This window comes from Ruegeria sp. R14_0, assembly GCF_017743975.1.
Lineage (GTDB): Bacteria > Pseudomonadota > Alphaproteobacteria > Rhodobacterales > Rhodobacteraceae > Ruegeria.
In genome coordinates this window covers 341,714-396,688 of the sequence record NZ_JAGHRC010000001.1, presented here as the reverse complement: position 1 = coordinate 396,688, position 54,975 = coordinate 341,714, and the positions used below count along the sequence as shown (strand labels likewise).

Genomic DNA, 54,975 nt, shown 5'->3' with positions numbered 1-54,975 from the left:
CAGCGATGAAAGCTGGGATCTGTCCGAAGGCGCGTTGAAAACCGCGTTAGATCGGGCTGGGATGAACTACACGATCTTCGAAGGCGAAGGCGCGTTCTATGGTCCCAAGCTGGAATATGTCTTGCGCGATGCCATCGGTCGTGACTGGCAGTGTGGCACCTTGCAGGTCGACTATAACCTGCCAGAGCGTTTCGGCTCGACCTATGTCAGTCAGTCGGGCGAGAAACTAGCTCCAGTAATGCTGCACCGGGCGCTGTTTGGATCTCTGGAACGGTTCATCGGTATCCTGATCGAAAACTGGGAAGGCAAACTGCCCTTCTGGCTGGCACCGCGTCAGGTTGTGGTTGCCTCGATCACCTCGGAGGCTGATGAGTATGTGGCCGAAGTCGTCAAGACTCTGAAAGAGGCTGGCGTGCAGGCCGAAGCGGACATTCGCAACGAAAAGATCAACTACAAGGTTCGCGAGCATTCGTTGAGCAAAGTGCCGGTTATTCTGGCCGTCGGTCACCGCGAAGTTGACGAGCGTACTGTCAGTGTTCGGCGCTTGGGCGAAAAACAGACGCAGGTTCAATCGCTTGAGGCTGTAACAAAAGAGCTGGCGCAGGCGGCAACGCCACCGGACCTTCTGTAACATTCGGCAATAATTTGCCCGGAATCCGGCCCTAAATGAGGGGCCGGATTGAAACATTTTCCATTTTTCAATTCAAAAACAATTTGTTAACCTTCAAGAGGGCATTACGCTCTTTGACGGGGTTGTGAGACACGGGCTCGTGAATTCACCTGCCCCAGTTAAGCGACTACCTTTGTCAGTGTCACAAGCAGACATACGCAGTTATCAAAAGGATTACCGAGATGTCGAAAACCGCAAAATCCCTGGTTATCGCAAGCGCAGTCGCAGCCGCCGTTTCGGGCGTTGCAACCACTGCATCCGCACAAGCCAAAGAAAAGTGCTATGGCGTATCGCTGGCCGGTCAGAACGACTGTGCCGCTGGCCCCGGCACCACTTGCGCTGGCACATCGACCGTAGATTACCAGGGCAACGCCTGGACTCTGGTCGACGCTGGCACCTGCGCGGATATCGAACTGCCGGACAACCGCAAAGGCTCGCTCGAGCCTCTGGACCGCGACCTGCCGGCATAAGCCCAAGTGTCTGAGACTCGGAGGGGCGGGCCCTATCGCCCGCCCCTTTTCGTGACCGGAGGATTTGCACATGCTGGATAGTTCACTTCGATCGAACAGATTGCCCGCCGCACCAGGGGTTGGGTACAAACCGCAGCATTTTGACCAGATTCTGGATCACGCACACCCCGTCGGCTGGCTGGAAATACACGCCGAGAACTATATGGGTGACGGGGGCAGACCGCTTGCACAGCTGCGCCACCTTTCTGAACAGTTTCCGATCTCGGTCCACGGCGTCGGCCTCTCTATTGGCGGAGAAGGACCGCTGGACCCCGATCATCTTTCCCGCCTGAAACACTTGGTTGGCTGGCTGAATCCGGCCAGCTTTTCAGAGCATTTGGCCTGGTCGACCCATGACAGTCACTTTCTGAACGATCTTCTGCCCCTGCCCAACACCGATGAGACACTGGCCCGGGTCTGTGAACACATCGATCAGGTGCAGGAAACCGTTGGACGGCAGATGTTGCTGGAAAACCCCTCCAGCTATCTGGCGTTTGAGGAAAGCACATGGTCCGAGCCTGACTTCCTGCGGGAAATCGCGCGGCGGACGGGCTGTGGTCTGTTACTGGACGTGAACAATGTCTTCGTCTCAGCGACCAATCTTGAGTTCTCACCGCAAGGTTACATCGACGCCTACCCGCTGGAAAACGTCCACGAAATCCACCTTGGTGGTCATGATGAGGACGAAGATGACCATGGCCGTCCCCTTCTGATTGACAGCCACGGACGCGAGGTCGTCGATCCGGTCTGGGCCTTGCTGGATTATGTTCTGGACCGCTCCGGCCCCAAGCCTGTCTTGATTGAATGGGACACGGATGTTCCCGAATGGCCCATTCTGCGGGCCGAAGCCGAGCGTGCACAGGCGGCCCTGGACCGCATCCCGGCATGAGCGTTTCGCAGACGACCTTCCATGAGGCCCTGCTGGACCCGTCGGCCGCCGTGCCAGACGGCCTGCTGGATGCTGAAGATCGGCCCGCGGGACGCCGGTTCAGCGTGTATCGCAACAATGTGGCCGTATCTCTGACCGAGGCCATGCACCAAGCCTTTCCGGTGATTACGCGCCTTCTGGGACCACAGAACATGGACGGCCTGGCCGGGATTTTCCTGCGCAAACATCCTCCTTCATCGCCGCTGATGATGTTCTATGGCGAGGAATTCCCCGCGTTTCTTGCCGGGATGGAGCAGCTTTCCCATATTGGTTATCTCGCAGATGTCGCACGACTGGAACTGGCGCTGCGCCGATCCTACCACGCTGCGGACAGCCAGGGGGTCGCACCTGACGCACTGGCCCTGCCCCCGGAAGAAATCGTTCTGGCGAAACTGGAATTTGCGCCATCAATGCGAGTGGTGCGATCTGACTGGCCTTTGTTCTCGATCTGGCGCTTCAACTCGGAAGAGGATGCACCAAAACCCGCGCCAGGTGCCGAAGACGTTTTGATCACGCGGCCCGACTATGATCCAGCCCCACACCTGATGCCCAAGGGCGGAGCCGACTGGATCGCGCACGTTCAGGCCGGGCACACCATTGGCGAGGCGTTCGAACACACCTCGGCCGAATTCCCCGAATTTGATCTGGGGGCCACTCTGGCGCTGCTTTTGCAGGGCGGCGCAATAACTTCTGTGACTATCGAAAGGCTGGCAACATGACTGCCCTGATCTCATTGCACAACAACACCCTGGGACGGTTGGACGTGACCTCTGGCTGGTTGACACCGACCCTGGCGCGTCTGGTCTTTATCGGGACACTGCTGGTTTATTACTGGAACTCGGCCATGACCAAGCTGGGCAGCGGCTTCTTCGGGTTCCTGTTCCCGTCAGACGGGGCGTATGTTCAGATCTTTCCCAAAGCGATGGAGGCGGTCAGCTATGACAGCTCGCAGCTGGGTATCTTCCACTGGGCCGTGGCGGTTGCGGGCACATGGGCTGAATTCCTACTGCCCGCGCTGATTGTGATCGGCCTGCTGTCGCGCTTTGCCGCGCTGGGCATGATCGCCTTTGTCTGGGTTCAAACCATCGTGGATGTCACCGGTCACGGTGCGGCGCTCGGCAGCTATCTCACCGCAGCGCCAAACGTGCTGGATCAACGTACGCTTTGGACCTTTGTGCTGTTGGTGATCGTGATCAACGGTGCCGGCCCACTGTCGGTGGACCGGATCCTGCGTATCAAGTGAATTAAAAATGTGCCTTGGGCTCGTCCGGTTTACCTGCGGCCAGCCCAAGGAGACCCGCCACCGCGGCAAAGGCCACCGGGAACATCGTGAAGGCGTTGAAGCCGAACGCGAAATACATCCCAACGGCAGAGATCAGCAGCAAGATACCACCAATCAACGCCCGCGCGTGGGCCATCGCACCTCCGGCAACGGCCAACAGTGGGGCGACAATGGACGCCGCCTGGATGAATTGAGCGTTGTCCACCTGTTCGGCCAGCCCTTCGATTTCGCCATAGGTGTCTATGAACGCGATATAGCCATAGCCAAAGAAGCCGACGATCATTCCGATCAACCCGGCAATGACGCCTAAAATCATGGATGCATTGCGCATTTAAACCCTCATCTTTGCGACAGACACATAAGTGCCCGATCAGGCAACGCCAAGGCTGGTCTTGGTTTCTGCGGTCCAGCCCAACAATAACGTACCGTCGTTTTCGAGCAGTGGGCGCTTCATCAAGGTTGGGTGTTCCTTGAGCAACTCCAGCGGTGGTTGAGCTCGCTGTTCTTCGTCCAATCCCCGCCAGGTTGTCGACCGAGTGTTGAGCAAAGCTTCGCCGAACGTGTCCAGCGCCTTTGCCAGCACCTCAACCGGAACACCTTGGGATCGGACGTCCACAAATTCAGCTTCCGGCAGTGTTTTCAAAGCCTTGCGGCACGTATCGCAGTTTTTCAGGCCATAGAGACGCATTTTTGGGCTGCTCCTGTATTTGTATGAATTTTTAGCATTTTTGCCTGCTTGTTTCGGTAATTCTTGATTTTTTACTTCACCGTGCAATGTTGAAAAAGACGAAACACGCAATCCGGGCCGCGTCGTGTGGGCGAAGCGGTGATGGTTTGCGGTCGCGTCAACCACTGCCCCCACCAATTTTGTGGGACAACGTGTAAGTAGAAGGAGACACGGGAAATGCCAACTGGCACCGTGAAATGGTTTAATACCACGAAAGGCTATGGGTTTATTGCCCCTGACGAAGGTGGCAAGGACGTTTTTGTTCATATCTCGGCCGTTGAACGGTCCGGTCTGACCGGGCTCGCTGACAATCAGAAAGTCTCGTACGAGTTGCAAGACGGACGCGACGGCCGCCAAATGGCTGCTGATTTGAAGCCACTGTAAGGTTCCCCGTCATCTGCGGGTACTAAAAGCAGGCCAACGGCCAATTTCCGGCCGTTGTCCAATCTCACCGGGTGTGAGCACCTTAGCCTCGTGCCGGCTTTGCCTCGGCATGAGTGAACCAGTCTTGGCCCATTGCAACAATGCAGGACGTGCCGGTCGCGTAGGTCACAACCATCGTCCAGTCGCCGGCGTCGCTGGTCCAAACCTCCATTACTTGCTCAGGTCCCCGTATCCCTGTGGCTGCGCGTGTTGAACTGAACTGGCGTTTCAGCTTTTCATGCAGCCTTGGCGTCGGTTCGCACAGCACTTCGGCAATAGGCGATTTGGCCAGCGCGGGCTGCGCCGACAAGGTCAGAGCAGTGCCCAGACAGAGGATGCGTTTGGCAAATGTCATGAAACGATCGTAACAGTTTCATGACACTATGTATAGACAAGTGCTATGCCTGAAAGGGCGTCAGCCCTCGCGAATAATCGCCTCAAACTCACGCCATTCGCGCGCGGTCATACCCGAACTTTCCTGTGTCACCGTTTCACCGGCCAGCATACGCCGCAGGCTGTCGACCATCTGGGCCGACAGGTTCACCGCACCCAGACGGTAATCCTCGAACGCTTTGTAGGCGAAGGGCACCCAGTCGGCGACGATCTTGCACATGGTGTCCGCATAAACGCGGATTTCGTACTGGGCGTGCTGGTCAGCGCGCAGTCGCAGGAAGTGGAACAGGTTGTGCAGGTCCACCTTCCAGTACCACTGCGTATAGATGTTGGCGGGCAGGTTCATCCGCGCCAGTTCGCGCGCCAGTCCCTGCTGACCATCCTGGCTGATCATCGCCTCGTAATTGTCATAGCAGCGCGCGCTGTCTGCCTTCAGTATCTCAAGCACACGTGCCGCCTCTTCTCCCTGCAGCGCATCGCCCCGACCCTGGTTGTTCACCTCGGACTGGGCGGCGACGTGATCTGGTGCTGGGATGTAGAATTCGCGGTCCAAAATCGAATAACGCGCCGAGTATTCGTTCACATTTGCCGTCCGGTGGCGGATCCACTGGCGCGCAACAAACACAGGCAATTTGACGTGCAGCTTGATCTCGCACATTTCAAACGGGGTCGAGTGCCAGTGCCGCATAAGATAGCGGATCAAGCCCTCATCGTTCTGCACCGATTTGGTGCCCTTGCCGTAAGATACCCGCGCCGCCTGACAAATCGCCGCGTCGTCCCCCATATAGTCAATGACGCGCACAAAGCCGTGGTCCAACACCTGATGCGCGGTATACAGATGGTCTTCCATACCCTCAGCCACAACGCGGCGTGTTGGATGCGATTGCGCCCGCTGCGCTTCGATCTCGGCCAGTTGGTCAGAGGAGAGCGGCATGAAATTTCCTTTCCAGCAATGAGTCGCCCACCACTATATCTCGGCAATTCTCTGACAGGAACCGCCATATGTGCGCTCAATTCCGGTTATCTCAAAATGTGTCCCGGTTGCCCCTCGACACCAATGACCCGCGCACTAAGGTGCATTGCATCACCTTAAAAGAAAGGACGCCGCAAATGGGCCTGACATATCTTCACACCATGATCCGCGTGAAGGATCTGGAAAAATCGATGGCGTTTTATGAGCTGCTGGGCCTGAAGGAAACTCGCCGGTATGACAGTGAGCAGGGCCGTTTTTCGCTGATCTTCATGGCGCCTCCGGGACAAGAAGACCGACCGATCGAACTGACCTACAATTGGGACGGGGACGACGCCCTGCCAAGCGACAGCAGGCATTTCGGGCACCTCGCCTACGGAGTCGACAATATCTATGAGGTTTGCCAGCACCTGCAGGACAACGGGGTCCTGATCAACCGTCCGCCCCGAGACGGGCGCATGGCGTTTGTCCGCTCGCCTGACAATATCTCGGTCGAGCTGCTGCAAAATGGCGACGCACTGGAACCGGCAGAACCCTGGGCCAGCATGGAAAGCACCGGCCACTGGTGATCCGCTGGCTGATAGCATTGGGCCTGGCCGTCCTGGCCAGCCCCCTTCGGGCCGAGACCTGTCGCCTTGCCCTGGCGCTGGCTATGGATATCTCGACCTCGGTGGATGAGACCGAAGACGCCTTGCAGCGGCAGGGTCTGGCCGCCGCATTGATCGCTCCAGAAGTGGTCGAGGCGTTTTTTTCGTCACCTGCCCCTGTCGCGCTGGCTGTGTATGAGTGGAGCGGTCGCGACACGCAGCGCGTTATTCTGAACTGGACCATGATCAACACCGAGGCCGACCTTTTGGTCGCAGCCTCGAAAGTTCAGCAATCCGTTCGCTCGGACAGAGATTCGGCGACAGCGATGGGTTACGCTCTGGCATTTGGCGCGAACTTGTTGCAGCAGGCACCACCCTGCCTGTTTCAGACCATCGACTTGTCCGGGGACGGCTCAAACAATGACGGTTACGGGCCGGATTCGGCATACCGGCATTTTTCGTTTCAAAATGTGGTGGTCAACGGGCTGGTGATCAACGCCGCCGATTTCGAAGGGGAACTGTTCCTGATCCCGTTCTTTGAAAACAACGTCCTGCACGGGCCCGGTGCCTTTCTTGAGGTTGCGCAGGGGTTCGAGGATTTTGAACGTGCCATGCGGCGCAAGTTGGAACGTGAACTGAGTGGCTTGCAGATTGGCGCAGTGCAGAACGGTGGGTTTCCATGATCCGCGCATTGGCCACGGTTCTGACGGTTCTGGCCAGCCCTGCAGCATCAGAGTGCAGACAGGCACTGGCGTTGGGATTGGACGTGTCGGCCTCGGTCGATAGCCACGAGTACCGATTGCAGACAGATGGTTTGGCCGCTGCCTTGCAAAGACCCGAAGTGGTACGCCTGATCCTGTCTGACATAGGCGCGCCTGTTCGTTTGGCGATCTTTGAGTGGAGCGAAACGAACTACCAACGGATGCTGCTGGGCTGGACCGAAATTCGCACGGAACAAGATATTGCTCAGGTCACGACGTTATTGAACTCGGTCACCCGAGGCACCGCCCCACGCGGGACCGCCGTTGGATCCGCGATGCAGTTCGGTGCCGATTTGCTGTCGCAACAAAAGGACTGCTGGAAACGGACACTGGACCTGTCTGGCGACGGGAAACACAACCTCGGACCCCACCCAAGAGGCGTGAAACAAGGGCTGGAAAACAGTGGTATCACGATCAACGGGTTGGTGATCGGTGCCGATGATCCCAGCCACGGTGACAAGCGCTATGTCCAGGTTGGCGAGCTGTCCGCCTACTACAACACGTGGGTCATTCTTGGTCCCGGTGCATTTGTCGAAGTCGCCTTGGGCTTTGAAGCCTATGAAGAGGCGATGACCCGAAAACTGGTCCGCGAGTTGCAAGGCCTGACCTTGTCCGACGCCTCGGAGGCCTTGCCCTTTGATCAGTAGATATAGCGGATTTGATCCGTCCAGTACCGCTCGACCCGCCGCAGCGAGGTGGTGATGTCGTCAATGCCTTCCAGGCCCAATACACCGCGGGATTGCAACCCCTCGGCATGACGCGAAAACAGCTCGGAGACGATGTCACGAATTTCGCGCCCGCGGGGCGTCAATCGTACGCGCACCGACCGTCGGTCGATCTCGCACCGCTGGTGGTGCATATAGCCCATTTCGACCAGCTTTTTCAGGTTGTAGCTGACGTTGCTGCCTTGATAGTAGCCCCGGCTTTTCAGCTCGCCAGCGGTCACTTCGTGATCGCCAATATTGAACAATAACAACGCCTGAACAGCGTTGATTTCCAACACGCCGACCCGCTCGAATTCATCCTTGATCACGTCCAAAAGCAGCCGGTGTAGCCGTTCCACGAGCGCAAGCGCCTCAAGGTAGCTGGTCATGAACCCTTTGGTTCCCGGCGCGGAGACCTGCATTTCCATACTCATCCGACCCTCCGATTCAGTCGCACTGTTTCAGGCAGAATGAATCGAAATCCCGAAAAATCGGTTAAGCCGGACTTTCTGTTACTTTTGAAAGGTTTGCGCGATGTCAGAAATCAGACTGGAATAGGTTTCGGGTGGTTGAACCTGCCCGGTAACCCACTGATACAGGTCCTGATCGTTTTCATGCAGCAACGCGTCATAGACATCCAAACCCGAGGCATCCATCGCCCCCAGGTTCTGATCAGCATAAGCTGAAAGGATCAAATCCATCTCCTTGATCCCACGCCGCATCGAACGCATTTTCAGACGTTTGATGCGAATATCCCGAGGTTCGCTCACTAGCTCTGCTCCAACATAAGGCGCAGACGTTTCTCCAGTTTGGCCGCCCGTTCGGCGCTGGCGCGCATTTCTCCGCGGATTGCGCGCAGTTCAGCCACGACTTCAGACAATTCGGGCGCGCCTTCTGTGGCTTCGGCCGGGGCGTCCATGCCCTCGCCTTCGCCAGTCAGCAGCCACATGATCGACACGTTGACCATACCCGCCATCATCGACAGACGGTTTGCTCGCGGCTCGGACAAATCGTTTTCCCAGGCCGCAATGGTGGTCTTTTTGACCCCCAGTCGACGCGCCATCTGGGCCTGCGTCATCCCTGCCGCTTCGCGCGCACCGGCCAGCCTGTCCCCAAATGTCGCGGCGTCCGGCCCATACCAGTCGTTGTCGTCGTTCATCGGGGTCTCCAGCTCTTGCATTCATACTGCTTGATCGTCATTCGGGCGCACCCTATGACAGTCAGGCTGAACATACAAACCGAGGCCGACCATGAGTTTCCTTTCTGCGACACTGTCACGCGTGAAGCCGTCGCCCACCATTGCAATCACGGCAAAAGCGGCCGAGCTGAAAGCTGCCGGGCGCGATGTCATTGGCCTCAGCGCAGGTGAGCCGGACTTCGACACCCCGCAGAATATCAAGGACGCAGCGGTCGCGGCCATCGCCGCGGGCAAGACGAAATACACCGCGCCTGACGGCATCCCCGAACTGAAACAGGCCGCTTGTGCAAAGATGAAGCGTGATCATGGGCTGGATTACACGCCCGCGCAGATCTCGGTTGGAACCGGCGGCAAGCAGACGCTGTACAACGCGCTGATGGCCACGATGAATGAAGGCGACGAGGTCATCATCCCCGCCCCCTATTGGGTCAGCTACCCCGATATGGTTCTGCTGGCGGGTGGTACGCCGGTGATTGCGGAAACGTCGCTGCAGACCAACTTCAAACTGACCGCCGATCAGCTTGAGGCGGCGATCACGCCCAAAACCAAATGGTTTATCTTCAACTCGCCGTCCAACCCCACCGGAGCAGGCTATAGCCGAGAAGAGCTGAAAGAGCTGACCGACGTTCTGATGCGCCATCCGCATGTCTGGGTGATGTCGGACGATATGTACGAGCATCTGGCCTATGACGGGTTCGAGTTCTGCACCCCGGCCGAGGTCGAACCCGGCCTCTATGACCGAACCCTGACCTGCAACGGTGTGTCCAAAGCCTATGCCATGACTGGCTGGCGCATCGGCTATGCGGCCGGTCCGGTCGAGATCATTGCCGCGATGCGCAAGATTCAGTCTCAGTCGACGTCGAACCCCTGCTCGGTCAGCCAGTGGGCGGCGGTCGAGGCCCTGAACGGCACGCAGGCTTTTCTGGCACCCAACAATGAAAAGTTCAAACGCCGCCGGGATCTGGTGGTCCGCATGCTGAACGAGGTCGAAGGCATCTCCTGCCCGACCCCCGAGGGGGCGTTTTACGTCTATCCCTCGATCGCCGGATTGATGGGCAAGACCACGCCCGCGGGCACCGTGATCGACTCGGACGAGGCTTTTGTCACGGCATTGCTGGAAGAGGCCGATGTCGCGGTCGTCTTTGGCGCGGCCTTTGGCCTGTCGCCGAACTTCCGGGTCAGCTACGCAACCTCGGACGAAGCTTTGACCGAAGCCTGCACGCGCATACAGAAGTTCTGCGCGGCCCTGACCTGATCGGAGGCGCCAATGACAGCGGACCTGCCCGAGTACTATTTTCGCGTCCGGGAAAACGGTGCGGCGGTTTTCAAGATCGACACCGAAAACCGCCAGCGCCGGATCGAGATGGACCAGATCGCGGTCATAAACATCCGCAACGGCGAGGTGAAGCCGCAGGGACAGCGCGTCTTGTCTGACGCAGACAAGGCCGAGATCGCCCGCTGGATGGACGCGCGCAAAGCTCTGTTGGCCCAGCGCGACATCGATGACATTCACCGTGCCGTCGACTATCTGAACCTGACCACACAATGGGCGCAGTCCAAGGCGACCGAGGAACAGTTAGAGGATGTGACGGACAGACTGCTGCTGGCGATGCACGACTTGCGCACCGTTTTGGTACGCAAAAAAGCGGATCGGTTCAGCAAAGGCTGACTACTGGGCCGGTACACCAACGGCCCGAAGAGAACGCATCCAGAACCGCGCCATCAAAAGCACCGCTGCACAGGCCAGGCCCAGAACCAGGCCCAGCCAAACGCCGACGCCGTCCATCCCGCGCACGAAGCCGAAGTAGTACGAGGACGTGATCCCCACGCCCCAATAACTGAGCGCGGCCATGACCATCGGAATCTTGGCATCCTGCAACCCACGCAGCAGTCCCAGGGCGATCACTTGCGCGCCGTCCACCAATTGGAACAATGCTGCCATCGCCAGAAGGCCGGTACCGATCAGCAGGATCTCTGATCGCTGCGGATCATCGGGCTCCATGAACAGGGAAATCAATGGCTCGGCACAGGTCAGGAACAGGATCACGGTTAGGACCGAAACCACCAGAGACATTATGGTCACCGCAATCGCGCCCCGCTCAAGATGTGGGCGGTCCTTGCGTCCTAACGCGTTCCCGGCCCGGATCGTTGCCGCATTGGACAAACCCAGATGCACCATGAACGTCGCCGATGCGAGGTTCAGCGCAATCCCATGCGCCGCCAGTGGCACCTGCCCCAGCCAGCCCATCATGATGGCCGACATGGCAAACAGGCTGACCTCGGACAAAGTTGTCAGACCAATCGGCACACCCAGACGCAGGACGCTAAAGAAGAACTCCCAATCGGGTCGCCAAAAGCGCTGGAACAAGCCGTGTTCGGGCAGCACGCGCACCGCGTAGATCACCACGCAGATCAGGGACACCAGCTGCGTGACGACGGATGCGATGGCCGCACCCATCACACCCAGCTCAGGCGCCCCCCAGTTGCCGAAGATCAGTGCATAGTTCGTCAGCGCATTCACCACGGCCGCAAGCACAGTGATCCAAAGCACAATCTGGGTGCGCTCTAACGCGGCCAGATAGGATTTCAGCACCATCACGAACAGCGCGGGGAACAATCCCCACCCCGCGACGCGCAGGTATTCCGCAGCGGTTGCAGCCACCTGCGGATCCTGTTTGAGCAACAGGAAAATGGGATAGGACCACCACAGCATGGGCATCATCACGGCGGTATAGATCAGCGACAGCCACAGCCCCATCCGGGTGGATCGGCGGATGCTTGTTTCGTCCTCTTCTGCCGCTGCGGTCGCCACCATAGGCATCACCGCCCAGCCGAACCCCGCGCCGAACAGGAACAAAACAAAGAAATAACTGCTGGCCAGCGTCACGGCGGCCAGCGCCTCGACCCCGTACCAGCCCAACATGACGGTATCCGTCAACCCAATCGCAAATTGGGCCAGATGCCCGCCGACCAGCGGCAGGCCCAGCACGGCAATGGCCTTGAAGTGGCCACCATATGTCATCACCTTGTTCATCGCATCAGCCATATGCCCGGCCCGAGGCCGGGACAAGAGGGGATCGATGAAATTTCAAATCGAGACTCGATAGTCCGCTACCGAAACTCTTACAAGGATGCGGCGGGCGCTTGCCTCAAGGAGTTTCAGGATGCAGTGAATTCCCCAGGATATGCTCCGAGCGATGGATCACGTGATGCGCCTGCCCGACGATCAGGGGGTCCGGCGCACCAACGACGTCTTGATTCTTGTCCGGATAATCCAGCGTGGAAAGGAAATGCCGCATCGTGTTCAGACGGGCGCGCTTCTTGTCGTTTGACTTGATAATGGTCCACGGCGCGTCAGCGGTGTCGGTGTAAAAGAACATGGCCTCTTTGGCTTCGGTGTAGTCTTCCCACTTGTCCAGGCTGGCCTTGTCGATTGGCGACAGCTTCCACTGTTTCAGTGGATCGGTTTCACGGCTTTTGAAGCGGCGCTGCTGTTCGGGTTGCGTGACCGAAAACCAGTACTTGTAAAGCTGGATGCCTGAGCGCACCAACATCCGCTCCAACTCGGGCGTCTGACGCATGAACTCGAGGTATTCGTTGGGCGAACAGAAGCCCATCACGCGTTCAACCCCGGCGCGGTTGTACCAGGACCGGTCGTAGAAAACCATTTCTCCGACAGTGGGCAGCTCCTGAATGTAGCGCTGGTAATACCACTGGCCCTTCTCTTCCCAGGTTGGCTTGTTCAACGCAACGACGCGCGCTTGCCTTGGGTTGAGATGTTCCATGAACCGTTTGATCGTACCGCCCTTGCCCGCGGCGTCGCGCCCTTCGAACAGCAGGACAAACCGTTGGCCGGTCTCTTGCGCCCACAGCTGCACCTTAAGCAATTCTGCCTGCAGCTGCGCCTTTTCAACCTCATAGGTTTTGCGCGCCATTTTGCGGCCATAGGGATACTTACCGCTTTCAAAGGCCTGACGGATTCGTTCCGGGCTGGGCTCGGCTGGCTTGGCCTCAGCCATCGCTGCAACGTTTGCCGGGGCTTGGGTCTTGTCAATCTGCACCACTGTTTCCATTCAGCTTCTCCTTGTTTCACGGTCCGGGAAAACGGCTAGCACAATGGCGGAAAACACGCTTTGATTGGTGTCAAACTGCTGCATCTTTCAAACGCATTTTTTCGGGTTCAAAACAGGGCTTAGGGCATGGAAAGCAATTTCACTGATCTCAACGGCCAAAGGTTTCTTGTGCGCAGTTGGGGCGATCCCGACCTGCCGCCCCTTTTGATGCTGCACGGGTTCCCGGAATACGGCGGGGCGTGGCGCGATCTGGCACCGTATCTGAGCACGACCTTCTACTGCGTCGCCCCCGATCAACGTGGGTATGGACAAAGCTGGGCTCCGGAAGGCATCGGGCACTACGCCCTGTCCAAATTGGTTACCGACATGGCAGCGTTGATCGACAGGCTGAGCCATCCCGTTACCGTGCTTGGCCACGACTGGGGGGCTTCGGTCGCCTATGGGTTGGCCATGTTTCGCCCGGAACTGGTCAGCCGATTGATCATCGCAAACGGGGTGCACCCTGCACCGTTCCAACGCGCCATGGCCGCCGGAGGTGCGCAATCCGAGGCATCGCAATACATCAACGCCTTACGTGCGCCTGATGCAGCCACGCATTTGGCTGCGGACAATTTTGCCAAGCTTGAGAAGTTCTTTCGCTTTGGCATGGGCACCGACTGGCTGTCGGATGCACAAATGCAAGACTACCGCACAGAATGGGCGCGGCCCGGACGACTTGAGGCAATGCTGAATTGGTATCGCGCCTCACCTTTGGTGGTCGCAAAACCCGGCGAGCCGCGAACCGATGTGCCCGAGCTTCCGAAAGATCGGCTGATGGTGCGTTGTCCCCATCTGCTGCTGTGGGGGCGCGACGACAAAGCCCTGTTGCCGGAGTCGACAGAAGGCCTGGAAGAGTTCGCGCCCGACCTGACACGCATTGATATTCCGAACGCAGATCACTGGCTTCACCACCAGCAGCCCACAGCGGTGGCGCAGGCCATCACGGATTGGATCGCGCGCTAGACCCCGTTAGCGATGCCCCCAGTCCGACGGGTCATCCGAATTGTTCGGCGACAACCCCAGAACATCCCCGTTGGTCGAACACCCCAAGCCAAGAACCGTCCGGTTTGCATAGGCGAAATAGGCGCTGACCTGATTGATTTCGAGGATATCTCCGTCGTCCCACCCCGCCGCACGCAAGGCCGTGATATCTTGCTCTGTCATCTCGGCCGGGGCCTCGGTCAGTTTGCGCGCATAGTGCATGGCGGCCACCTGAGCGGCATCCAGCGGGGCTGTCTCGGGCGCGCCCGTCTCAATCGCCGAGCGGATGGCCTGACTGCGTTCCTGGTCGTTCAGCAGGCGTTGCAGGCCGCGGTAGTGATGTTCGACGCAATACGCGCATTTGTTCAACGCGCTGACCCAAACGCCCAGCACCTCTAGAAACCATTTCGGGATCGTGTTGGCAGAATGGTGCAGAACATTCTTGTACAACACCATGTGACCTTCCATCGAATGGGGGCGCAGCGAATGCACCATCATGATGTTGTCCACATTATTGCCCGGCCCGGTCACCCGGTCGTACAGCTTTCTCAGCTTGCCCGAGGCCTGTTCGAACGGCACCGTCTTAATCCAGCTCATGATCCCTCCTGCCCAATTCGTGACGAGTCTCAGCACCTTAGTCTGACCTTTCGCTTTGGGCGAGCTAACAGTGGTCGCCACGCTTGCCGCCGGAACATGCAGCTGCCAAACTTCACCAGACCCCAAACAGAGTTCAGGATTCCCATGACTGATCAGACCGCCCGAATAGCCCTCATCTCGGCTTTTGAGCCCGAGATCGAGATCCCGCGCAGCAGAATTCAAGATGCCCAAACCGTCAGGCATGCAAAGACCGACTTTGTGCTGGGCACCTTGGCCGGTCATCCGGTGGTCGTGTTTTCCTCGGGCGTGTCGATGGTAAATGCGGCGATGACGACGCAGCTTGCGCTGGACCACTTCAACATCGGGGGTATTGTTGTTTCTGGCGTCGCGGGCGGTGCCGACCCCGAACTCTCCATCGGTGACATCGCGGTTCCGGTTCGGTGGGGCCAGTACATGGAAATGGCTTTCGCCCGCGAAACCGACAACGGTTACGAGCTGCCGCCTTTCCTATCCTCGGACTTTGCAAATTTCGGAATGATGCACACCATTAACCTCGGCGTGTTCGAAGAACTGGCCGGACATGGCAACAGCCGGTTCTGGTTTCCGGCCAACGAGGCATTTCTGGACGCGGCCAAAGCGGCGGCCAGTAAATTGACGCTGTCCACCGCAGCACCAGATGGTCAGCACCTAGCGCATGTGCCGCAAATTCATGTCGGCGGGGGTGGCGTTTCGGGCACTGCCTTTGTCGACAACGCACAGTTCCGGGAATGGGCGCATACGACCTTTAATGCTCGGGTGATGGACATGGAAACGGCTGCAATCGCCCAGGTTGCCGACGTGCACGATGTTCCCTTCCTGGCTTTCCGCGCCCTGTCGGACCTGGCTGGCGCAGAGTCTGGGTCAAACCAGTTTGAAATCTTTATGTCTCTGGCAGGCGGCAATCTGGCGGACATGGTCGAAGCCTTCCTGAAAGAGCTTGATTGAGCGGCCAATTTTCCCCCGAGCCCCCCATTTGCCCACAACACCTCGCGCCCCTCTTTCCCCCGGACACATCACCTGCCATAATGGGACCAAACCGAAAAACAAGAGCAGCACCCATGCCCGACGATCTGTTGACGCCAGAAGCGACCACAACTTATGACGCCTCGTCCATCGAGGTGCTTGAAGGTCTGGAACCGGTCCGCAAACGACCGGGCATGTATATCGGCGGCACCGATGAGCGCGCGTTGCACCATATGGTGGCCGAGATCCTCGATAACTCGATGGACGAAGCGGTTGCCGGCCACGCCAACCGGATCGAGGTTGAGCTGCACGACGATTACGCCCTGACAGTGCGCGACAACGGGCGCGGCATCCCTATTGATCCGCATCCCAAGTTTCCGGACAAATCAGCGCTTGAGGTGATCCTGTGCACCCTGCACGCGGGCGGTAAATTCTCGGGCAAGGCCTATCAAACTTCGGGCGGTCTGCACGGCGTGGGTGCGTCTGTGGTGAACGCTCTGTCGGATTCGATGGTCGTGCAGGTGGCACGCGACAAGCAGCTGTTCGAACAGCGGTTTTCACGCGGTGTTCCACTAGGTCCGGTGGAAAAGGTCGGCGCGGCCCCGAACCGGCGCGGCACGACAGTGACCTTCCACGCCGATGCGGATATTTTCGGCCACCACAAGTTCAAACCGGCGCGGCTGTTCAAATCGATCCGCTCCAAGGCCTACCTGTTCTCGGGCGTCGAGATTCGCTGGAAATCCGCCATCGACGACGGCGAAACTCCGACCGAAGCCACATTCCACTTCCCTGGCGGCCTTTCGGACTATCTAAAAGAAACGATGAACGGCTCGTCCACCTATGCCGAGCAACCCTTTGCCGGTACCGTGGACTTTCAGGAGAAATTCGGCACTCCGGGCAAGGTCGAATGGGCGATCAACTGGACGCCCTCGCGCGACGGGTTCATCCAGTCCTACTGTAACACCGTCCCCACCCCCGAAGGCGGCACGCATGTGGCGGGGTTCTGGGCCGCGATCCTCAAGGGGATCAAGGCCTACGGCGAGTTGATCAACAACAAGAAGGCCGCACAGATCACCCGCGATGATCTGATCACCGGCGGCTGCGCTCTGGTCAGCTGTTTCATCCGCGAGCCGGAATTCGTGGGCCAGACCAAAGACCGTCTGGCGACGGTTGAGGCGCAGCGGCTGGTCGAAAACTCGGTCCGCGACCATTTCGACAACTGGCTGGCCGCGGACACGAAATCTGCCGGCGCGATCCTCGACTTCCTCATTCTGAGGGCCGAAGAACGCCTGCGCCGACGCGCCGAGAAGGAAACACAACGTAAGTCCGCCACTAAGAAACTTCGTCTCCCCGGCAAGTTGGTGGACTGTTCTAGTTCAACACGCGACGGAACCGAATTATTCATCGTCGAAGGGGATTCTGCGGGCGGTTCTGCAAAAATGGGTCGCAACCGCAAAACGCAGGCCCTTTTGCCCCTGCGCGGCAAGATCCTGAACGTGCTGGGCGCGGCCAGTTCGAAACTGGGCACCAATGCCGAGATCAACGACCTGACGCAGGCTCTGGGTGTGGGCCTCGGCACCAAGTTCAACGTCGACGACCTGCGCTATGACAAGATCATCATCATGACCGACGCGGATGTGGACGGGGCGCATATCGCCTCGCTGCTGATGACGTTCTTCTTCACCCAGATGCGCCCGATGATCGACGCAGGCCACCTGTACCTCGCCTGCCCGCCCCTCTATCGCCTGACCCAGGGCGCCAAACGCGTCTATTGCCTCGACGAGGCCGAGCGCGACGAGTGGCTTGAGAAAGGTCTGGGCGGCAAAGGCAAAATCGACGTCTCGCGCTTCAAGGGGCTGGGCGAAATGGACGCCAAGGACCTGAAAGAGACCACGATGGACCCGGCCTCGCGCAAACTGATCCGGGTCACCATCGACGAGGACGAACCCGGCGAGACCGGCGATCTGGTCGAGCGCCTGATGGGCAAAAAACCCGAACTGCGGTTCCAATACATTCAAGAGAACGCGCGGTTTGTGGAAGAGTTGGATGTTTGAGGAAAGCGGGGCAAGCTGATGAGCTCGCCCCGTTTTGCCAACCGAAGCGCATCATCCGAAGATAATCTGCTTCCCTGCGATAGCCAAGCCAATCAAGGCTTCCCAAGACGCGTGGAATAGCGTTCTAAGAGCGTATGCTCGTGCGAAGCTATCCGCAATCTTTCGACTATACTTCAACTTTTCACGATACTCCTGTCGAAAGTCCAACAGCCGCTCGATCCGGTCGTCTTCTAAGAACGTTACAGCTGAGACCAACCGCATCGTCCATTTTTTAGGCCGACGTGGCCTCATTTTGCTTTCCATAAATGAAAAGCTCCTGTTTTCTCGCGCCGCGAGAGTCCCGAACTCCGTCACTTAAAACCTGCAGACCGTCCGCGCTAAGCTTATATACGCGACGGGTTCGGCCTCTTTGGCCTGCAGATTGTTTTTCATCCAAGTCGGATGTCAGCAACCCAAGCTTAACTAGACGTGACAGCGCAGCATAAATCTGCGGCATGTGCACATCCCGTTCAAATTCCTCGGATATCTGATCTCTAATACGCATTCCGTAAGCATTTTCTCCTAGTTGCTTCACAGCGTTCAGTACGTCGACTTGGAAAGCTCCAATTAGAAGAGAAGACATCATGGCCTCCTCGCTGGAACTCCTATTGGGTAGTTTCTTTGATTCATCTCTATCTCCTTGATCAGTTGCCTCTTTTTGAGTAGTTGAGCGCCGATTTTCGGGCTCCCTTATTATATAACAACCTATTATATAATAAGCAACCCATAACTTAACGCAAAATCGGCCTTTTTGGAGACATCTTATCGTCGAGTCGGTAATCACCGGCTACACTTTCTCAAAAGCGTCTCAAAACACCCCCCTTGCCTAACCCGTTGATCCCGTTCACACTTGCGCGCAATTGTCATCCAAGAACAAAATTTGAGGATCCGAGCGTCCCAGACCCAATTTGAACGAACATATTTTTCGAACGGGAGGACAACATGAAATCACTAACCCTCGGGCTGGCCTTTGCCTTGCTGGCCAGTCAGGCAGGCGCGCAGCAGTCGTTGATTGGCGCGTCGCCTATTCCGGTCGGGGCAGAGTTGCGGTTCTGCTATTACAACGGCTTGGCGTATTCGGCGGACGCCTATGTCGTGATCTCTGGCAAAAACAACGTGACCGAAACGTCCAGTGCGCGTGAAGAACACCTTTTGCGGTGTAGAAAAGGGAGCGACGGTCTCATGAGGTGGCAACCGGAGAGCGGTATTAACATTAATCGCTGAACCCAAAAGCCGGGCGTATCAGCCCAGCTTCCCCTCCAGCCAGTCCGCAATCTGTCCGGCCGGACCTTCCCAGTCGGGTTCCATGAACAGGAAATGCGCGTGGTTTTCCATGGGCAGAAATGTCGCGCGGTCCCCGTACAGCTCGGCCAGCGCACGGCAGGTGTTGGGGTTCACGGCCCGGTCCTCGGTGCCCGAGACGATCAGCACCGGGCACTCGACCTTGTCGATATCCACCTTCATCGCGTGGTGGTCATCGAACATCCAGAAGAACATCTCGAACATAACCCGCCCGCTTTCTGCACCCAGCTGGTCGAAGACCTCATGCTGCTGCGCCTCGGGCATTTTGTTCAGCGCGAAGGGGGCCATCAAGTCGAACTCGACCCGCATGGGCTGTTTCCAGAACGCGCCGCCCTCCATCAGCGCGCGCGGGATAGCGCGTTCGTCGTCGGTTTCGGGCAGCGTCCCCCATGCGGCGTTCGGGTTGATCAGGACGATGGCGCTGGCCAATCCGCGCGAGGCCACCTGCTGCGCCACCACGCCCGCAATGGCGTGGCCCAGCAGCACGGGTTTGCTGTCCAGCCCCTGCACGAAGGCCGCGATGTCATCGGCATAATCCATAACGCTGGTGTCGGTCAGGCGCGGGTCGGGTTCGGCCTTGGGGTCTCCACCGTGATAGCGCAGCGCAGGCGTATGCACCGTCCAGCCCCGCGCGGTAAAGAAGTCGGCGTAGTCTTTCATGCACCACGGCCCGGCAAAGGCCCCGTGGATAAGAACAATCTCTTTGGTCATCAAAACGCTCCATCATCGCTTGCCCTCAGTATGAGAGAGACAGGGCGCAGACGGCAAGAGCGTCGGGATCAGACGGCCATGCCGATCAGCGCGACACCAATGGCCATCAGAACCGCAGCGCCCAGACGGCGCATCCAGTTGCCCTCATGCAGGAAGACAAACCCGATCAGCGCCGCGAAGATCACCGAGGTTTCGCGCAGCGCGGAAACCGCCCCCAGTGGCGCGAAGTTTTTGGCGTAGAGCACCAGCCCATAGGCCGCCATCGAAACCAATCCGCCCAGAATGCCGATCATCCATGTCTTAGGCGGAAGGCCAGCCAGCGTGTTGCGCTTTTTGATCCCCACGAACCCCGCGATGAACAAGTGCAGGAATGCGCCCCAGGCCCAGTAGCTGAGCGTATTGCCCGAGAGCCGAACGCCAATGCCGTCAACGACCGAATAGATCGAAATGCAGAACCCCGTGCCCAGCGCGAACCCTAAGGCCCAGCGGCCCACGCCCGAGCGCAGGGCGCTCCAACTGCTCAGTTGGATGCCCAGCGCGATCAGGGCGATGCCACCCCACGCCTGCAGCGGCAGAACCTCACCCACCAGCACCATTGCCCAAAGCGCGACCAGCGCGGGCACGATACCGCGTGCGATGGGGTAGACGACACTGAGATCGCCGTGCTGATAGGCTTTGCCCAGCATGTAGTAATAGCCGAAATGCACGACGGTCGAGATCAGGATGTACGGAAAGCTTTCGGCACTGGGCAGCGGCAAGAGCAGAACCATCACCGTCGCTGGAATGACATGCCCGAACGCGACCAGGCCCAGAGTCGTGGTCCGGTCAGCTGCGGTTTTGACAATTGCGTTCCAAACCGCATGCAACAGCGCTGCCGTCAGAATGATGGCAATGACAAACGGGGTCACATCCGAACCTTTCGCATAGAAAAAGCCGGCCCGAGAACCGGACCGGCCCCTTTAGTTGCATAACCTTGGGTCAATCACAACGCGGCTTTGAACAGGTCTGTCAGATTGGCCTCATTCAGTTCGATCGGGTTGCCGCCACAGGATGGATCAATGATCGCACCTTGGACCAATTCCGGGATCGCGGCTTCGGTGACACCCAGATCGGACAGTCGCCGTGGAATGCTCAACGCATCATTGAACTCCTGCACAAAGGCGCGGAAGCCGTCAAATCCGCCATCGATACCCAGATAGGCCGCTGCGACCCGAAAGCGATCCGCGATAGCAGACGCGTTAAAGTCCAGCACGGCGGGCATACAAACCGCGTTGGTCGTGCCGTGGTGGGTGTTGAACACCGCACCAACTGGGTGGCTCATCGCATGGATTGCACCAAGGCCCTTTTGGAACGCGGTCGCGCCCATTGCGGCGGCGCTCATCATCTGGGCGCGTGCTTCGATATCGGTGCCGTCGGCGTAAGCGCGCGGCAGGTAGTCCTTGACCAAACGCATGCCTTCCAGCGCGATACCCTGGCTCATCGGGTGGTAATGCGGGCTGGAATAGGCCTCGACGCAATGTGCGAAAGCATCCAGACCCGTGCCCGCCGTGATGAACTTGGGCATTCCAATGGTCAGTTCCGGGTCGCAGATCACTACGGTCGGCAAGACCTTTGGGTGGAAGATGATCTTTTTCGCGTGCGTCTCGGAATTGGTGATGACGCTGGCCCGACCAACCTCTGACCCCGTGCCCGCAGTCGTCGGCACCGCGATAATCGGAGCGATGACATCCGCATCGGCGCGAGTCCACCAATCGCCAATATCCTCGAAATCCCAAACAGGGCGCGTCTGTCCGGCCATAAAGGCCACCATCTTCCCCAGATCCAGCCCCGAGCCGCCGCCAAAGGCGATCACCCCATCATGGCCACCCGCGTCATAGGCCGCGACACCGGCCTCAAGGTTCTTTTCGTTCGGATTCGGGTCGACGTCGCTGAACAGACCACGGCCCAAACCAGCGGCGTCCAAAATATCCAGCGTGGCTGTGGTGATCGGCAGATCTGCCAGTCCCTTGTCAGTGACCAGCAAGGGCCGCCTCATGCCGGCTGCCGCACAGGCCTCGGGCAGTTCCTTAATGCGCCCTGCCCCGAATTTGATTGCGGTCGGGTACGACCAGTTTCCAACAAGTGACATGTCAGGTTTCCTTTGTTGATTAATGCCTGCTCTGGCGAGGGGGATGACCAGAGCAGGCCGGTGCCCTTAGCCCGTGACCTTCTTGAGGTGGTAGGATTTAGGACGTGTCAGGTTGTGATAGCCGATAACGGAAAGGCCGCCGCCGCGTCCGGTGTTCTTGCACCCGGTCCAGCAAAGACCCGGGTCCAGATAGTCGGCCCGGTTCATGAATACGGTCCCGGTTTCAATCCGGTCACCCACTTTGGCGGCGCGATCCACATCACGGGTCCACAAACTGGCGGTCAGACCGAACTCGCTATCGTTCATCAACGCAATCGCCTCGTCATCCGAAGATACCTTCATGATACCAACAACCGGCCCAAAGCTTTCATCCCGCATCACACGCATGTCGTGCGTGACGTTGGTCAGGATTTGCGGCGTCAGGTAAGCCCCGCCATCATCCTCGGGGAAGGTTTCAATATGGGCAACGGCACCGGCCTCAACCGCCTCAGCGATCTGGGCGCGCACCTCATCGGCAAAGCGCACATTGGCCATCGGCCCAATCGTGGTCTCCGAATCCAGCGGATTGCCCAGTTTATAGCCCTTCACAACCTCAACTGCCTTGGCAACGAACGCGTCATATAGGCTTTCATGGACGTAGATCCGTTCGATCCCGCAGCAGCACTGACCCGAATTGAACATGGCCCCGTCGATCAGAGTATCTACGGCCGCGTCCAAATCGGCGTCCTCCATGACATAGCCAGGGTCTTTGCCACCCAGTTCAGTGCTGACACCGGTGAACGTCCCCGCCGCTGCACGCTCCATCGCCTGACCGCCACCGACCGAGCCGGTGAAATTCACGAAGTCAAACGCATTGCCTGCGATCAGATCGTTGGTCACGTCATGGCTCAGGAACACGTTCTGAAACACATCCTCGGGCACACCGGCCGAGTGGAAAGCCCTGGCCATCCGCTCACCCACAAGCAGCGTTTGTGTGGCATGCTTCAGGACCACGGTATTCCCCGCAATCAGCGCCGGAGCCACTGTATTGATCGCCGTCATGTAAGGATAATTCCAAGGTGCGACCACGAACACGACGCCATGCGGGATACGCTTGATGTACCGCTTGAAGGTCTCATCCTCACCCACTGCGATATCGGCCAGAGACGTCTCAGCAATCTCAGCCATGTGGCTGGCGCGCTCATGAAAGCCACCAAATTCACCGCCATAGCGTACCGGACGCCCCATCATATGCGCCAGCTCGGGCACGATCTCGTCGTTCATCGCACCAACTGCGGCGACGCCCGCCATCACCAGATCAGTCCGCTCCTGCAACGGCCGCGCCGCCCAGTCGCCTTGCGCTGCCCGCGCCCGCGCCGCTGCCTCAAAGGCGGCTTCCCGCGACAGAACCTCACGTTCTGCAAAAACCGATCCATCAATCGGCGAGACACATTTCAACATCTGCCCCATCTTCACTCCATTTCGAATGACAGCAGGATCCCCTGCTTCATCTGGCCTAAAATATCCCGGGGGTCTGGGGGCAGAGCCCCCAGCCAGCCCTCTAAGCGCGTTCAAACCCACGCGCGATTTCCCAATCGGTCACCACACGCTCAAACTCTTCGATTTCGACTTCTGCCGCCCGGGCATAGTGATCGACCACGTCGTCGCCCATTGCCGCTCGTAACATCCCCGATCCATGCAGCGCATCCCGCGCCGCGCGCAGGTTGGCGGGGATCATGCCTGTTTCGCCCTGATACACATCGCCCTTGGTCGGCGCCTGCAACTCCAGCCCTTCCTCGATCCCTGCAATCCCGGCGGCCAGCATCCCGGCAATCGCCAGATAGGGGTTCATGTCCGAGCCCGGGATACGGCATTCAACCCGCACCGCCTTTGTACCATCGCCACACAGGCGGAACCCGGCGGTTCGGTTGTCCACCGACCAAATGATCCGCGTGGGCGCAAACGTTCCTTTCATGAACCGCTTATAGCTGTTGATGTAAGGGGCCATGAAATAGGTATAGTCAGCGGCATACTTCAACAGTCCCGCCATATAGTTCTTCATCAGCGCCGACATGCCCAATTCATCCGCTTCATCGTAGAATACAGGCTTGCCATCGGCCCAAAGCGACTGGTGTACGTGCGAGGAACTGCCAACTTTGTCATGATGCCATTTCGGCAGGAATGTCGCCGCATGACCGTGCTGCCAGGCGATCTCTTTCACCGCGTTTTTTGCGATCGAGTGATACTCGGCCGTGTCCATGGCTGGCGCGTACTTGATATTCAGCTCTTCTTGCCCGGTCTCGGCCTCGCCCTTCGAGTTCTCAACCGGTATCCCCGCATCCCACAGATGGTTGCGGATCGGTCGCATCACATGCTCTTCCTTGGTGGTCTGCAGGATGTGATAGTCTTCGTTATAGCCCGAGATCGGCTCCAGATCGCGGAACCCCTCCTTGCGGATCTGGTCAAAGCTCTTTTCGAATAGAAAGAACTCCAGCTCAGTCGCGCACATGGCGTCGTATCCCATGGCTTTCAGCCGATTCACCTGCTTTTTCAGAATGGACCGCGGTGCGTGTGGCACTTCTTCGTGCGTGTGGTGATCCAGCACATCACACATCACCATAGCTGTACCTTCCAGCCATGGTACCGGGCGCAGAGTGTTTAGGTCGGGCTTCATGACATAGTCGCCATAGCCGCGCTCCCAGCTGGTCGCCGCGTAGCCGTCGGGCGTCGCCATCTCGAGATCTGTGGCCAGCAGGTAGTTACAGCAATGGGTCTCTTCCCAGGCACCGGCCACAAAATGACCGGCATGGAACCGTTTGCCCATCAAACGCCCCTGCATATCGACCATGCAAACCAGCACGGTGTCGATGTCCCCGGCAGAAACCTGTGTCTTTAGATGCTCCAGTGTCAGCATGAGATACCTCTGGCAAGTGCGCGTATTCTGGTCGAAAGTTCAAAGTTCTTATGGCAACCGGCCCGTTCGAGAACGGACCGGTTCTTTTGCGTTAGCCGTAGCGGTAAGGCCGACCGGCCTTGAGCATTTCGGCGTTGTAGCGCTTGAAGATGTCGACGACCTTTGCCTTGGTTTCCGACTCTGCAGCGATTTCATCCCAGAATTTGACGGCGGCTTCCTCGACGGTCGCCCATTCCTCGTCTGGGATCGTTGTCAGCTGCATCTTGGTGCCGTTGACGCGCAGGTTGGCCTCGCCGCCCCAATACCACCACTGACGATAGTAGTGCGATTGGTCACAGCATACCTTGAACAGGGTCTGCAAATCCTCGGGCAGTTCGTTCCAGCGATCCATATTGGCAAAGAAGTGACCCGCCCATGCGCCCGACACGTTGTTGGTCAGGAAGTAGTTGGTCACGTCGGCCCACCCAACGGTGTAGTCTTCGGTGATACCCGACCAGGCGATACCGTCCAGCTCGCCGGTCTGAACCGCGACTTCGATGTCTTCCCACGGCAGGGTCACCGGCACGACGCCGAACTGCGACAGGAAGCGGCCCGCTGTCGGGAAGGTGAAGATACGTTTGCCCTTCATGTCTTCCAGCGAGTTGATTGGGTCCTTGGTCGCAAAGTGGCACGGGTCCCATGCCCCGGCGCTGATGTGTTTGACGCCAACCTTCGAGTATTCCTCGTCCCAGATCTCGTTCAGGCCCCACTGGTTGAACAGCACGGGCACGTCCAGCGAATAGCGCGACGCAAATGGGAAGTACCCGCCGAACACGGTCACTTCGGTCGGTGACGCCATCGAGTCATCGTCCGACTGCACCGCGTCGATCGTGCCCTTCTGCATCGCCCGGAACAACTCTCCGGTGGGGACCAGCTGATCGGCATAGAAAAGTTCGATCTGCATCCGGTCGCCGGCAATCTGGTTGAACATCTTGATCGCGGGATCAATCACGTGCTCGGCCAGCGCCGCTCCGGCATAGGTCTGCATCCGCCACGTGATCGTGCTCTGCGCCAGCGCGGGTGTTGCCAGCGGTGCCGCCGCAACGCCAACCCCGGCGGTTTTCAAAAACTTACGTCTTGTTGTCATGTCAATTTCCTCTCCGTTAAAGTTTCGGTGCCCGTTCGCCGGGCATTCTTGTTAATTTCCATAGACATATCCGGGCAGCCACAGGGCGAGCTCCGGGAAAATCATGACGATCGTCAGCGCCAGCACCATCACCGCGACAAAAGGAAAGATCGAGGTGTAGATGTCCTTCAGGCTGATCTCAGGCGGTGCCATCGCGCGCATCAGAAACAGGTTATAGCCGAACGGCGGGGTCATATAGGCGATCTGTGTGGTGATCGTGTAGAGCACACCATACCAGATCAGATCAAAACCCAGCTCACCGACCAAGGGGACATACAGCGGGGCCACGATCACCAGCATCGCGGTATCGTCCAGAAACGTGCCCATCACGATAAAGCTGAGCTGCATGAGGATCAGGATCATCCATGGCGACAGGCCGAGCTGATCCGTGAACAGGTTCTCGATGGCCTTCACCGCGCCCAACCCGTCGAACACAGCCCCAAAGCCCAGCGCTGCCAGAATGATCCACATGAACATGCATGAGATCATCAGTGTCTGCTTTGTGCAGTCTTCAAAGATCTTCCACGTCATCCGCCGCTTTACGACCGAGACGAACAAGGCGGTCAGCGCCCCGATGGCCGAGCTTTCCACGAGCGAGGTCCAGCCGTTCACAAAGGGCACCATCATGGCGGCGAAAATGACCAGCGGCAGCACCCCTGCCCCCAACAGACGGATTTTCTCGGCCCGCGACACTTCATGTGCGTCTTCCATGGCGGGGCCAAGCTGGGGCTGAATGCGGCAGCGGATCCAGATGTAGAGGATGAACAAAGCGGCCATCATCAAGCCCGGAACGATACCGGCCAGCCAGAGCTGCCCGACAGGTTGACGCGCGATCATCGCATACAGCACCAGCACCACAGATGGCGGCACAAGGATGCCCAAACTGGACCCGGCCTGAATGACACCGGTCACCATGGTTTTGTCATAGCCGCGCCGCAGCAGTTCGGGCAGCGCAATGGTTGCACCAATCGCCATGCCCGCAACGCTAAGGCCATTCATCGCGGACACAAGCACCATCAGCCCGATCGTACCGATCGCCAACCCACCATTGATCGGCCCCATCCAGACGTGGAACATCCGGTAAAGGTCATCTGCAAGGCGGCTCTCGCTGAGGACATATCCCATGAAAATGAACATCGGCAGCGTCAGCAGCGGATACCATTTCATCAGCTTCATCGCGGCTGAGAATGTGATGTCTTGCCCGCCTGTACCCCATAGGGCCAACGCGGCAATGGTGGCCACTGCTCCGATCGCGCCAAAGACACGCTGACCTGTAAACAGCATCAGCATCATCAGCGCGAACATGAAGATGGCGATATATTCCTGGCTCATGCCCGTGAGACCCCGATTTCCTGCCCGTTGATCCGGGCTATGTCTTTGAAGAATTCCGATATCGCCTGCAGCAGCATCAGGAAAAAGCCGAACACCATGATGGACTTGATCGGCCAGATATAAGGCCGCCACGCCGTCGAAGAACGTTCAAGCCGGCCGATCTCTTCGCTGCCAGTCAGCAGGCCGACAAAGTAGGAAACCGGCTCGTCCCCCCAATACCCAAGGCTATAGGCGGTTGACCCAAGTCCGCCGTAGAACAGTACGCCCAGATAGAAGATCAGAAGCAGAACCGTGATCGCATCGAACCAGGCTTTTCGGTGCGGGCTCCAGTTGTGATAGAACAGGTCCATCCGCACGCTTTCCCCAGCCTGTACCGAGTACGGGCCGCCCAGGATGTAATAGGTCACCATCGCGAACTGCGCCATTTCCAGCGTCCAGAGCGACGGCAGAAAGAAGGTTTTCGAGATCGAGGACCACAGCAGGATGCCCATCATCACGAACAGACCCCACATCATGACCCGGCCAATCCGGTAGTTGACCGCATCGACGATCCGAACATATGCCGCCATTGCTTTGATCACGCCGCGCCCTCTTTTTGAAATTCCACGAGGCTCTGCTGTAACCATGACACCAAGTAGTCGGCCATCGCCTCTTGCTGTTGGGGTGTCTGGATCAGGTCGTTGCGTATCTCGATCATGACGTTTGGCAGGCCCTGTGATACGGCCTGCGCGTCTAAGGTGTGGGCGACACCATCTGCGGCCGAGTACGGCTCGTTCAAACGGGTCACAAAGGGCTGATCCGTTGGCACCGCCGCCATCATGACCCGCGCGAACCGGTCATCGGCACCATGCAGCACGCCCAGTTCAACCTCGCGTTTCTGGCCATGGTAAACGGGCGTAAAGCTGTGGATTGTCACCATAAGCTCAAGCGTTCCGCGGTTTTCGGCAATCAGATCAGACAGCGCTTTGGTGAAAGGCCTGTAGATCCCCTCGACCCGGTGCTGACGATCCTGTTCGGACAGCCCGATATTGGCGGGAATCCGATAATCCTCGCTGCGTTCTGGCATTGCTCCGGGGGATTCGGGCGGACGATTGCAGTCATAGACCAGCCGCGACACACCGCCATGCACCAGCGGGGCCGACATGCGCTTGGCGATCCCCTGCGCCACGGACAGCGCCCCTGGATCCCATGCGATATGGCTGCGCAGCGCATCCTGGGACAACCCCATGTCCCCAAGAAACTTGGGGATGCGATTGGACGCGTGTTCGCAGACCAGCACCACCGAAAAGGGGCCATCTGTCATGTCAGTGTGAACGACTGTTCCAAAGTCCAAGTTTCTGCCCTGCGATTCCTAGAAAGCCCGAGTGTGGAAAAATTTCCACATGAGACCTTAACCTGTCAATAATTTTCCTGTACAAAATTCACCACTCTTGAACTTGCTGAAAAAATATTCACACTACGCTACAAAGGATGCAGGAGGTACACCGCGTGCGGGTGACAGACAGGCTTCTGGCCCACAAAGACAAGATGACCCCATCCGAGCGGCAATTGGTCAGTGTCCTGCTGGACGATTACCCAATGGCTGGCTTGGGAAGCATCACGGAACTGGCCAGCACGGCCTCGGTCTCGACCACGACGGTCGCGCGGATGCTTCAGAAAACCGGATTTGACGGCTATCCCCAGTTTCAGGCCGCCCTGCGCGGCGAAGTGAAAGAGATGATCTCTGGGCCGGTCGCCAAGCGCGACCTTTGGCAGAACGATCTGCCCGAAGAACACATTCTGAACCGCTATTCTCAGCAAACGCTTGCCAACCAAAAGCGCACGATTGATGAGGTCGACCCGGACGAATTCGACAGTTTCTGCAACCTGCTTTGTGACCCCGAACGGCGCATCTTTATCACCGGTGGTCGCATCACCGGCACGCTGGCGCAGTATCTGTACCTGCACCTGCAGATGATCCGCCCGGACGTGCGTCTGCTGCCCGTTGCGGCATCGTGGACGCATGATCTGCTGGACGTCCGCAAGGGGGATGTCCTGGTGGCGCTGGATGTTCGTCGATACGAGAATTCTTCGCTGTTGATCGGCCAGCTCTGCCACGAGCGTGAGGCTGAGATCGTCTTGTTCACGGATCAATGGCGATCACCTATTCACAGGCTGGCCAAGCACACCTTTGCCGCCCGGATCGCTGTGCCGTCGGCCTGGGATTCCATGGCTGCCATTCTGGTCCTGATGGAATGCGTCATTGCCGAGGTGCAAGAGCGTCTGTGGGATTCGGTCAAAGAAAGAACAGATGAGCTGGAACAGGCCTTCGACCGCACCAAGCTGTTCCGAAAGTTTGGCCAAAGCGCCGGTTCGTAACGCCTTTTCCCTTTCAACCGGAACAACTGCGCGTGATGAGTGTTGCCAGCCGGAGGGCGGGCGTTCACTTTGAAGTCATGAGTTTCGTGACCGACAACCAACTGCCCCTGCTGATCCTGTTTTTTCTGATCGGATCGGTTGGCACAGCGTTCCTGTTCCGCAAACCCGCCGGGCACAGGGCCTGGAAACTGGCTGATCTGGTCTGGGTTGTGCTGGGCGGGGTTGGTGCGCTGGTGGCCGTTATGGCGGGCCTCTACTCCTCGGACAGTTCCAGATTGGACCGGCAAATCGACGTGGCCTATGCCGCAACACTGGCCTTTGATCGCGATGCCGCACGGTTCCGGCTGCGTTTCTGCGATCCTGCGTTCGACCCCGATACCGCCGTTCTGTGCGACCGGGTCGAGTTCCTTTCGGCTTCAACAGCCAGCAACGCCGACCTGCCCTTGTTCATCGCCGTCACAAACGAAGTCGCGCCGCTGCAGGGGCTGCATTTCCTGTTCGGACGGCAGGAAAAGGACGAGATGGAACAGATGTCCGCCAAGGCGGATGCGTTCGACATCGACCAGTTTCTTGTCTTCACGACACTTGATGAGGCAACGCAGACCGCAATCGACAACATGCGTCGCAAGGTGCCTGCGATTGCCGGGGACTATCTGATCCTGGCGCAGAGTTACGACGATCTGGTGGAACAGGTCGCCAAACTGAAGGACGAATGGGAATACCTGCAGGCCAACGCGCATATTCTGGTCTTGCAGATCGTCGCCCTATGCCTCGTCAGCTTCGCAGCCCCCTTCCGTCTTGGAAAATCCATCGTCGAGCTGCGCGCCACGGTCAGCGACGATATGCCTGAGCCAACCGTTCAGGATCTACCCCCAGAAAATACCGTGTCAGAGTCCACAGATTTCGCGCGCCACGACGCAACCACCCCACCCTCTGATAGCGGTCCGCGCTCGTAAAAGCCCTGGTGGGCAGCACCACGATACCGCGCAAGCGACGGACAAGGGCGACGTCTTCCATCAATGGCTGATCGCAATAGCCACCGACCTGTTGATACATCGCGCGCGGGATCAGCAGGCCTTGATCGCCGTACGGCAGCCCGAACAGACGGCTGCGCAGATTGGCCCAGCCCGCCACCCATGTCGGCGCAAAGCCCGAAGCCCTGAATGCCAATCGGAATACCGCCGGTGCCCCGGTGCTCAGGTGATCGCCCACAGGCTTGCTCCAGCCTTCCTGCAATAACGTATCGGCGTGCAGAACCAGCAGCCACTCCCCCTTGGCCGCCGCACATCCCCGCGCCAATTGCCCGCCGCGCGAGGGTGGCCCGGTAACGATCTCGGCGCCGGCCTCATCTGCAATCCCAACGGTCTGATCAGTCGATCCACCATCCGAGACGATCAACTCGCGGATCAGCCCCGTATGCAACCCCTCCATCAACGCCCCAAGGGTCGCCGGAAGGCTATCGCCTGCGTTCAGGGTCGGGATAACGATGCTAATCGGTGCAGGCACTGTGGAAACCCTCTGGTCATGACGGAGGAAACTCCTATATCACGAGGCCCGAGGAAAAGACGAGGACAACTCAGATGCCCAACCGCCGAATTTTGCGCCTCAGCGGCTCGGACACAGACAGCTTTCTGCAAGGGCTGGTGACCAATAGTATCGAAGGGTTGGATACCGGGCTGGTCTATACCGCCCTGCTGACGCCTCAGGGCAAGTATCTGGCGGATTTTTTCCTGAAACGCGACGGTGGCGCAGTGTTGCTGGACGTGGCCGAAGACCTTGCCGATGGTTTGGTCAAACGGCTGGGCATGTACAAGCTGCGCGCGGATGTTTCAATTGAGGACAGCGGTTTGAACCTGCAACGCGGCACCGGACCCGCGCCGGAGGGTGCCCTGCCCGATCCACGCCATCCGGATATGGGCTGGCGGGCCTATACCGCGCAGGAAGAAAGCGATGACGGCACCGACTGGGACGCGATCCGCGTGGGCCATTGCATCCCCGAAACCGGGATCGAACTGACGCCAGACAGCTATATCCTGGAGGCAGGGTTCGAAGTGCTGAACGGCGTGGATTTCAAGAAGGGCTGCTATGTCGGGCAGGAAGTCACCGCACGGATGAAGCACAAGACCGAATTGCGCAAAGGCCTTCGCAGTGTTGCTGTCGATGGGGCTGCTCCGGTTGGAACGGCCATCACATCGGGCGGAAAACCGGCGGGGACGCTGTTCACCCAATCCAATGGCCGCGGGATCGCCTATCTGCGCCTCGACCGCGTTGGGGATGATATGCAGGCCGATGGCGCCACGATCCGGCTAATCTCCTAAACTTGTTGCCAAACCGGCACGCCGGACACACCGCCGCACAGTCTCAGGTTTGAACATAGCCAAGCGCGCTGTCACACTGGCCTGAGTTCAGCAATCCGGATTGGCTCATGTTCCAGTTATACCGAGCGATCTGGCGCGCCAGCGCCGGGCGGCAGATCATCCTCATTGTTTTGTCCATTGCCATTGCAGGCCTGGCCGCGGTCCCGCTTGAGTTTCAGCGCGATATCATCAACCACCTGACCGCAGACGATGTCAGCACCGATAAGCTGATCTATCTTGGCATGGGCATGATGTCCGTGATCTTGCTCAGCCTTGGCTTGAAATGGTTGCTGGGCTACCGCGCCGGGACGTTGGGCGAGGACCTGATCCGCATGATCCGCCAAAGGCTTCTGGTGCGGGCCCAAGATGTAAACGGGTCTGGCGAAACCGTGCGCAAAGGCACGATGACCACGGCAATCTCGGCCGAAGCGGAAGAGCTGGGAAAGTTCGCAGGAGGCGCGTTTTCGGATCCAGTTGTTCAGATCGGCACCCTGATCAGCGTCATCGGCTATATTTCATCGACGCAACCCGGTTTGGGGATGATTGCGTTCTCAATGATCGTGCCGCAGATCATCATTGTCCTGATTTCCCAGCGCAAAGTGAACGTCTTCGTCGCTGAACGTGTCCGAATTCTGCGCGGCGCCACCGATAAACTGAACGTTGAGCAGATCAATGACATCGCGCGCGAGGTCGAGGCACAGTTCGACGACATCTACGAAACGCGGCGCAAAATGTTCATCTGGAAGCTTTCGGCCAAGTTTCTGCTGAGCGTGATTAACGGAGCCGGAACAGTGGGCGTTCTGATGCTGGGCGGCTATCTGGTTCTGAACGGGAAAACAGATGTCGGTACAGTGGTCGCGGCCACCAGCGGGCTCAGCCGTATTCAGGGGCCCACGGCGTTCCTGATCGCCTTTTACCGACAGGTCAGCGCAAACCGCATCAAATACGAGCTTATGCTTGAACTGTTCGGCCCCAACCCGGAACGCTATCGGCACATCAAGCAAAGGAAATAAAAAACCGCGCGGCACAGGTCCGCGCGGTTTTCGAGTATTCGTATGAACGCGTGCTTACGCGCGCTCGGAATATTCCATGGACTCGGTGTTCACGACGATCATCTCATCCTGGCCGATGAATGGCGGCACCATGACCTTGACGCCATTGTCCAGAACCGCCGGCTTGAACGAGTTCGCAGCGGTCTGACCTTTGACCACCGGCTCGGTCTCGACGATCTTGCAGGTGACCTTTTGGGGCAGCGTGGCGTTCAGCGCTTCGCTTTCGTAAAACTCGACCACGATGGTCATGCCGTCCTGCAGAAACGGGCGGCGTTCGCCCAGCAGGTCGGCGGGCAGTTCGATTTGCTCATAGGTTTCGGAATCCATGAACACCAACATGCCGTCGGATTCGTACAGGAACTGCTGATCTTTCTGTTCCAAACGCACGCGTTCAACTTTGTCCGCAGACCGGAAGCGTTCGTTCAGTTTCGATCCGTTCCGCAGGTTGCGCAGCTCGACCTGCGCAAAAGCCCCGCCTTTACCGGGCTTTACGTGGTCAACCTTGACCGCCGCCCACAGCCCGTCGTTATGCTCAAGCACGTTGCCGGGGCGAATTTCGTTCCCATTTATCTTGGGCATGACATAAATCCTTCACAAACGGTTGATGCGTCAGTTCCCGTCCCTATATCTGGCGGGATCACACCTGACAAGACAACGAAACCTAGTGCTGCAACTGCAGCAAGCTATGCGGGTGACGCAACGCAACTATGCATTTTAGCTGTATCCGAATCGCACCTAATAGGTCATAAGGACCCTCACGCCGAAAATGCAAGAGCAAGAACAACAAGGAAGACGAGATGAGAGATTTCGTTGACGGCACTGCCTTTAACAATGAGCAAGGCAATCGTGCACGCAAACTTTTCGCGGCCGTTGTGTTGGCTGCACTGGATGACGCTATCGCCGATGACAAGAAATACGGCAATGGCCCCGAACAGATCGCCCGTTGGGCCCGCTCGCGCGATGGTCGCGAGGTGCTGTCCTGCGCGGGTATCGACCCCAATGAACGGGTTGTCAGCGGCCTGATGGAATTCGTTGGTCGTGGTGTCCGCACCTCGGTCGCGCTGTCGCGTGAAGAAAGCGAACGCCGCAACGCCGCTCAGCAAGCAGAAGCTGCCTGATCCAAGGCGACTTTCCTATGAAAAAGCGCGCTCCCATATTTGGGGCGCGTTTTTCTTTTGTCCGGTGTCAAAAGAATAAAAACCATTGTCGCGCGACCCACAGCTCGGCCATCAAAAGCACGGCAAAAAACGCTTTAGCCCAGGCTGGCATTCCACGCCTCCACAACACCACGTAACACGCAACACAAGCCGCAGCAGACACAGGTGCGACCCAAAGGGCATGGTGGTTGCTGTCCCAATAGCTGACCGGGCTGCGAAACACCCAATCACTGATCGGCCAGAATTGAGGACGCCCATCCCCGGCATGCAGCAGGAAATCCATCGTCAAATGCAGCAAACCCGCAGACGCCGCGACGATCAGAACCTGCCACCCTCTCCACATTCCGACCAAAAGGGCTGTGCCCCATATGATAAAGGAATTGTCGATCGCAAACACTGTCTGCCAACTATCAGAAAAGTAGAGCTGGTCGAAAACAACGCTTGGCGGAATTCCCAGCACATACAGCGAAGTGCCCGCCATCACATACAGCGACAGGTCTGGCAACAATGAGCCCAACAGGGCCGCCCACAGGACACGCCCATGGGGCGGACGGGCAAAGGCGGCGGCTCCGATCAAAAGATGCGCGGGCGTATTCAACTGGGGCTTTTCCTTTGCCTGCAAATCAGGTCATCTGCGCCAGAGCATAGGAGACAGGCCATGGTTCGGTCCATCATGATTCAGGGCACCGGCAGCAATGTCGGGAAATCGGTTCTTGTGGCCGGTCTGGCGCGGGCCTTTACTCGGCGCGGGTTGCGCGTTGCGCCGTTCAAACCGCAGAACATGTCGAACAACGCTGCCGTCTCCGAAAACGGCGGCGAGATCGGCCGCGCGCAGGCTTTGCAGGCGCGTGCGGCCCGGCGCGCGACCCATACGGACATGAACCCGATCCTCTTGAAGCCGGAAACCGATACGGGTGCCCAGATCATCGTGCAGGGCCAGCGCGCGGGTACCATGAAGGCCGGGGATTATCGCAAAGACAAATCCAAACTGCTGGGCGCTGCGCTGGAAAGCTTTAACCGTCTGTGCAGCGACGCTGATCTGGTTCTGATCGAAGGCGCTGGCAGCCCGGCCGAAACCAACCTGCGCAAGGGCGACATTGCCAATATGGGATTTGCCTGCGCCGCTGGTGTGCCGGTCATTCTGGTCGGCGACATTCACCGCGGCGGTGTGATTGCGCAGATCGTCGGAACTCAGGCGGTTCTGGATGCGGAGGACCTGAAGATGATCCGGGGATTTGCCGTCAACCGGTTCAAGGGCGACGTATCCTTGTTTGATGAAGGCCGCGACGACATCGCCGAACGCACCGGATGGCCGTGTCTGGGCGTTGTCCCGTGGTTCCACGACGCGTGGAAATTGCCCGCCGAGGACATGATGGATATCCGCTCTCACTCGGGCGGGGCCTGCAAGGTGGTCGTGCCGCAGCTGGAGCGTATGGCCAATTTCGATGACCTCGATCCGCTGTCCGCCGAACCCGGTGTCAGCGTCGAGATCGTCCCGGCCGGTCGCGCCCTGCCCGGCGACGCGGATCTGGTTCTGCTGCCCGGCAGCAAGTCCACGATCGGGGATCTGGCCTATTTCCGGGCACAAGGCTGGGACGTTGACATTTACGCGCATGTCCGCCGAGGGGGGCACGTGCTGGGCTTGTGTGGCGGGTATCAAATGCTGGGCAAGACCATCGCGGACCCGGATGGCGTCGATGGACGACCGGGCACCGTCGAAGGGCTGGGCCTGCTGGATGTCGAGACCGTGATGGCCGGTCAGAAACAGGTGAAACTGACCTCGGCCCGCGCCCTTGACGGGGGTGAGCCGGTGTCCGGCTATGAAATCCACATGGGCCGCACCGAAGGGCCTGATTGCGCCCGTGCTTGGCTGGAGGTCGACGGACGGCCAGAAGGCGCTGTGAACGCCTCGGGCCGTATCCGCGGCAGTTACCTACACGGTATCTTCAGTTCGGATACGTTCCGCGCCTCGTACCTGTCGCAGCTGGGTGTGCAGTCAAATCTGTCCTACGAAGACGGAGTTGAAGATACGCTGGATGCCTTGGCGGACCACCTTGAACGGACTATGGATCTGGACCACCTGCTTGCGCTTGCTGAACAGCCGAAACGGGCCTGATCGTTACTCGAGGTTCTTTTCCGCCAGAGCTTTGTAGATCTCACGCCGGACCATCTTACGGACGTTGCGGGTGATGCGTTCACCCAACACACCCTGCAACTCTTCGCGTACAACCTCAGCAATCAGCTTGCGCAGCGCGTCTTCGCCGATATCCGCCATTGCGCTTTCTTCCGCCGTTTCCTCGACGGGGTGTGCGGGCGTAGCATTCGTCACCTCGGGATCACGAACAAAGGTTGCCTTGGTCGTCGCCACAGCCTCTTTGGCTTCTGTCTTTGGCGGCTCGGCCTTCGTAACCTCAGTATCCGCGAACTCGTTGCGTGCACTGAATTCAAGTGCTTTGGCCGGAGTACCGGAATACTCGTCTTCGCTGTCGCCGTCCGGCTCCCACTGATCTTCGGTGCGGGCGATCGCGGCCTCAAGCGCCTCGATCTTTGCGCTCAGACTGTTGGTTGCGTCCTTGGGCGGCTCTGACGCGGCCTGTTCTTTGTTGGCCGGGTCTTCGCGATTCACGATATCGCAGGCGCGCAACAGCATCGGCTTGACCGACGCATCAGCAGTATAGGTTTGTTCAGCTTCGGCCTCGTCTTCCGGCCCGTCCTGAATGCTCGAGGTTCCACCAACGCGCAGCGCCTCGGTCAGGACCAATCGCCCGGGCTTGCGGGCGATTGACGGTGGCATAACGTCGGTGCTGTTCTGACCTTTTTCACCGACCAGCCGTTTGATCGAGGACAACACGTCCTCTACTCTGCCGTTCACGACTTTATCCGTCATTGTTCTCTACCGCTCTATCCTCAGGATTGAGTGTAGCCAAACAAACCGGGCGTCACAACAGGTAGTATTGGCCCTTAGTCGCGGCGCAACGCTTTGAGAACGCGATCCAGGTCCCGGCTTTGTCTGCTGACCTGAGCTGGCGCTTTCTTGACCAGGTTGTAGTACAGCGTCGGGTCATAGATCTGAACGGCCAGCCCCAGACGTTCAGCTGTCAGCAAACCTTGTGCCTGCAGCAGCTGATAGGCGGCGCGCGACCGCTCGATGCGCGAGGCAACTTGTGCCAACTGCGCGTCCAGCAAATCCTGCTGTGCATTCAGAACGTCCAGCGTGGTCCGAGCGCCCAGCGTGGCCTCTTCGCGGATACCGTCAAACGCGACCTGCGATGCCCGCACCCGTTCGGTCGACGCCCGCAAGCTGGCTGTTGCTGCTTGGAATCGGGCATACGCCTCGGTCACACCCTGCGTAATGTCTTTCTGCACGTTCAACAGGTTGGCCCGCGATGCGTCCCGTGTCGCCATTGCCCGACGCACGTTCGCCGCCAGACGGCCACCGGCATAGATCGGCTGGTTGAAGTTCAGCGAGACGGTTGCATCTTCGATGTTGTCGTCGTTGTCATAGGTTTCCGTGATGCCCGCATCAGCGTTCAGGCTGACGTTTGGCCCAAGGTTGGCGCGCTGCTGCGCAACGATCAGATCAAATGCGCGCACCTGATGCTGCGCCGACAGGATGGCCGGGTGATTGCGCTGTGCGAGGCTGACGGCCTGCGCTTCCGAGCTTGGCAGGTTCGGCAGGCTCGGCTGTCCCGCCGTGCGGCCCGGTGATTTGCCAACGGCATTCACGTATTCTGCCTGCGCAGTGTCCAGGTTACCCCGTGCGACAGCCAGATCGGCCTGCGAGCTTGCAAGCTGGGCTTGCGACAGTGCGACGTCAGTCCGTGTCACCTCGCCCACGTCAAACCTGTCCTGCGACGCGCGCAGTTCTTCGGCCGACACGTCGACGTTGTTCAGACGAATCTGTACGGTTTCTTCCTGAAGAAGAACCTCAAGATATGCATTTGCGCCGCGGAACAGCACCTGTTGTTCAATGTCCAGCAGGGTTTGCCGTGTCGACAGCACCGTTTCCTGCGCGGATTGCTTGCCCAGCACCGCCGCGCCGCCGTCATACAGGAGCTGGCTCAGTGTCAGGCCCGTGAAAAAGTTGTTTGGTTCCGTACGTGTCACAGTATCGCTGATGTTACGTCGGTTGTAGTTGCTGCTGATTGCCACCGTCCAGTTGATGATCGGTCGCAGCGCCGAAAGTGCGATTGCGACGTCTTCGTCCGCTGCCCGCAGCAATGCCCGGTTCTGCTCTAGCAAACCACTGGTGTTATACGCGCCGATGAAGGCGTCGGTAATGTTGTCGGCCCAAGCGGCACGACCCGGTACAAAACTAAGTGCGACCCCTGCAGTCAGTGCCAGCGCCCTGACCAGCTTTCCTCCCGCCATAGAACTCATAACGAAATCCTCTCAAATCAAAATTACGCTGCCCTGCCGACAGTTTGCGTGTTTATGTTCAACTAATCAAGGCAGCAGCGCAAACTGCCGTCAAACTATAGCGAAAATACACGGTTTGCGGAAAATGCGTTTAAAATCGGTGCATTGGCGTTAAATGCGTCCCGCCATGTTACGCGATCACCGGATTTGTGGCCGATGCGCACCGTTCCAAGCGCACCGTCGACAAACAGGCAGGCAATGCGCCCATGCTCCTTAAGTTGCGCAATCAGCGCCTCTGGCACCTGCTCGACCCCGCCCTGGATCATGATGACGTCATATGGCCCATGCTCTGCCGCACCCTCTTCGAACGGACCTACATGGACAATCGCGTTGTCCGCTTCAGCTTCCATAAGGACATTCTGCGCTTCGGCTGCCAGGCTTTCGTCCTGTTCGACGGCAACAACCAACTGCGCCATACGCGCGGTGACGGCGGTCGAATAACCCAAGGCCGGGGCGATATCCAAAACCGCCTCATCGTTCGAGATGTTCAATATATCCAACATCTTAGCCAACGTCCGCGGCTCGAGCATACAGCGCCCGTCACCCAGATCCAGAACGCCTTCGACATAAGCCGCCTCACGCTGCGCGTCCGGCACGAAGTTCTCGCGTTTGACGGTCAGCATCGCGTCAATGATCGGAAATTTGGTGACGTCAGAAGGCCGTATCTGTGTATCGACCATCGTTCGGCGGCGGGCTGCGAAATCTGTCATTGGATCGCTCATTCTGTTCCCTTGGGTGATCAGGTTTTGCCACATCCTTGAAAAACCGGCAACGGCCCTGATGCGGAAACTTTTCAATCATCTCAGGATACAACGTCGCAACCTAAGCCCGAGTTGACAACTGACCCTGAATTTCGCACTCCCCCCTCTGGACGCCCCTGCAGAAAGCTGCTAAAACGCCTGTCACACCACAGCAAGTATTTGATTTTACTTGAAAAGGCGAGTTGGCGGAGTGGTGACGCAGCGGATTGCAAATCCGTGTACACCGGTTCGATTCCGGTACTCGCCTCCACTCTCTATCAGAATCCCATCACCCGACCCGGTACTTTCGTGCGTCACACGGCCTCACGTCCCTGCGGGACGACTTCGTATCCGGCTTCTTCGGGTTCGTCGTCCTGCATTTCCGGCGGAAAGCCCGGCGCGCGGATATCCAGGCCTGTAGCCTCTTCCAGACGTCGGATGATATTGGGGGACAGTTCGCGTTCGCCAAAGCGTGCGATGCCATCTTCGAAAATCTTGATCATCACCGGGTTGATTTCCAAGGGCACACCCGCGCGGTTGGCGACGTCCTGGAACAGGCCGATATCCTTCTTCACAAGGTCCATTGTAAACGAGATATCGCGCGAGCCATTCAGAATGACCTGACTTTCCGTTTCGTGAACAAAGGACGTGCCAGATGAGATTTTGATCGCCTCATAGGTCGTGTTCAGGTCCATCCCGGCAGCCTTGGCCGTCACCAGTGCTTCGGCGCAGGTGATCAGATTTGCGGTGGCCAGGTAGTTCGTCAAAACCTTCAGAACCGAAGCGGAACCCAGTTCACCCGTATGCAAGATGCGCCGCCCCATCGTGGTCAGAAACGGCAATATCTGGTCAAAGGTCTGCCGATCACAGCCGGCAAAGATCGAGATATTTCCCGTCGCAGCCCGGTGGCAGCCGCCAGAGACCGGGCAATCCACCGCGGCACCGCCACGTTCAATCACCATTGCGCCCAGTCGTTTGACCTCGGCTTCGTCGGTCGTCGACATCTCCATCCAGATTTTGCCCGGCCCGACCTCGGACAGCATCTCTTGCATCACGGCGTCCGACGCCGCTGGGGAAGGCAGGCAGGTGATGACCGCATCGCAATCCCGCATGATCTGCGCCGGGTTCTCGGCCGCCTTTGCGCCCTTGGCTACGAAGTCCTGCACAAGATCCGGGTTCAGGTCATGCACTGTCAGATCAACCCCGTTGCGCAGCAGCGACCCTGAGAGCTTTGCTCCGACATTTCCCAACCCGATAAAGCCAACTTTCATAATACCCTCCGGCAGTTGTGCATTGATTTGGCCGCAAGTATCCACATTGCCTTTTCAAAAGCGAAACGAATAATAATCAAGATAATGACCAAAAATTCTTGGTGATAGATGGATCGACTTCCCAACCCCGCATGGCTGCGCAGCTTTGAATCAGCCGCGCGGCATTTGAATTTCACAACGACGGCGAAAGAGCTTGGCCTGACCCAGACCGCGGTGTCACTGCACATCCGATCACTTGAGGCAGATTTGGGCCAAAAGCTTTTTACCCGAAACGCGCGGCGGCTGGAGCTGACCGAACTGGGCCAATCCTATGCCCTAACCGTGCGGCGCGCATTGGGTGACATTGCCCTGTCCACCAACAGCTTGTTCGGCCCGGCGTCGCGCCAATCCCTGACGGTGAGGGCCGCGATTTCCACAGCGACATATTGGATTGCGGCTGAATTGCCGGATTTCGTGACCCGGCACCCGGACATTCCCGTGCGCCTTGTGTCACATATTTGGAACGACACGATCGCCCCCAAGGATGTGGATGTTGAAATACGAATGGGCTATGGCGACTGGCCGGGGGTGACTTCGGAAAAGTTGACCGACGAAAAGCTGGTGCCGATCTGCAGGTCCGGATCGCCTATTCCAGACCTGCACGCGCTGCGCGACGGCCCACTCATTCACATCCTGGGGTACGAGGACAACTGGGCGCGCTATTTTCAAGCTCATGGATTGCCCCCGGCAGAGCACGCGCCGCTCTACTCGGTCGATACGTCCGTAGCAGCGCTGCAGCTTGTGATGGCAGGCGCAGGGTGTGCGACAATCGTCGAGCGGTTCGCACGCAACGCCATGGCCCAGGGTGCCCCGATCCAAATCGCGGGCCCGGCGATTCCATTCGCGCAATCACATTACCTGATCGCAGCGCCGGGGTCCGCTCAGCCGTCGGCTGCGGCGGGGTTGTTTTGCGCTTGGCTACGGGATCGGCTGGCCCTGGATGCCGCTGGCTGACACTGGCTGGTCGCTTTTCCGACGTCATGGCTTTCCAACCCCGGCTCACGCTTGACAACCCCCCTGCCCGTGCCGCATGTCGCTTGCGTTGGTGTCCATCTTCGGATGGATGAAAAGGGAATGTGCCAGCGGATGATCCGTCAAGCACAGCCGCCCCCGCGACCGTGACCGGAGAGGGTGCCCAAAGCCACTGGCCAAAAAGGCCGGGAAGGCGGGACATCCGACAGGGCCAAAGGCTCTGACATCCGCAAGCCGGGAGACCTGCCAACACCCGAAGTTGAAACCGGACGGGGTGATCCGGTGTCGGGTCCATGCACAGACGTGGCCCGCATGAAACCCCGTCCCCCACGAAGAGGATTTGGGGGGATGAGAGACGTGACCGAGACCACACCAGTCGAATTGCTGGTCTGTACGACCTGCCGTCGTGGCTTGCCTATCGAGGATGATGCCCAGCGGCCCGGCACCTTGCTGCACAAGGCTCTGGAACAGGCAGAACTGCCAGAAGGCATCCAGTTGAAACCGGTAGAGTGCCTGTCCAATTGCGATCAAGGATGCTCGATTGTTTTGCGCGGCGGTCCATCCCGCTGGACCTTTGTCTACGAGAACCTGAACGAGGTCGATCATGTCGAGACCATCGTTGACGGCGTCACCAAGTATCTTGCCGCCGAAGACGGTCTGGTGAAATGGCGCGAACGCCCCGAGCATTTCCGCAAAAACTGTGCAGCCCGCATTCCCCCGATTGGAGCCTGATATGTCGAACCTCGAAAAACTCCCCGTTACTGTCATCACCGGCTTTCTAGGCTCGGGGAAAACCACGCTGGTCAAGCATCTGATGCAGAACCCGCAGGGCAAACGTTTGGCCGTGGTGGTCAACGAATTCGGTGATGTTGGCGTCGATGGCGACATCCTCAAGTCGTGCGCAATCCCGGACTGCCCAGCGGAGAACATCATGGAACTGGCAAACGGCTGCATCTGCTGCACCGTGGCCGACGATTTCATCCCAACGATAGAAGCCCTGATGGCGCTGGAACCGCGCCCCGATCACATCCTGATCGAAACCTCCGGTCTCGCGCTGCCCAAGCCTCTGCTGAAGGCGTTCGACTGGCCGGATATCCGTTCCAAGATCACCGTTGACGGCGTGATCGCGCTGGCCGATGCCGAGGCCGTCGCCGCCGGTCGCTTTGCACCGAATGTCGAGGCGGTGGATGCCCAGCGTCTGGCCGATGACTCGATCGACCACGAAACGCCGCTGTCCGAGGTGTTCGAGGATCAGATTTCCTGTGCCGACATCATCCTGCTGACCAAGCCCGATCTGGCTGGTCCCGAGGGTGTGGCAAAGGCCAAAGAGATCATCGCCGCTGAAGCGCCGCGTCCCCTGCCCGTGGTCGAAGTGGCCGAGGGTGCGGTTGACGTGCGTGTCGTGCTGGGCCTGGAAGCCGCCGCCGAGGATGACATGGAGGCCCGCCCCAGCCATCACGACGGCCACCATGATCACGAACATGACGATTTCGAAAGCATCATCGTCGAGCTGCCGGAACAAACCGATCCCGCCGATCTGGTCGCCAAAATCGAACGTCTGGCCAAAGATCTGAACATCCTGCGTGTCAAAGGCTATGCCGCCGTTCAAGGCAAACCGATGCGCCTGCTGGTGCAAGCCGTCGGCGCGCGTGTCCGTCACCAGTATGACCGCCCCTGGGAGCCCGGCGAAGAGCGCCGCTCGCGCCTGGTGGTCATTGCCGAGCATGACGACATCAAAGAGGCCGAAATCCGCGATATCCTCGTGGGTGTGCGTGAGGCTGCCGAGTAATCCATGCACGTTGTCTTCCGCGAAAGCCACGGGTTAGAGGAAACCGAAACCCCGACCGATCTGGGCCAGAGCCCGGCGGATTTGGTGGTGCTGTCTTTTTCCGACAGCGACCTCGGTGCTTTCGCGGCGGGCTGGCATCGTGGTGGTGGGCCAGAGGGGCGGATGCCGACCCTGCGGCTGGCCAACCTGACAGCGCTGAAACACCCGCTGTCCGTCGACACGTATGTTGAACAGACGTTGGAGGGCGCGAAGGGCATCCTGATCCGCCTGATCGGGGGCGTGCCCTATTGGTCCTATGGGTTGCAGCAGGCGCTGGCGTTGGCGCAGGCCAAAGGGATTGCACTGGCCGTTCTGCCGGCGGACGGGCGTGAGGATACGCGTCTGGACGACTACTCCACCCTGCCCGTTTCGACCCTGCGGCGGCTGGCGCATCTGTGTGACACCGGTGGGGAAGTTGCCGCGCAAGCAGCGTTGGCGCAAATGGCATTGGCCGCGGGGCTCTATGCCGGTCCTGTCATGGGGGCCAAAACCATCCCCGAATGCGGCGCGTGGTGCCCGGATCGGGGTGTAATCCCAGTCGAAAAGGCGTTCTCGGGTGACACTAAACGAATCCTCGTGACCTTCTACCGCGCTTACCTGACCTCGGCCGACACGGCCCCGGTTGCGGCCCTGATCCGCAACATCCGCGCGCGTGGTCTGGACGCTGTGGGCCTCTTTGCCCCATCGCTCAAAGCGCCCGCGGCTGCGGATTGGCTGCGCGAGCAGGTGACAGCGCTTGCCCCGTCCGCGATTATCAACGCTACCTCGTTCTCGGGCAAAGGCGCGTCCGGCACGTCGCCGCTTGATGCAGCCAACGTCCCGGTGTTTCAGGTCGCCCTCGCCACCTCGCGCCGTAAAGCATGGGCCGAAGCAGAACGCGGCCTGTCCCCCGCCGACCTTGCCATGCATGTGGTGCTGCCCGAAGTGGACGGGCGCATCTCGGCCGGTATCGCGTCGTTCAAGGAACCGGGCAAACGCGATCCTCATCTGGAGTACTCTCGGTTTGCCCACCGCGCCGAAGCGGAACGGATCGAGGCCATCATCGACCGCGTTACCGGCTGGCTAAACCTGAACGCAAAGCCGAAGGCAGATCAGGTGCCCGCGCTGGTACTATCCACCTATCCCGGTAAGGACTGGCAGATGGCCCACGCTGTAGGGCTGGATGCACTGGCCTCAGCCGAGGCAATGCTGTCTGATCTGCAGGCTGAGGGTTATGATACAGCACCCGCCGAGCCGATTGCCGAAACGCTGCTGGAAGCCCGAATTTCGTGGCCACTGGAGGACTACCGAAGCGCTCTGGACGAATTGCCCCAGCAACTTCGCACAGACCTAACGACGGTCTGGGGTGATCCCACGGATGACCTGTCCTGCACCGATGGCGCGTTCCATTTCACCGTGATGCGCCGGGGCAAGGCGTTGGTCGCGCTGCAACCCGAACGCGGTTCACCTGAGTTGAGGGATGATGATTACCATGACCTCTCGCGCACCCCATGCCATGGCTACGTCGCCTTCTATCTGTGGCTGCGCAAGGACCTGCGCGCCGATGCGCTGATCCATATCGGCGCGCACGGCACGTTGGAATGGCTGCCGGGGAAATCCGTCGCTTTGTCTAATGAATGCTGGCCCGAGGTTCTGATCCGCGACCTTCCTGTCATCTACCCCTTTATCGTCAACGACCCCGGTGAGGCCGCGCAGGCCAAGCGCCGGATCGGGGCGGTTACGCTGGGCCATATCCCGCCCCCGATGAAGGAAAGCGGCACGCCGGACCGGATGGTTCGACTGGAATCGTTGCTGGATGAGTTTTCAAACGCTGACGGGCTGGACCCCAAGCGCCGCGACCGCCTGCAAGAAGACATCCGGGACGAGGCGCAGGCGATTGGATTGGAAAGCGACCTGGGTTTGGATCAGGCCACCTGCACCGCCGAGGCGATCACCCGCATCGACCGGTTCGTTTGCGATATTAAGGAAAGCCAATTTGGCGATGGCTTGCACATCTTTGGCCGGGTGCCGGATGCCTCTGGCAACTTTGACCCTGCGCCATCGGCCGATTCCGAACGCAATGCCCTGATCGACGCGCTTTCTGGCAAGCGGATCGAGGCTGGGCCCTCCGGTTCCCCCTATCGCGGGCGGTCCGATGTACTGCCCACCGGGCGGAACCTGTATACCACCGACCCGCGCTCGGTCCCGACCCGCGCGGCGTATGCGCAAGGCGTAAAGCTGGCCGAGGAGTTGGTCCGGCGCCACCTGCAAGAAGAAGGTGATTATCCCAAAGGGCTGATTGTTGATCTTTGGGGCTCGGCCACGATGCGCACCGCGGGCGAGGAATTCGCAATGGCTCTGCACCTTTTGGGTGTAAAGCCGGTCTGGGACAAAGGGTCCGAGCGGGTGTCGGGTATCGAGGTTCTGCCGATCACAGACCTCAGCCGCCCGCGTCTGGATGTGACCTTGCGCGTATCAGGTCTGTTCCGCGATGTTTTCCCGACCCTCTCGGCGCTGTATGGGCAGGCCGTTCGGGCGTTGGCGGATCGCGATGAGGCATCGGACTGGAACCCCTATGCCGGTCAAAAACCCTCGGCCCGTGTCTATGGCCCTGCGCCCGGCAGCTATGGCGTGAACATGACGCAACTGTCGGAATTCTATACAGACGAAGCGCGGACGCAGGCGGGTGAGGCGTGGCTGGAGGCCAGTTCATTCGCGTTGGAAGGTGAGCACATTGCGCAGGACAAAGACGGCATCACCCAGCGGGTCGCCAATGCCGACAGCTTTGTGCACCTGCAGGACCTGACCGAAACTGATCTGTTGCTGGCTAATGACTATGCCACCCATGAGGCCGGGTTCGCAGCCGCCAAGCAGGTGACCGGCGGTGTCGCGCAGCTGTACCATCTGGACAATACCAATCCGGAAAACCCGCGCGCCCGCACGCTGCCCGAGGAAATCAGCCGCGTCGTCCATGCCCGTGCCGCCAATCCGGGTTGGATTGCGGGGATGCAGCGGCATGGGTTCCGGGGCGCGGCAGAAATCGCGGCGACCCTGGATCACATGGCCTCGTTTGCGCATCTATCCGGCACGGTCGCTCCGCACCTGTTCGACCTCTACCACGACGCCACGTTGGGCGACGCAGAAGTTGACGCGTTTTTGCAAGAGGCCAACCCCCGCGCGCATCAGGCGATGCAGGACCGGTTCCGGGCATTGTTGGAGGCCGGTCTCTGGAACACCCGCCGGAATTCGATCCGCGCTGATCTGGAGGGGCTGGGATGAGCGCCCCCTTTGTCCAAGGCTGGTGCCCCGGCGCGCATCGCCCGATGATGTCCGGCGACGGACTGGTGGTTCGCGTACGCCCGCGCTTGGCGCGCCTCAGCGCTGCGCAAGCACTGGGACTGTGCGAGCTTTCTGAACGCTTTGGCAATGGCACAATCGATCTGACCAATCGGGCCAACCTGCAACTGCGTGGCGTCCGGGAAGACGACCACCAAGCGCTGCTGGCTGAATTGGCCACGCTGAACCTGTTGGACGCCGAGCCCGGTATCGAGGTGCGTCGCAACATCCTTGTATCCCCGCTTTATCGCTCGGGCGATTTATCGGCTCGATTGACGCAAGGCCTGATCGACCGACTGGGCGATCTGCCGACCTTGCCGGCCAAATTCGGCTTTGCCATAGATACTGGCCCCGAACGCCTGCTGGCCGCAGACTCGGCGGATATTCGGTTGGAAACCGGACGAGACGGCTTGATCCTGCGCGCGGACGGGGCCGAGACCGGACGGGCCGTCACCGAAGAAGACGCCATAGATCAGTTGATCGCGCTTGCCGAATGGTTCGCCTCCCGCTTCACACCGGACAAACGCCGCATGGCTCGGGTGGTGGCAGCGCAAGGGTTACCGTCGGCATGGCAAGGCAGCGCGCCTGTAGAACTTGGGGCTAAACCTCTACCCGGTGCTTACGATTTGGGCGCGATCTACGGCGCGGCTTTCGGGCAACTGCCTGCGCGTCAATTGCAAGAACTGCTTGGCGATAGCGGAGCCTCTGCCCTGCGTGTCACACCGTGGCGGCTGATTCTGCTGGAAGGCGGGGCGGCGATACCCGCACCGCACTTTGTCACGGATGGCTCTGATCCGCTGATGACCACCGACGCCTGCCCCGGCGCACCGTTCTGCCCGCAAGCGAAAGCTGAGACGCGCAACATCGCGCGCGCACTGGCATCCCGCGTCCCCGGCAGCCTGCATGTTTCGGGCTGCGCCAAGGGATGTGCCCGGATGGGATCGGCCGACGTTACATTGATCGGCCACAACGGGCGATTTGATCTTGTCAAACAGGGCCGTGCAGGGGATGAGCCCAGCCAGACCGGCCTGACCGAAGAAACACTTATGACCATGGACTTCACCTGATGCCCTATGAATACGAAACCGATGGCGCAGCAATCTACAAGGAAAGCTTTGCGACGATCCGGTCCGAGGCCGATCTGGCGCGTTTTGATGCGGATGAAGAGCAGGTCGCTGTGCGCATGATCCACGCCGCTGGGATGGTCGGGCTGGAAGAGTTTGTGCATTTCTCACCGGGTTTCGTCTCGGCCGCACGCACCGCGCTGGAAGCTGGCGCGCCGATCCTGTGCGATGCGCGCATGGTCAGCGAAGGTGTCACCCGGTTCCGCCTGCCCGCCGACAACGAGGTGATCTGCACTCTGCATGATGAGCGCGTGCGCCCGCTGGCCGCTGAGATGAGCAACACCCGCTCTGCTGCCGCGCTAGAGCTTTGGCGGCCACATCTGAAGGGCGCTCTGGTCGCCATCGGCAATGCGCCCACCGCTCTGTTCCACTTGTTGAACATGCTGGAAGACCCCGACTGCCCGCGTCCCGCCGCCATCATCGGTTGCCCGGTGGGCTTCGTCGGCGCTGTCGAATCAAAGGACGCCTTGTGGGAGGCGCAGCCAGTGCCCTCGTGCATCATCAAAGGCCGTCTGGGCGGCAGCGCCATCACCGTGGCCGCCATCAACGCTATTGCGAGCCGCGCCGAATGAGCGCCGGCAAGATATACGGCGTGGGCCTTGGCCCCGGCGATCCGGACCTGATGAGCGTCCGTGCCGATCGTCTGCTGCGGAATGCCCGCCATGTCGCGTTTTTCCGCAAGCCTGGCCGCAGTGGTCAGGCGCGCAAGATCGTCGACGGGATGATCCCGGACAGCGCGGTCGAGTTCCCGATGGAATACCCCGTCACCACGGAAATCCCGCTGGAAGATCCGCGCTACAACGCGTTGCTTTCCGCCTTCTACAAAGACTGTGCAGAGCACCTGAAAGCGTTGTCGGATCAGGGTGAGGACGTGGTGGTTCTGTGCGAAGGGGACCCGTTCTTCTATGGGTCCTTCATGCATCTTTACAGTCGCTTACGTGATCAGGCTGAGGTCGAAGTCGTTCCGGCCATTACAGGCATGTCCGGCGCGTGGACCGCGACCGGCGACCCGATCACCTGGGGCGATGATGTGCTCACCGTACTGGTCGGCACCCTGCCCGAGGACGATCTGGCGCACCGTATGGCGCAGACGGACGCACTGGTTGTGATGAAGATCGGGCGCAATATCGACAAGGTGAAGCGGGCGTTGAAAACGGCGGGTCTGTATGATCGCGCGTGGATCGTCGAATTCGCCCAGATGCCCAACCAGACCGTGACGAAACTGTCCGAGGCGTGTGACAAGCTCACCCCCTATTTCTCGATTATTATCGTGCATGGGCAAGGTCGTCGACCATGAGCGGCTGGGTCAAGATCGCGGGCCTGGGGCCTGGAAACGAACAGCTGGTCACGCCCGAAGTTTCGGCAGCGTTGGCCGAAGCTACGGATGTGGTCGGGTACATCCCGTACGTCGCACGCGTGGCAGAGCGCCCCGGTCTGACGCTGCATGCCAGCGACAACCGGGTTGAGATTGATCGGTCCCAACACGCGCTGCAGATGGCAGCCGAGGGGAAGCGGGTTGTGGTCGTCTCGTCAGGCGATCCGGGCGTCTTCGCCATGGCGGCTGCAGTGTTTGAGGCATTGGAGAGCGGCCCGTCCGCGTGGCGCGACATCCCCATCGACGTGTTGCCGGGCATCACCGCGATGTTGGCAGCGTCAGCACGCGCGGGGGCGCCGCTGGGACATGATTTCTGTGCGATCAATCTCAGCGACAACCTGAAACCGTGGTCACTGATTGAAAAACGCCTACGTCTGGCGGCGCAGGGCGATTTTGCGATGGCGTTTTACAACCCGCGCTCCAAGTCCCGCCCGGAAGGTTTTGTAAAAACGCTGGAAATCCTGCGTGATGAATGCGAGCCCGAGCGTCTGATCCTGTTTGCCCGCGCTGTATCGCGCCCCGATGAGGCGATCCGGATTTCGACACTGGCCGAAGCGACCCCGGACATGGCCGACATGCAGACGGTGGTCATTGTCGGCTCATCCCTGACCCGCGTGATCGAACGTGACAACGCTCCGATCGTCTACACCCCGAGGTTCACACCTGAATGAGCCAGCCAGTCCAGAACCTGTGCGACATTCGACAGTTCGGTCCTTTGCGGAAGGCTCGGGCGGTCGATCATCAGCACCGGCACGCCCAGCGCGCGCGCGGCGTCCAGTTTGGCACGCGCGCCACTGCCGCCGGAGTTCTTGGACACCACCAGTTCAATCCCGTGATTTTCCATCAGCGCCCGGTCTCCTGCTTCGGTAAACGGTCCGCGCGACACGATCACGTCGCAATTTGGCAGTGGAAGTGCATCGGGTTCGTCCACCAACCTCAGCAGGTAGTGGTGCTGCGGTTGAACGGCAAAATCCTCAAGATGCAGGCGGCCAACCGCCAGAAAAACGCGTCGTTTTGGCCCGTCCAGCGCCGCGACGGCTGCGTCGATGTCTGCAACGTGCTGCCAGCGGTCCCCGTCTTGTTCGCGCCACGCCGGGCGGGTCAATGCAGCCAACGGCACTTCGGCCTCGCGACACGCCGCAACGGCGTTCGTGCTCATTTGTGCGGCAAAGGGATGGGTGGCGTCCACCACATGCGTGATTGTGTGATCGCGCAGATAGCTGGCCAGTCCCTCGACACCGCCAAACCCGCCGACACGCACCGGCAAGGGTTGCGGCCTTGGATTATCGACACGACCGGCATAGGAATAGGTCGCCGGGATGCCCCGCTCGGCCAGAGTTTTGGCCAGCGCATTGGCCTCGGTCGTGCCACCAAGGATCAGGAGGTTGGTCATGCATGAGGCTCCGTGGCTGAGCGTTCTGGGCTTGGGCGAAGATGGACTGGATGGCCTGCCGCCCGCAAGCCGTCAAGTGCTGGAACGCGCCGAAATCATCATGGGTCCGCCGCGCCACCTGTCACTGATCCCTGATACCGGCGCGCAAAAGGTTGAATGGCCCGTGCCATTTGCCGACGGGCTGCCAATTCTGACCGGGTTTCGCGGACGGCCAACGGTTGTGCTGGCCTCTGGCGATCCGTTCTGGTTCGGCGCCGGTTCGGTGATCGCGCGCAATTTTGACGTGGGTGAATGGGTGGCTCTGCCCGGGCAGTCCACCTTTTCCCTGGCCGCCGCCCGTCTGGGCTGGCCCTTGGAAAGCACCCAAACCTTCGGTCTGCACGCGGCCCCTTTGACGCGGCTGCGCCCGCACCTGTCACCGGGTTTGCGCGCCATTCTGCTGCTGCGCAACGGGGCGGCGGTGGCCGAGCTTGCCACGTACCTGAGTGAAACGGGCTTTCCCGACACGCAGCTGCACGTGATGGAAGCGCTTGGCGGCCCCCGCGAACGCTCGCGAAGCGTCACGCTGACCGAGGCCCTGCTGGGCGGGTTTGACCACCCGGTTTGCGTGGGGTTGGAGGTTGCCGGCGAAGGTGAAGCTCTGCCCAAGTCCTCTGGCAAACCGGACGAGATATTCGAAAACGACGGTCAGATCACCAAACGTCCCGTGCGTGCCCTTACCCTTTCAGCCTTGGCCCCCAAGCGAGGAGAGCACCTGTGGGATATCGGCGGCGGCACCGGCTCGATCAGCATCGAATGGCTGATGTGTGACCCTACCCTGACCGCGACGACAATCGAACCGCGCGAGGACCGTGCCGAGCGTATACGTCGCAACGCTGATACTCTGGGTCAGGATCGACTGAACGTGGTGCATGGTACGGCCCCTGGGGCACTGGATGGCCTCGCCTTGCCGGATGTTGTTTTCATTGGCGGCGGGCTCAGCGCTGACCTTCTGGCTTGGCTGCAGGATGCCTTGCCGAAAGGCACCCGTCTGGTTGCAAATGCCGTCACACTGGAAAGCGAGGCTCTGCTGGCCCAATGGCACGATCAGGTGGGCGGAGAGCTTCTGCGCATCGAACTTGCGCAGGCCGCGGCGCTTGGCCCGCGGCGCGGATGGAAATCCGCCTACCCGGTGGTGCAGTGGAGCGTGACCCTATGATCGTCGCAGGGCTTGGCTTTTCGTCGGCGGCAACCGTGGACAGCCTGCGCGCAGCCTTTGAACGGGCCAGCGCCGGTCAGGTTGTGGATGCTTTGGCCACTGTCGCCGATAAGGAAGGCCATGCGGCGCTGGCCGAGTTCGCATCTGCGACCGCCCTGCCCCTGCATTTCATCGCGCCCGCCGATCTGGCGGGGCAGCGAACACTCACCTGCTCGAACCGCAGCCGCGCCACTTATGGTACCGGCAGCGTGGCCGAAGCATCCGCCCTTGCCGCCGCCGGAGCAGGCGCGCGGCTGACCTCACCCAGACAGATTTCTGACGACCGGCTTGCCACATGCGCCGTCGCCATCGGAGGACACACATGACCGTTCATTTCATCGGCGCCGGACCCGGTGCCGCCGACCTTCTGACCCTGCGCGGGCGCGACATCATAGCGTCCTGTCCGGTATGCCTGTATGCTGGATCGCTGGTGCCCGAGGAAATCCTGAGCCATTGCCCCGAAGGTGCAAAGATCATTAACACTGCGCCGATGGACCTGGATCAGATCATGGCCGAGATTGAAGCTGCACATCAGGCCGGTCAGGATGTGGCGCGCTTGCATTCCGGCGACCTGTCTGTCTGGTCGGCGATGGGTGAACAGGTCCGGCGACTGAAAGAGATGGGCATTCCCGTAAGTGTCACGCCGGGTGTTCCATCGTTCGCAGCGGCCGCCGCCGCTTTGGGCACAGAACTGACCCTGCCCGGTCTTGCGCAATCGGTGGTTCTAACCCGGACGCCGGGCCGTGCATCCTCGATGCCCGAGGGTGAAACGCTTGAGAACTTTGCCCGCACAGGCTCAACGCTGGCCATTCACCTGTCGATCGGCAATCTGGACAATGTGATCGCGGATCTGACCCCTGCTTATGGGGCCGATTGCCCGGTGGCCGTGGTGTACCGCGCCAGCTGGCCGGACGAACGGATCATTCGCGCCACATTGGCAACCTTGAAAGAGGCACTGGACGAAAGCATCTCGCGCACCGCTCTGATCATGGTCGGCCCGGCCTTAGCCGGCGAAGGCTTTGATGAAAGCTGCCTCTATTCAAAAGATTACGACCGCCGCTATCGTCCGCAAAGTGCGGACAGCCCGTGGTCCAGCTGGAGCCATGGCGATGACTAACCCTCCGGGCCTTTTGATTTCTGCCCCGTCTTCCGGCACGGGGAAAACCACCGTCATGCTGGGCCTGTTGCGGGCCTTGGCCGAAGACGGTCTGACCGTGCAACCGTTCAAAAGCGGACCGGACTATATTGACCCGGCCTTTCACCGGGCAGCTGCGGGGCGGGCTTCGTTCAACCTGGACAGCTGGGCGATGGCCGATCCGTTGCTGAGCGCGATTTCCGCGCAGGCCGAAGGTGCCGATATCGTTGTGGCCGAGGGGTCAATGGGGCTTTTCGACGGCGTCGCCAAGCCCGGAGAGCTGGGTCATGGCTCAAGCGCCGAGACTGCACAGCGCATGGGATGGCCCGTGGTGCTGGTTCTGGATGTGGGCGGTCAGGCGCAATCGGCGGCGGCGACGGCGCTCGGGTTCCGGATGTATAACCCCGATCTGCCCTTTGCCGGTGTTATACTGAACCGTTGTGCGAGCCCCCGCCACGAACGCCTGACCCGACTGGGAATGGAGCGCGCAGGCCTGCCGGTTCTGGGCGTACTGCCCCGGCGCGGAGACCTGACCCTGCCGGAACGGCACCTCGGTCTGATCCAGGCGGTCGAACACCCCGATCTGGAAAGCGCGATTGCCGGGTATGCCGCATTCCTGCGCGAGCATGTGGATCTTGAGGCGATCAAGGCTGCGGCTTCCTCAGGCCCCAATGGGCCATCGTCAACCGCGCTGCCGCGGCCTCCGGCCCAGCGGATCGCGCTGGCACGCGACGAGGCGTTTTCGTTCACCTATCCGCATTTGCTAGAAGGATGGCGTGCGGCCGGTGCAGAAATCCTGCCGTTTTCCCCGTTGGCAGACGAGGCACCTGCGCTGGACGCCGATCTGGTCTGGTTGCCCGGAGGGTATCCCGAGTTGCACGCCGGAACTCTGGCCGCGGCCAGCACATTCCTGAACGGACTGCGCACGCATGCTGAAACCAAGCCTGTGCATGGCGAGTGCGGAGGGTACATGGCGTTGGGTGAGGCGTTGGTCGACAAGGAAGGTGTCCAACATCAGATGGCGGGTTTGCTTGGCCTTGTAACATCCTACGAAAAACGGAAATTCAACCTTGGCTATCGCAAGGCGCAATTGCTTGCGCCAATGCCTGGTTTTGCAGCGGATACAACGTTGCGGGGGCACGAGTTCCACTATTCCTCGATCCTGGAACAGCCGGATGCGCCGTTGGCCCGAGTGTTCGATGCCGAGGGCGTGGAAGGCCCGCAAACCGGATCAGTGCACGGCAACGTGACAGGAACCTTCTTTCACCTGATCGCAGAGGCACAGGCATGAGCGGATTTGTCTCGTTCATAGGCTCGGGCCCCGGTGATCCGGAGTTGCTGACACTGAAAGCCGTAAACCGGATGCAAAAGGCGGATGCGGTCTTGTTTGACGACCTCAGCAGCGGCCCGATCCTGAGCCACGCGCATCAGGACGCGGACCTTGTGGGTGTCGGCAAGCGTGCCGGTCGGCCTTCGCCCAAGCAGGACCACGTCAGTCGTCTTCTGGTGGATTACGCCAAGACGGGCGCTCGTGTGGTGCGGTTGAAGTCAGGCGACGGCGGGTTGTTTGGTCGACTGGAAGAGGAACTGGTGGCGCTGCGCGAGGCCGGGATCGAATACGAAATCATCCCCGGCATCCCCTCGGCGGTTGCAGCCGCGGCAGCGGCGGGAATTCCGCTGACCCGACGGCTCACCGCGCGGCGGGTGCAGTTCGTGACGGGTCACGACGTCAGCG

61 protein-coding genes, 1 tRNA gene, 1 pseudogene and 1 riboswitch (2 of these 64 only partly in view) are annotated in these 54,975 nt (G+C 59.5%); of the genes and pseudogenes, 35 read left to right on the top strand and 28 right to left on the bottom strand.

The features are described from left to right. The 5 genes from thrS to J7416_RS01940 form a co-directional block, all read left to right on the top strand. On the top strand, positions 1-631 hold the 3' end of the coding sequence (gene thrS, locus J7416_RS01960; protein ID WP_209222555.1) for a threonine--tRNA ligase. It extends 1,313 nt beyond the left edge of the window; only the last 631 of its 1,944 coding nucleotides appear in the window; the start codon falls outside the window, past its left edge; it ends in the stop codon at positions 629-631. Positions 632-852: 221 nt separating this feature from the next. Then, positions 853-1,140: a DUF2282 domain-containing protein gene (locus J7416_RS01955; protein WP_170426488.1), complete on the top strand. Its 288-nt coding sequence runs from the start codon at positions 853-855 to the stop codon at positions 1,138-1,140. Positions 1,141-1,210: 70 nt separating this feature from the next. Continuing rightward, complete coding sequence (locus tag J7416_RS01950) at positions 1,211-2,068, top strand: DUF692 domain-containing protein (RefSeq protein ID WP_209222553.1); 858 nt, start codon at positions 1,211-1,213, stop codon at positions 2,066-2,068. Further along, positions 2,065-2,826, top strand: a complete 762-nt coding sequence (locus tag J7416_RS01945) for a putative DNA-binding domain-containing protein (RefSeq protein WP_209222551.1) — start codon at positions 2,065-2,067, stop codon at positions 2,824-2,826. The genes J7416_RS01950 and J7416_RS01945 overlap by 4 nt, the downstream gene beginning before the upstream one ends. Next, on the top strand, positions 2,823-3,350 hold the full coding sequence (locus tag J7416_RS01940) for a DoxX family protein (RefSeq protein ID WP_170426491.1): 528 nt from the start codon (positions 2,823-2,825) through the stop codon (positions 3,348-3,350). The genes J7416_RS01945 and J7416_RS01940 overlap by 4 nt, the downstream gene beginning before the upstream one ends. 1 nt (position 3,351) lies before the next feature. Here J7416_RS01940 and J7416_RS01935 read toward each other — a convergent pair whose 3' ends face one another. Both J7416_RS01935 and J7416_RS01930 read right to left on the bottom strand, forming a co-directional pair. After that, positions 3,352-3,720 carry a hypothetical protein gene (locus J7416_RS01935; protein WP_209222549.1) on the bottom strand — a complete coding sequence of 123 codons (369 nt, stop codon included), beginning with the start codon at positions 3,718-3,720 and terminating at the stop codon, positions 3,352-3,354. A 39-nt stretch (positions 3,721-3,759) separates the two neighbouring features. Continuing rightward, positions 3,760-4,077: an ArsC/Spx/MgsR family protein gene (locus J7416_RS01930; RefSeq protein ID WP_209223804.1), complete on the bottom strand. Its 318-nt coding sequence runs from the start codon at positions 4,075-4,077 to the stop codon at positions 3,760-3,762. A gap of 216 nt (positions 4,078-4,293) precedes the next feature. Between J7416_RS01930 and J7416_RS01925 the strand changes: the two genes are divergently transcribed. Next, positions 4,294-4,500 carry a cold-shock protein gene (locus J7416_RS01925; RefSeq protein ID WP_008758035.1) on the top strand — a complete coding sequence of 69 codons (207 nt, stop codon included), beginning with the start codon at positions 4,294-4,296 and terminating at the stop codon, positions 4,498-4,500. Between the two features lie 82 nt (positions 4,501-4,582). Here the strand turns inward: J7416_RS01925 and J7416_RS01920 are convergent, their stop codons facing one another. Beyond that, entirely contained in the window at positions 4,583-4,894 is a 312-nt protein-coding gene (locus J7416_RS01920; RefSeq protein WP_209222547.1) for a hypothetical protein, read from the bottom strand. A gap of 60 nt (positions 4,895-4,954) precedes the next feature. Then, entirely contained in the window at positions 4,955-5,866 is a 912-nt protein-coding gene (gene thyX / locus J7416_RS01915) for an FAD-dependent thymidylate synthase (RefSeq protein ID WP_209222545.1), read from the bottom strand. A 176-nt stretch (positions 5,867-6,042) separates the two neighbouring features. Between thyX and J7416_RS01910 the strand changes: the two genes are divergently transcribed. The 3 genes from J7416_RS01910 to J7416_RS01900 are packed head-to-tail and all read left to right on the top strand — an operon-like array spanning position 6,043 to position 7,897. Continuing rightward, positions 6,043-6,471, top strand: coding sequence for a VOC family protein (locus J7416_RS01910; protein WP_209222543.1), 429 nt, complete (start codon positions 6,043-6,045; stop codon positions 6,469-6,471). Further along, a complete protein-coding gene (locus tag J7416_RS01905; protein WP_209222541.1) occupies positions 6,468-7,172 on the top strand; it encodes a DUF1194 domain-containing protein in 705 nt (234 codons plus the stop codon). The genes J7416_RS01910 and J7416_RS01905 overlap by 4 nt, the downstream gene beginning before the upstream one ends. After that, entirely contained in the window at positions 7,169-7,897 is a 729-nt protein-coding gene (locus J7416_RS01900) for a DUF1194 domain-containing protein (protein WP_209222539.1), read from the top strand. Before J7416_RS01905 ends, J7416_RS01900 begins: the two co-directional genes overlap by 4 nt. On the opposite strand, the gene J7416_RS01895 is transcribed toward J7416_RS01900, so the two are convergent. The 3 genes from J7416_RS01895 to J7416_RS01885 all read right to left on the bottom strand — a co-directional run bounded on the left by J7416_RS01895 (position 7,891) and on the right by J7416_RS01885 (position 9,113). Next, the gene (locus J7416_RS01895) at positions 7,891-8,388 is read right to left on the bottom strand and encodes a winged helix DNA-binding protein (RefSeq protein WP_209222537.1); all 498 of its coding nucleotides are present in this window, start codon (positions 8,386-8,388) and stop codon (positions 7,891-7,893) included. The genes J7416_RS01900 and J7416_RS01895 overlap by 7 nt on opposite strands. Positions 8,389-8,466: 78 nt before the next feature. Then, complete coding sequence (locus tag J7416_RS01890) at positions 8,467-8,724, bottom strand: succinate dehydrogenase assembly factor 2 (protein ID WP_209222534.1); 258 nt, start codon at positions 8,722-8,724, stop codon at positions 8,467-8,469. Beyond that, the gene (locus J7416_RS01885; RefSeq protein ID WP_209222532.1) at positions 8,724-9,113 is read right to left on the bottom strand and encodes a helix-turn-helix domain-containing protein; all 390 of its coding nucleotides are present in this window, start codon (positions 9,111-9,113) and stop codon (positions 8,724-8,726) included. The genes J7416_RS01890 and J7416_RS01885 overlap by 1 nt, the downstream gene beginning before the upstream one ends. A gap of 91 nt (positions 9,114-9,204) precedes the next feature. Here J7416_RS01885 and J7416_RS01880 point away from each other — a divergent pair, with 91 nt between their 5' ends. Together J7416_RS01880 and J7416_RS01875 are read left to right on the top strand one after the other, a co-directional pair. Beyond that, a complete protein-coding gene (locus J7416_RS01880; RefSeq protein WP_209222530.1) occupies positions 9,205-10,407 on the top strand; it encodes a pyridoxal phosphate-dependent aminotransferase in 1,203 nt (400 codons plus the stop codon). A 12-nt stretch (positions 10,408-10,419) separates the two neighbouring features. Beyond that, positions 10,420-10,821 (top strand): hypothetical protein, encoded by a 402-nt coding sequence (locus J7416_RS01875; RefSeq protein WP_209222528.1) that lies wholly within the window; start codon positions 10,420-10,422, stop codon positions 10,819-10,821. On the opposite strand, the gene J7416_RS01870 is transcribed toward J7416_RS01875, so the two are convergent. Both J7416_RS01870 and ppk2 read right to left on the bottom strand, forming a co-directional pair. Next, the gene (locus J7416_RS01870; RefSeq protein WP_209223803.1) at positions 10,822-12,186 is read right to left on the bottom strand and encodes an MATE family efflux transporter; all 1,365 of its coding nucleotides are present in this window, start codon (positions 12,184-12,186) and stop codon (positions 10,822-10,824) included. Between the two features lie 115 nt (positions 12,187-12,301). Continuing rightward, the gene (ppk2, locus tag J7416_RS01865; protein ID WP_247744118.1) at positions 12,302-13,171 is read right to left on the bottom strand and encodes a polyphosphate kinase 2; all 870 of its coding nucleotides are present in this window, start codon (positions 13,169-13,171) and stop codon (positions 12,302-12,304) included. Positions 13,172-13,351: 180 nt separating this feature from the next. Between ppk2 and J7416_RS01860 the strand changes: the two genes are divergently transcribed. After that, on the top strand, positions 13,352-14,227 hold the full coding sequence (locus J7416_RS01860) for an alpha/beta hydrolase (protein WP_209222524.1): 876 nt from the start codon (positions 13,352-13,354) through the stop codon (positions 14,225-14,227). Positions 14,228-14,233: 6 nt separating this feature from the next. Here J7416_RS01860 and J7416_RS01855 read toward each other — a convergent pair whose 3' ends face one another. Then, a complete protein-coding gene (locus J7416_RS01855) occupies positions 14,234-14,842 on the bottom strand; it encodes a peroxidase-related enzyme (RefSeq protein ID WP_209222522.1) in 609 nt (202 codons plus the stop codon). Positions 14,843-14,986: 144 nt separating this feature from the next. Here J7416_RS01855 and J7416_RS01850 point away from each other — a divergent pair, with 144 nt between their 5' ends. Next, positions 14,987-15,826 (top strand): 5'-methylthioadenosine/S-adenosylhomocysteine nucleosidase, encoded by an 840-nt coding sequence (locus J7416_RS01850; protein WP_209222520.1) that lies wholly within the window; start codon positions 14,987-14,989, stop codon positions 15,824-15,826. Between the two features lie 113 nt (positions 15,827-15,939). Then, positions 15,940-17,898 (top strand): DNA topoisomerase IV subunit B, encoded by a 1,959-nt coding sequence (gene parE / locus J7416_RS01845; RefSeq protein ID WP_209222518.1) that lies wholly within the window; start codon positions 15,940-15,942, stop codon positions 17,896-17,898. A gap of 271 nt (positions 17,899-18,169) precedes the next feature. Here the strand turns inward: parE and J7416_RS01840 are convergent, their stop codons facing one another. Then, entirely contained in the window at positions 18,170-18,520 is a 351-nt protein-coding gene (locus tag J7416_RS01840; RefSeq protein ID WP_209222516.1) for a helix-turn-helix transcriptional regulator, read from the bottom strand. A 359-nt stretch (positions 18,521-18,879) separates the two neighbouring features. Between J7416_RS01840 and J7416_RS01835 the strand changes: the two genes are divergently transcribed. Continuing rightward, on the top strand, positions 18,880-19,161 hold the full coding sequence (locus J7416_RS01835; protein WP_209222514.1) for a hypothetical protein: 282 nt from the start codon (positions 18,880-18,882) through the stop codon (positions 19,159-19,161). An 18-nt stretch (positions 19,162-19,179) separates the two neighbouring features. Here the strand turns inward: J7416_RS01835 and J7416_RS01830 are convergent, their stop codons facing one another. The 9 genes from J7416_RS01830 to J7416_RS01790 form a co-directional block, all read right to left on the bottom strand. Further along, a complete protein-coding gene (locus tag J7416_RS01830; RefSeq protein WP_209222512.1) occupies positions 19,180-19,950 on the bottom strand; it encodes an alpha/beta hydrolase in 771 nt (256 codons plus the stop codon). Positions 19,951-20,018: 68 nt separating this feature from the next. Beyond that, positions 20,019-20,858: a DMT family transporter gene (locus tag J7416_RS01825; RefSeq protein ID WP_209222510.1), complete on the bottom strand. Its 840-nt coding sequence runs from the start codon at positions 20,856-20,858 to the stop codon at positions 20,019-20,021. A gap of 74 nt (positions 20,859-20,932) precedes the next feature. Next, a complete protein-coding gene (locus J7416_RS01820; RefSeq protein WP_209222508.1) occupies positions 20,933-22,078 on the bottom strand; it encodes an iron-containing alcohol dehydrogenase in 1,146 nt (381 codons plus the stop codon). 66 nt (positions 22,079-22,144) lie between these two features. Then, positions 22,145-23,527 carry an aldehyde dehydrogenase family protein gene (locus J7416_RS01815; protein ID WP_209222506.1) on the bottom strand — a complete coding sequence of 461 codons (1,383 nt, stop codon included), beginning with the start codon at positions 23,525-23,527 and terminating at the stop codon, positions 22,145-22,147. A gap of 91 nt (positions 23,528-23,618) precedes the next feature. Next, complete coding sequence (locus J7416_RS01810) at positions 23,619-24,971, bottom strand: glutamine synthetase family protein (protein WP_209222504.1); 1,353 nt, start codon at positions 24,969-24,971, stop codon at positions 23,619-23,621. Positions 24,972-25,062: 91 nt separating this feature from the next. Beyond that, the gene (locus J7416_RS01805; protein WP_209222502.1) at positions 25,063-26,097 is read right to left on the bottom strand and encodes a TRAP transporter substrate-binding protein; all 1,035 of its coding nucleotides are present in this window, start codon (positions 26,095-26,097) and stop codon (positions 25,063-25,065) included. 51 nt (positions 26,098-26,148) lie between these two features. Beyond that, complete coding sequence (locus J7416_RS01800; RefSeq protein WP_209222500.1) at positions 26,149-27,468, bottom strand: TRAP transporter large permease subunit; 1,320 nt, start codon at positions 27,466-27,468, stop codon at positions 26,149-26,151. Further along, on the bottom strand, positions 27,465-28,049 hold the full coding sequence (locus J7416_RS01795; RefSeq protein WP_348540241.1) for a TRAP transporter small permease subunit: 585 nt from the start codon (positions 28,047-28,049) through the stop codon (positions 27,465-27,467). Before J7416_RS01795 ends, J7416_RS01800 begins: the two co-directional genes overlap by 4 nt. Next, positions 28,046-28,801, bottom strand: coding sequence for an N-formylglutamate amidohydrolase (locus J7416_RS01790; protein ID WP_247744074.1), 756 nt, complete (start codon positions 28,799-28,801; stop codon positions 28,046-28,048). The genes J7416_RS01795 and J7416_RS01790 overlap by 4 nt, the downstream gene beginning before the upstream one ends. A gap of 155 nt (positions 28,802-28,956) precedes the next feature. On the opposite strand from J7416_RS01790, the gene J7416_RS01785 reads away from it, so the two are divergent. Together J7416_RS01785 and J7416_RS01780 are read left to right on the top strand one after the other, a co-directional pair. Beyond that, entirely contained in the window at positions 28,957-29,826 is an 870-nt protein-coding gene (locus J7416_RS01785) for a MurR/RpiR family transcriptional regulator (RefSeq protein ID WP_348540240.1), read from the top strand. 77 nt (positions 29,827-29,903) lie between these two features. After that, positions 29,904-30,650: pseudogene (locus J7416_RS01780) on the top strand (hypothetical protein); the annotation flags it as partial. A 7-nt stretch (positions 30,651-30,657) separates the two neighbouring features. Here the strand turns inward: J7416_RS01780 and J7416_RS01775 are convergent. Then, positions 30,658-31,332, bottom strand: coding sequence for a TIGR04283 family arsenosugar biosynthesis glycosyltransferase (locus J7416_RS01775; protein ID WP_209222496.1), 675 nt, complete (start codon positions 31,330-31,332; stop codon positions 30,658-30,660). A 74-nt stretch (positions 31,333-31,406) separates the two neighbouring features. On the opposite strand from J7416_RS01775, the gene J7416_RS01770 reads away from it, so the two are divergent. Together J7416_RS01770 and J7416_RS01765 are read left to right on the top strand one after the other, a co-directional pair. Further along, positions 31,407-32,144 (top strand): folate-binding protein YgfZ, encoded by a 738-nt coding sequence (locus J7416_RS01770; protein ID WP_209222494.1) that lies wholly within the window; start codon positions 31,407-31,409, stop codon positions 32,142-32,144. A 107-nt stretch (positions 32,145-32,251) separates the two neighbouring features. Beyond that, the gene (locus J7416_RS01765; protein ID WP_209222493.1) at positions 32,252-33,196 is read left to right on the top strand and encodes an ABC transporter transmembrane domain-containing protein; all 945 of its coding nucleotides are present in this window, start codon (positions 32,252-32,254) and stop codon (positions 33,194-33,196) included. Between the two features lie 54 nt (positions 33,197-33,250). Here J7416_RS01765 and efp read toward each other — a convergent pair whose 3' ends face one another. After that, the gene (gene efp, locus J7416_RS01760; protein ID WP_209222491.1) at positions 33,251-33,814 is read right to left on the bottom strand and encodes an elongation factor P; all 564 of its coding nucleotides are present in this window, start codon (positions 33,812-33,814) and stop codon (positions 33,251-33,253) included. 218 nt (positions 33,815-34,032) lie between these two features. Here efp and J7416_RS01755 point away from each other — a divergent pair, with 218 nt between their 5' ends. Next, the gene (locus J7416_RS01755) at positions 34,033-34,353 is read left to right on the top strand and encodes a DUF6280 family protein (RefSeq protein WP_037310273.1); all 321 of its coding nucleotides are present in this window, start codon (positions 34,033-34,035) and stop codon (positions 34,351-34,353) included. 67 nt (positions 34,354-34,420) lie between these two features. Here the strand turns inward: J7416_RS01755 and J7416_RS01750 are convergent, their stop codons facing one another. Beyond that, positions 34,421-34,990, bottom strand: coding sequence for a cobalamin biosynthesis protein CobQ (locus J7416_RS01750; RefSeq protein WP_209222489.1), 570 nt, complete (start codon positions 34,988-34,990; stop codon positions 34,421-34,423). Positions 34,991-35,050: 60 nt separating this feature from the next. On the opposite strand from J7416_RS01750, the gene J7416_RS01745 reads away from it, so the two are divergent. Beyond that, entirely contained in the window at positions 35,051-36,508 is a 1,458-nt protein-coding gene (locus tag J7416_RS01745; RefSeq protein ID WP_209222487.1) for a cobyric acid synthase, read from the top strand. Positions 36,509-36,511: 3 nt separating this feature from the next. On the opposite strand, the gene J7416_RS01740 is transcribed toward J7416_RS01745, so the two are convergent. The 3 genes from J7416_RS01740 to J7416_RS01730 all read right to left on the bottom strand — a co-directional run bounded on the left by J7416_RS01740 (position 36,512) and on the right by J7416_RS01730 (position 39,521). Beyond that, positions 36,512-37,279 (bottom strand): hypothetical protein, encoded by a 768-nt coding sequence (locus J7416_RS01740; protein ID WP_209222485.1) that lies wholly within the window; start codon positions 37,277-37,279, stop codon positions 36,512-36,514. A gap of 74 nt (positions 37,280-37,353) precedes the next feature. Beyond that, positions 37,354-38,772 (bottom strand): TolC family outer membrane protein, encoded by a 1,419-nt coding sequence (locus J7416_RS01735; RefSeq protein WP_209222483.1) that lies wholly within the window; start codon positions 38,770-38,772, stop codon positions 37,354-37,356. Positions 38,773-38,867: 95 nt separating this feature from the next. After that, positions 38,868-39,521 carry a protein-L-isoaspartate O-methyltransferase gene (locus J7416_RS01730; RefSeq protein ID WP_209222481.1) on the bottom strand — a complete coding sequence of 218 codons (654 nt, stop codon included), beginning with the start codon at positions 39,519-39,521 and terminating at the stop codon, positions 38,868-38,870. A gap of 227 nt (positions 39,522-39,748) precedes the next feature. Between J7416_RS01730 and J7416_RS01725 the strand changes: the two genes are divergently transcribed. Further along, positions 39,749-39,822 (top strand) — tRNA-Cys (locus tag J7416_RS01725). Between the two features lie 43 nt (positions 39,823-39,865). Here the strand turns inward: J7416_RS01725 and J7416_RS01720 are convergent. Continuing rightward, complete coding sequence (locus J7416_RS01720; RefSeq protein WP_209222479.1) at positions 39,866-40,822, bottom strand: NAD(P)-dependent oxidoreductase; 957 nt, start codon at positions 40,820-40,822, stop codon at positions 39,866-39,868. A gap of 108 nt (positions 40,823-40,930) precedes the next feature. Here J7416_RS01720 and J7416_RS01715 point away from each other — a divergent pair, with 108 nt between their 5' ends. From J7416_RS01715 to cobJ, 8 genes are all read left to right on the top strand, one after another. Further along, entirely contained in the window at positions 40,931-41,815 is an 885-nt protein-coding gene (locus J7416_RS01715) for a LysR substrate-binding domain-containing protein (RefSeq protein WP_209222477.1), read from the top strand. A 72-nt stretch (positions 41,816-41,887) separates the two neighbouring features. Beyond that, positions 41,888-42,099: riboswitch (cobalamin riboswitch) on the top strand. An 82-nt stretch (positions 42,100-42,181) separates the two neighbouring features. Beyond that, entirely contained in the window at positions 42,182-42,565 is a 384-nt protein-coding gene (locus tag J7416_RS01710; protein WP_209222475.1) for a DUF1636 domain-containing protein, read from the top strand. A 1-nt stretch (position 42,566) separates the two neighbouring features. Beyond that, positions 42,567-43,622, top strand: a complete 1,056-nt coding sequence (gene cobW / locus J7416_RS01705; protein ID WP_209222473.1) for a cobalamin biosynthesis protein CobW — start codon at positions 42,567-42,569, stop codon at positions 43,620-43,622. Between the two features lie 3 nt (positions 43,623-43,625). Continuing rightward, positions 43,626-46,919, top strand: coding sequence for a cobaltochelatase subunit CobN (cobN, locus tag J7416_RS01700; protein ID WP_209222471.1), 3,294 nt, complete (start codon positions 43,626-43,628; stop codon positions 46,917-46,919). Further along, a complete protein-coding gene (cobG, locus tag J7416_RS01695; RefSeq protein ID WP_209222469.1) occupies positions 46,916-48,043 on the top strand; it encodes a precorrin-3B synthase in 1,128 nt (375 codons plus the stop codon). The genes cobN and cobG overlap by 4 nt, the downstream gene beginning before the upstream one ends. Next, positions 48,043-48,672 (top strand): precorrin-8X methylmutase, encoded by a 630-nt coding sequence (locus J7416_RS01690; RefSeq protein ID WP_209222467.1) that lies wholly within the window; start codon positions 48,043-48,045, stop codon positions 48,670-48,672. Before cobG ends, J7416_RS01690 begins: the two co-directional genes overlap by 1 nt. Then, positions 48,669-49,397: a precorrin-2 C(20)-methyltransferase gene (locus J7416_RS01685; RefSeq protein ID WP_209222465.1), complete on the top strand. Its 729-nt coding sequence runs from the start codon at positions 48,669-48,671 to the stop codon at positions 49,395-49,397. The genes J7416_RS01690 and J7416_RS01685 overlap by 4 nt, the downstream gene beginning before the upstream one ends. Then, positions 49,394-50,146, top strand: a complete 753-nt coding sequence (gene cobJ, locus J7416_RS01680; protein ID WP_209222463.1) for a precorrin-3B C(17)-methyltransferase — start codon at positions 49,394-49,396, stop codon at positions 50,144-50,146. Before J7416_RS01685 ends, cobJ begins: the two co-directional genes overlap by 4 nt. Here the strand turns inward: cobJ and J7416_RS01675 are convergent. Beyond that, positions 50,119-50,868, bottom strand: coding sequence for a cobalt-precorrin-6A reductase (locus J7416_RS01675; protein WP_209222461.1), 750 nt, complete (start codon positions 50,866-50,868; stop codon positions 50,119-50,121). The two genes, cobJ and J7416_RS01675, sit on opposite strands and share 28 nt — an antisense overlap. On the opposite strand from J7416_RS01675, the gene cbiE reads away from it, so the two are divergent. The 5 genes in view from cbiE to cobA are tightly spaced (each overlapping or abutting the next) and all read left to right on the top strand, a layout consistent with a single transcriptional unit that may run on beyond the window. After that, positions 50,867-52,066, top strand: a complete 1,200-nt coding sequence (cbiE, locus tag J7416_RS01670; RefSeq protein ID WP_209222459.1) for a precorrin-6y C5,15-methyltransferase (decarboxylating) subunit CbiE — start codon at positions 50,867-50,869, stop codon at positions 52,064-52,066. The two genes, J7416_RS01675 and cbiE, sit on opposite strands and share 2 nt — an antisense overlap. Beyond that, on the top strand, positions 52,063-52,431 hold the full coding sequence (locus J7416_RS01665) for a cobalamin biosynthesis protein (protein WP_209223800.1): 369 nt from the start codon (positions 52,063-52,065) through the stop codon (positions 52,429-52,431). The genes cbiE and J7416_RS01665 overlap by 4 nt, the downstream gene beginning before the upstream one ends. Continuing rightward, positions 52,428-53,222, top strand: a complete 795-nt coding sequence (cobM, locus tag J7416_RS01660) for a precorrin-4 C(11)-methyltransferase (protein ID WP_209222457.1) — start codon at positions 52,428-52,430, stop codon at positions 53,220-53,222. Before J7416_RS01665 ends, cobM begins: the two co-directional genes overlap by 4 nt. Continuing rightward, entirely contained in the window at positions 53,209-54,531 is a 1,323-nt protein-coding gene (locus J7416_RS01655; protein ID WP_209222455.1) for a cobyrinate a,c-diamide synthase, read from the top strand. The genes cobM and J7416_RS01655 overlap by 14 nt, the downstream gene beginning before the upstream one ends. Continuing rightward, positions 54,528-54,975, top strand: the 5' portion of a protein-coding gene (cobA, locus tag J7416_RS01650; RefSeq protein WP_209222453.1) for a uroporphyrinogen-III C-methyltransferase. The gene runs 281 nt beyond the window's last position; the window shows 448 of its 729 coding nt (coding positions 1-448); the start codon lies at positions 54,528-54,530; its stop codon lies off the right edge, out of view. The genes J7416_RS01655 and cobA overlap by 4 nt, the downstream gene beginning before the upstream one ends.

Bases quoted from the DNA above. Each gene is read 5' to 3' on its own strand.
- J7416_RS01955 (WP_170426488.1), top strand. From the start codon at position 853: ATGTCGAAAACCGCAAAATCCCTGGTTATCGCAAGCGCAGTCGCAGCC.
- J7416_RS01950 (WP_209222553.1), top strand. From the start codon at position 1,211: ATGCTGGATAGTTCACTTCGATCGAACAGATTGCCCGCCGCACCAGGG.
- J7416_RS01945 (WP_209222551.1), top strand. From the start codon at position 2,065: ATGAGCGTTTCGCAGACGACCTTCCATGAGGCCCTGCTGGACCCGTCG.
- J7416_RS01940 (WP_170426491.1), top strand. From the start codon at position 2,823: ATGACTGCCCTGATCTCATTGCACAACAACACCCTGGGACGGTTGGAC.
- J7416_RS01935 (WP_209222549.1), bottom strand. From the start codon at position 3,720: ATGCGCAATGCATCCATGATTTTAGGCGTCATTGCCGGGTTGATCGGA.
- J7416_RS01930 (WP_209223804.1), bottom strand. From the start codon at position 4,077: ATGCGTCTCTATGGCCTGAAAAACTGCGATACGTGCCGCAAGGCTTTG.
- J7416_RS01925 (WP_008758035.1), top strand. From the start codon at position 4,294: ATGCCAACTGGCACCGTGAAATGGTTTAATACCACGAAAGGCTATGGG.
- J7416_RS01920 (WP_209222547.1), bottom strand. From the start codon at position 4,894: ATGACATTTGCCAAACGCATCCTCTGTCTGGGCACTGCTCTGACCTTG.
- thyX (WP_209222545.1), bottom strand. From the start codon at position 5,866: ATGCCGCTCTCCTCTGACCAACTGGCCGAGATCGAAGCGCAGCGGGCG.
- J7416_RS01910 (WP_209222543.1), top strand. From the start codon at position 6,043: ATGGGCCTGACATATCTTCACACCATGATCCGCGTGAAGGATCTGGAA.
- J7416_RS01900 (WP_209222539.1), top strand. From the start codon at position 7,169: ATGATCCGCGCATTGGCCACGGTTCTGACGGTTCTGGCCAGCCCTGCA.
- J7416_RS01895 (WP_209222537.1), bottom strand. From the start codon at position 8,388: ATGAGTATGGAAATGCAGGTCTCCGCGCCGGGAACCAAAGGGTTCATG.
- J7416_RS01885 (WP_209222532.1), bottom strand. From the start codon at position 9,113: ATGAACGACGACAACGACTGGTATGGGCCGGACGCCGCGACATTTGGG.
- J7416_RS01880 (WP_209222530.1), top strand. From the start codon at position 9,205: ATGAGTTTCCTTTCTGCGACACTGTCACGCGTGAAGCCGTCGCCCACC.
- J7416_RS01875 (WP_209222528.1), top strand. From the start codon at position 10,420: ATGACAGCGGACCTGCCCGAGTACTATTTTCGCGTCCGGGAAAACGGT.
- J7416_RS01870 (WP_209223803.1), bottom strand. From the start codon at position 12,186: ATGAACAAGGTGATGACATATGGTGGCCACTTCAAGGCCATTGCCGTG.
- ppk2 (WP_247744118.1), bottom strand. From the start codon at position 13,171: ATGGCTGAGGCCAAGCCAGCCGAGCCCAGCCCGGAACGAATCCGTCAG.
- J7416_RS01860 (WP_209222524.1), top strand. From the start codon at position 13,352: ATGGAAAGCAATTTCACTGATCTCAACGGCCAAAGGTTTCTTGTGCGC.
- J7416_RS01855 (WP_209222522.1), bottom strand. From the start codon at position 14,842: ATGAGCTGGATTAAGACGGTGCCGTTCGAACAGGCCTCGGGCAAGCTG.
- J7416_RS01850 (WP_209222520.1), top strand. From the start codon at position 14,987: ATGACTGATCAGACCGCCCGAATAGCCCTCATCTCGGCTTTTGAGCCC.
- parE (WP_209222518.1), top strand. From the start codon at position 15,940: ATGCCCGACGATCTGTTGACGCCAGAAGCGACCACAACTTATGACGCC.
- J7416_RS01840 (WP_209222516.1), bottom strand. From the start codon at position 18,520: ATGTCTTCTCTTCTAATTGGAGCTTTCCAAGTCGACGTACTGAACGCT.
- J7416_RS01835 (WP_209222514.1), top strand. From the start codon at position 18,880: ATGAAATCACTAACCCTCGGGCTGGCCTTTGCCTTGCTGGCCAGTCAG.
- J7416_RS01830 (WP_209222512.1), bottom strand. From the start codon at position 19,950: ATGACCAAAGAGATTGTTCTTATCCACGGGGCCTTTGCCGGGCCGTGG.
- J7416_RS01820 (WP_209222508.1), bottom strand. From the start codon at position 22,078: ATGTCACTTGTTGGAAACTGGTCGTACCCGACCGCAATCAAATTCGGG.
- J7416_RS01815 (WP_209222506.1), bottom strand. From the start codon at position 23,527: ATGGGGCAGATGTTGAAATGTGTCTCGCCGATTGATGGATCGGTTTTT.
- J7416_RS01810 (WP_209222504.1), bottom strand. From the start codon at position 24,971: ATGCTGACACTGGAGCATCTAAAGACACAGGTTTCTGCCGGGGACATC.
- J7416_RS01805 (WP_209222502.1), bottom strand. From the start codon at position 26,097: ATGACAACAAGACGTAAGTTTTTGAAAACCGCCGGGGTTGGCGTTGCG.
- J7416_RS01800 (WP_209222500.1), bottom strand. From the start codon at position 27,468: ATGAGCCAGGAATATATCGCCATCTTCATGTTCGCGCTGATGATGCTG.
- J7416_RS01770 (WP_209222494.1), top strand. From the start codon at position 31,407: ATGCCCAACCGCCGAATTTTGCGCCTCAGCGGCTCGGACACAGACAGC.
- J7416_RS01765 (WP_209222493.1), top strand. From the start codon at position 32,252: ATGTTCCAGTTATACCGAGCGATCTGGCGCGCCAGCGCCGGGCGGCAG.
- efp (WP_209222491.1), bottom strand. From the start codon at position 33,814: ATGCCCAAGATAAATGGGAACGAAATTCGCCCCGGCAACGTGCTTGAG.
- J7416_RS01755 (WP_037310273.1), top strand. From the start codon at position 34,033: ATGAGAGATTTCGTTGACGGCACTGCCTTTAACAATGAGCAAGGCAAT.
- J7416_RS01745 (WP_209222487.1), top strand. From the start codon at position 35,051: ATGGTTCGGTCCATCATGATTCAGGGCACCGGCAGCAATGTCGGGAAA.
- J7416_RS01740 (WP_209222485.1), bottom strand. From the start codon at position 37,279: ATGACGGATAAAGTCGTGAACGGCAGAGTAGAGGACGTGTTGTCCTCG.
- J7416_RS01735 (WP_209222483.1), bottom strand. From the start codon at position 38,772: ATGAGTTCTATGGCGGGAGGAAAGCTGGTCAGGGCGCTGGCACTGACT.
- J7416_RS01730 (WP_209222481.1), bottom strand. From the start codon at position 39,521: ATGACAGATTTCGCAGCCCGCCGCCGAACGATGGTCGATACACAGATA.
- J7416_RS01720 (WP_209222479.1), bottom strand. From the start codon at position 40,822: ATGAAAGTTGGCTTTATCGGGTTGGGAAATGTCGGAGCAAAGCTCTCA.
- J7416_RS01715 (WP_209222477.1), top strand. From the start codon at position 40,931: ATGGATCGACTTCCCAACCCCGCATGGCTGCGCAGCTTTGAATCAGCC.
- J7416_RS01710 (WP_209222475.1), top strand. From the start codon at position 42,182: ATGAGAGACGTGACCGAGACCACACCAGTCGAATTGCTGGTCTGTACG.
- cobW (WP_209222473.1), top strand. From the start codon at position 42,567: ATGTCGAACCTCGAAAAACTCCCCGTTACTGTCATCACCGGCTTTCTA.
- cobN (WP_209222471.1), top strand. From the start codon at position 43,626: ATGCACGTTGTCTTCCGCGAAAGCCACGGGTTAGAGGAAACCGAAACC.
- cobG (WP_209222469.1), top strand. From the start codon at position 46,916: ATGAGCGCCCCCTTTGTCCAAGGCTGGTGCCCCGGCGCGCATCGCCCG.
- J7416_RS01690 (WP_209222467.1), top strand. From the start codon at position 48,043: ATGCCCTATGAATACGAAACCGATGGCGCAGCAATCTACAAGGAAAGC.
- J7416_RS01685 (WP_209222465.1), top strand. From the start codon at position 48,669: ATGAGCGCCGGCAAGATATACGGCGTGGGCCTTGGCCCCGGCGATCCG.
- cobJ (WP_209222463.1), top strand. From the start codon at position 49,394: ATGAGCGGCTGGGTCAAGATCGCGGGCCTGGGGCCTGGAAACGAACAG.
- cbiE (WP_209222459.1), top strand. From the start codon at position 50,867: ATGCATGAGGCTCCGTGGCTGAGCGTTCTGGGCTTGGGCGAAGATGGA.
- J7416_RS01675 (WP_209222461.1), bottom strand. From the start codon at position 50,868: ATGACCAACCTCCTGATCCTTGGTGGCACGACCGAGGCCAATGCGCTG.
- J7416_RS01665 (WP_209223800.1), top strand. From the start codon at position 52,063: ATGATCGTCGCAGGGCTTGGCTTTTCGTCGGCGGCAACCGTGGACAGC.
- cobM (WP_209222457.1), top strand. From the start codon at position 52,428: ATGACCGTTCATTTCATCGGCGCCGGACCCGGTGCCGCCGACCTTCTG.
- J7416_RS01655 (WP_209222455.1), top strand. From the start codon at position 53,209: ATGGCGATGACTAACCCTCCGGGCCTTTTGATTTCTGCCCCGTCTTCC.